The 57,146-nt window shown below is 65.7% G+C and carries 52 protein-coding genes (1 of these 52 running past the window's edge); 28 read left to right on the top strand and 24 right to left on the bottom strand.

The window, feature by feature from the left end; genetic code table 11:
* From TV39_RS10115 to TV39_RS10105, 3 genes are all read left to right on the top strand, one after another.
* Positions 1–755, top strand: the 3' portion of a protein-coding gene (locus TV39_RS10115; protein ID WP_043481215.1) for an alcohol dehydrogenase. Its footprint begins 322 nt before the window's first position; 755 of the gene's 1,077 nt are visible here — the last part of the coding sequence; the start codon falls outside the window, past its left edge; it ends in the stop codon at positions 753–755.
* A gap of 7 nt (positions 756–762) precedes the next feature.
* Positions 763–2,607: a sigma-54-dependent Fis family transcriptional regulator gene (locus TV39_RS10110; protein WP_043481213.1), complete on the top strand. Its 1,845-nt coding sequence runs from the start codon at positions 763–765 to the stop codon at positions 2,605–2,607.
* Between the two features lie 80 nt (positions 2,608–2,687).
* Positions 2,688–3,521 (top strand): hypothetical protein, encoded by an 834-nt coding sequence (locus tag TV39_RS10105; RefSeq protein WP_043481210.1) that lies wholly within the window; start codon positions 2,688–2,690, stop codon positions 3,519–3,521.
* Positions 3,522–3,545: 24 nt separating this feature from the next.
* On the opposite strand, the gene TV39_RS10100 is transcribed toward TV39_RS10105, so the two are convergent.
* A complete protein-coding gene (locus tag TV39_RS10100) occupies positions 3,546–4,439 on the bottom strand; it encodes a LysR family transcriptional regulator (protein ID WP_043481208.1) in 894 nt (297 codons plus the stop codon).
* Positions 4,440–4,550: 111 nt separating this feature from the next.
* Here TV39_RS10100 and TV39_RS10095 point away from each other — a divergent pair, with 111 nt between their 5' ends.
* The 3 genes from TV39_RS10095 to TV39_RS10085 all read left to right on the top strand — a co-directional run bounded on the left by TV39_RS10095 (position 4,551) and on the right by TV39_RS10085 (position 8,539).
* A complete protein-coding gene (locus TV39_RS10095) occupies positions 4,551–5,798 on the top strand; it encodes a CaiB/BaiF CoA transferase family protein (RefSeq protein ID WP_043481201.1) in 1,248 nt (415 codons plus the stop codon).
* Positions 5,798–7,000, top strand: a complete 1,203-nt coding sequence (locus TV39_RS10090; RefSeq protein WP_043481198.1) for an acyl-CoA dehydrogenase family protein — start codon at positions 5,798–5,800, stop codon at positions 6,998–7,000. Before TV39_RS10095 ends, TV39_RS10090 begins: the two co-directional genes overlap by 1 nt.
* Positions 7,001–7,177: 177 nt before the next feature.
* A complete protein-coding gene (locus tag TV39_RS10085; RefSeq protein WP_052500557.1) occupies positions 7,178–8,539 on the top strand; it encodes an MFS transporter in 1,362 nt (453 codons plus the stop codon).
* A 79-nt stretch (positions 8,540–8,618) separates the two neighbouring features.
* On the opposite strand, the gene TV39_RS10080 is transcribed toward TV39_RS10085, so the two are convergent.
* Positions 8,619–9,251 (bottom strand): TetR/AcrR family transcriptional regulator, encoded by a 633-nt coding sequence (locus TV39_RS10080; protein WP_043481196.1) that lies wholly within the window; start codon positions 9,249–9,251, stop codon positions 8,619–8,621.
* Positions 9,252–9,360: 109 nt separating this feature from the next.
* On the opposite strand from TV39_RS10080, the gene TV39_RS10075 reads away from it, so the two are divergent.
* From TV39_RS10075 to TV39_RS10065, 3 genes are read left to right on the top strand one after another with little or no spacing between them, the layout of a single operon-like run.
* Positions 9,361–9,771 carry a carboxymuconolactone decarboxylase family protein gene (locus TV39_RS10075; RefSeq protein WP_043481194.1) on the top strand — a complete coding sequence of 137 codons (411 nt, stop codon included), beginning with the start codon at positions 9,361–9,363 and terminating at the stop codon, positions 9,769–9,771.
* A gap of 33 nt (positions 9,772–9,804) precedes the next feature.
* Positions 9,805–10,596 carry an NAD(P)-dependent oxidoreductase gene (locus TV39_RS10070; RefSeq protein ID WP_043481192.1) on the top strand — a complete coding sequence of 264 codons (792 nt, stop codon included), beginning with the start codon at positions 9,805–9,807 and terminating at the stop codon, positions 10,594–10,596.
* A gap of 42 nt (positions 10,597–10,638) precedes the next feature.
* Positions 10,639–10,917: a YciI family protein gene (locus TV39_RS10065; RefSeq protein WP_043481190.1), complete on the top strand. Its 279-nt coding sequence runs from the start codon at positions 10,639–10,641 to the stop codon at positions 10,915–10,917.
* 47 nt (positions 10,918–10,964) lie between these two features.
* On the opposite strand, the gene TV39_RS10060 is transcribed toward TV39_RS10065, so the two are convergent.
* The gene (locus tag TV39_RS10060) at positions 10,965–12,965 is read right to left on the bottom strand and encodes a vWA domain-containing protein (protein ID WP_043481188.1); all 2,001 of its coding nucleotides are present in this window, start codon (positions 12,963–12,965) and stop codon (positions 10,965–10,967) included.
* A gap of 27 nt (positions 12,966–12,992) precedes the next feature.
* Entirely contained in the window at positions 12,993–14,381 is a 1,389-nt protein-coding gene (locus TV39_RS10055) for a sigma 54-interacting transcriptional regulator (protein WP_043481187.1), read from the bottom strand.
* Between the two features lie 141 nt (positions 14,382–14,522).
* On the opposite strand from TV39_RS10055, the gene TV39_RS10050 reads away from it, so the two are divergent.
* The 4 genes from TV39_RS10050 to arfB all read left to right on the top strand — a co-directional run bounded on the left by TV39_RS10050 (position 14,523) and on the right by arfB (position 17,774).
* Entirely contained in the window at positions 14,523–15,188 is a 666-nt protein-coding gene (locus tag TV39_RS10050; protein ID WP_043481185.1) for an MSMEG_4193 family putative phosphomutase, read from the top strand.
* Between the two features lie 13 nt (positions 15,189–15,201).
* On the top strand, positions 15,202–15,903 hold the full coding sequence (locus TV39_RS10045; protein WP_043481446.1) for an SCO1664 family protein: 702 nt from the start codon (positions 15,202–15,204) through the stop codon (positions 15,901–15,903).
* 237 nt (positions 15,904–16,140) lie between these two features.
* Complete coding sequence (locus TV39_RS10040; protein ID WP_235347339.1) at positions 16,141–17,250, top strand: cytochrome P450; 1,110 nt, start codon at positions 16,141–16,143, stop codon at positions 17,248–17,250.
* 101 nt (positions 17,251–17,351) lie between these two features.
* Entirely contained in the window at positions 17,352–17,774 is a 423-nt protein-coding gene (arfB, locus tag TV39_RS10035) for an alternative ribosome rescue aminoacyl-tRNA hydrolase ArfB (RefSeq protein WP_043481180.1), read from the top strand.
* A gap of 5 nt (positions 17,775–17,779) precedes the next feature.
* On the opposite strand, the gene TV39_RS10030 is transcribed toward arfB, so the two are convergent.
* Together TV39_RS10030 and TV39_RS21410 are read right to left on the bottom strand one after the other, a co-directional pair.
* Positions 17,780–18,298, bottom strand: a complete 519-nt coding sequence (locus TV39_RS10030) for a TspO/MBR family protein (RefSeq protein WP_043481178.1) — start codon at positions 18,296–18,298, stop codon at positions 17,780–17,782.
* Entirely contained in the window at positions 18,295–18,711 is a 417-nt protein-coding gene (locus tag TV39_RS21410) for a hypothetical protein (protein WP_144406384.1), read from the bottom strand. The genes TV39_RS10030 and TV39_RS21410 overlap by 4 nt, the downstream gene beginning before the upstream one ends.
* A gap of 431 nt (positions 18,712–19,142) precedes the next feature.
* Between TV39_RS21410 and TV39_RS10020 the strand changes: the two genes are divergently transcribed.
* Positions 19,143–19,994, top strand: a complete 852-nt coding sequence (locus TV39_RS10020; protein WP_235347360.1) for an alpha/beta fold hydrolase — start codon at positions 19,143–19,145, stop codon at positions 19,992–19,994.
* A 66-nt stretch (positions 19,995–20,060) separates the two neighbouring features.
* Here the strand turns inward: TV39_RS10020 and ppsA are convergent, their stop codons facing one another.
* From ppsA to TV39_RS09975, 10 genes are all read right to left on the bottom strand, one after another.
* Entirely contained in the window at positions 20,061–22,478 is a 2,418-nt protein-coding gene (gene ppsA / locus TV39_RS10015; RefSeq protein WP_043481176.1) for a phosphoenolpyruvate synthase, read from the bottom strand.
* Positions 22,479–22,629: 151 nt separating this feature from the next.
* On the bottom strand, positions 22,630–23,448 hold the full coding sequence (locus tag TV39_RS10010; RefSeq protein ID WP_043481438.1) for a pyruvate, water dikinase regulatory protein: 819 nt from the start codon (positions 23,446–23,448) through the stop codon (positions 22,630–22,632).
* Between the two features lie 120 nt (positions 23,449–23,568).
* Positions 23,569–24,243, bottom strand: a complete 675-nt coding sequence (locus tag TV39_RS10005) for a response regulator (protein ID WP_043481173.1) — start codon at positions 24,241–24,243, stop codon at positions 23,569–23,571.
* Positions 24,240–26,912: an ATP-binding protein gene (locus TV39_RS10000; RefSeq protein WP_043481171.1), complete on the bottom strand. Its 2,673-nt coding sequence runs from the start codon at positions 26,910–26,912 to the stop codon at positions 24,240–24,242. Before TV39_RS10000 ends, TV39_RS10005 begins: the two co-directional genes overlap by 4 nt.
* Before the next feature lie 31 nt (positions 26,913–26,943).
* Entirely contained in the window at positions 26,944–27,555 is a 612-nt protein-coding gene (gene kdpC / locus TV39_RS09995) for a K(+)-transporting ATPase subunit C (RefSeq protein WP_043481169.1), read from the bottom strand.
* A 10-nt stretch (positions 27,556–27,565) separates the two neighbouring features.
* Positions 27,566–29,704: a potassium-transporting ATPase subunit KdpB gene (gene kdpB, locus TV39_RS09990; protein ID WP_043481167.1), complete on the bottom strand. Its 2,139-nt coding sequence runs from the start codon at positions 29,702–29,704 to the stop codon at positions 27,566–27,568.
* Positions 29,701–31,368, bottom strand: a complete 1,668-nt coding sequence (gene kdpA, locus TV39_RS09985) for a potassium-transporting ATPase subunit KdpA (protein ID WP_043481165.1) — start codon at positions 31,366–31,368, stop codon at positions 29,701–29,703. Before kdpA ends, kdpB begins: the two co-directional genes overlap by 4 nt.
* A 7-nt stretch (positions 31,369–31,375) precedes the next feature.
* Positions 31,376–31,474 carry a potassium-transporting ATPase subunit F gene (locus tag TV39_RS21710; RefSeq protein ID WP_082049660.1) on the bottom strand — a complete coding sequence of 33 codons (99 nt, stop codon included), beginning with the start codon at positions 31,472–31,474 and terminating at the stop codon, positions 31,376–31,378.
* A 269-nt stretch (positions 31,475–31,743) separates the two neighbouring features.
* Positions 31,744–33,027, bottom strand: coding sequence for an alpha/beta fold hydrolase (locus TV39_RS21405; protein WP_082049668.1), 1,284 nt, complete (start codon positions 33,025–33,027; stop codon positions 31,744–31,746).
* Positions 33,028–33,174: 147 nt separating this feature from the next.
* The gene (locus TV39_RS09975; RefSeq protein ID WP_043481163.1) at positions 33,175–34,188 is read right to left on the bottom strand and encodes an isopenicillin N synthase family dioxygenase; all 1,014 of its coding nucleotides are present in this window, start codon (positions 34,186–34,188) and stop codon (positions 33,175–33,177) included.
* A 209-nt stretch (positions 34,189–34,397) separates the two neighbouring features.
* Between TV39_RS09975 and TV39_RS09970 the strand changes: the two genes are divergently transcribed.
* The 9 genes from TV39_RS09970 (at position 34,398) to TV39_RS09930 (ending at position 43,785) form a co-directional block, all read left to right on the top strand.
* Positions 34,398–35,492, top strand: coding sequence for an SDR family oxidoreductase (locus tag TV39_RS09970; protein WP_043481162.1), 1,095 nt, complete (start codon positions 34,398–34,400; stop codon positions 35,490–35,492).
* Positions 35,493–35,750: 258 nt separating this feature from the next.
* Positions 35,751–36,563: an MBL fold metallo-hydrolase gene (locus TV39_RS09965; protein ID WP_043481159.1), complete on the top strand. Its 813-nt coding sequence runs from the start codon at positions 35,751–35,753 to the stop codon at positions 36,561–36,563.
* 150 nt (positions 36,564–36,713) lie between these two features.
* Positions 36,714–37,733 (top strand): VOC family protein, encoded by a 1,020-nt coding sequence (locus TV39_RS09960; RefSeq protein ID WP_043481157.1) that lies wholly within the window; start codon positions 36,714–36,716, stop codon positions 37,731–37,733.
* Positions 37,734–37,739: 6 nt separating this feature from the next.
* The gene (locus TV39_RS09955; RefSeq protein WP_043481154.1) at positions 37,740–38,684 is read left to right on the top strand and encodes a fumarylacetoacetate hydrolase family protein; all 945 of its coding nucleotides are present in this window, start codon (positions 37,740–37,742) and stop codon (positions 38,682–38,684) included.
* A complete protein-coding gene (locus tag TV39_RS09950; RefSeq protein WP_043481153.1) occupies positions 38,681–39,724 on the top strand; it encodes a cyclase family protein in 1,044 nt (347 codons plus the stop codon). The genes TV39_RS09955 and TV39_RS09950 overlap by 4 nt, the downstream gene beginning before the upstream one ends.
* A 68-nt stretch (positions 39,725–39,792) precedes the next feature.
* Positions 39,793–40,917 (top strand): FAD-dependent monooxygenase, encoded by a 1,125-nt coding sequence (locus tag TV39_RS09945; protein ID WP_043481151.1) that lies wholly within the window; start codon positions 39,793–39,795, stop codon positions 40,915–40,917.
* A complete protein-coding gene (locus TV39_RS09940) occupies positions 40,914–41,996 on the top strand; it encodes an amidohydrolase family protein (RefSeq protein WP_043481148.1) in 1,083 nt (360 codons plus the stop codon). The genes TV39_RS09945 and TV39_RS09940 overlap by 4 nt, the downstream gene beginning before the upstream one ends.
* Positions 41,997–42,007: 11 nt before the next feature.
* Entirely contained in the window at positions 42,008–43,006 is a 999-nt protein-coding gene (locus tag TV39_RS09935) for a fumarylacetoacetate hydrolase family protein (RefSeq protein WP_043481146.1), read from the top strand.
* 2 nt (positions 43,007–43,008) lie between these two features.
* Positions 43,009–43,785 carry an SDR family NAD(P)-dependent oxidoreductase gene (locus tag TV39_RS09930; RefSeq protein WP_043481143.1) on the top strand — a complete coding sequence of 259 codons (777 nt, stop codon included), beginning with the start codon at positions 43,009–43,011 and terminating at the stop codon, positions 43,783–43,785.
* A gap of 99 nt (positions 43,786–43,884) precedes the next feature.
* On the opposite strand, the gene TV39_RS09925 is transcribed toward TV39_RS09930, so the two are convergent.
* The gene (locus TV39_RS09925; RefSeq protein ID WP_082049658.1) at positions 43,885–44,847 is read right to left on the bottom strand and encodes a LysR family transcriptional regulator; all 963 of its coding nucleotides are present in this window, start codon (positions 44,845–44,847) and stop codon (positions 43,885–43,887) included.
* Positions 44,848–45,003: 156 nt separating this feature from the next.
* Here TV39_RS09925 and TV39_RS09920 point away from each other — a divergent pair, with 156 nt between their 5' ends.
* The 4 genes from TV39_RS09920 to TV39_RS09905 all read left to right on the top strand — a co-directional run bounded on the left by TV39_RS09920 (position 45,004) and on the right by TV39_RS09905 (position 48,858).
* Positions 45,004–45,789: an isocitrate lyase/PEP mutase family protein gene (locus tag TV39_RS09920; RefSeq protein ID WP_043481137.1), complete on the top strand. Its 786-nt coding sequence runs from the start codon at positions 45,004–45,006 to the stop codon at positions 45,787–45,789.
* Positions 45,790–45,888: 99 nt separating this feature from the next.
* A complete protein-coding gene (locus TV39_RS09915) occupies positions 45,889–46,431 on the top strand; it encodes a PadR family transcriptional regulator (RefSeq protein WP_043481134.1) in 543 nt (180 codons plus the stop codon).
* 5 nt (positions 46,432–46,436) lie between these two features.
* Positions 46,437–48,149 (top strand): ABC1 kinase family protein, encoded by a 1,713-nt coding sequence (locus TV39_RS09910; protein WP_043481132.1) that lies wholly within the window; start codon positions 46,437–46,439, stop codon positions 48,147–48,149.
* A gap of 451 nt (positions 48,150–48,600) precedes the next feature.
* On the top strand, positions 48,601–48,858 hold the full coding sequence (locus tag TV39_RS09905; RefSeq protein WP_043481130.1) for a hypothetical protein: 258 nt from the start codon (positions 48,601–48,603) through the stop codon (positions 48,856–48,858).
* 13 nt (positions 48,859–48,871) lie between these two features.
* Here TV39_RS09905 and TV39_RS09900 read toward each other — a convergent pair whose 3' ends face one another.
* Both TV39_RS09900 and TV39_RS09895 read right to left on the bottom strand, forming a co-directional pair.
* A complete protein-coding gene (locus TV39_RS09900; RefSeq protein WP_043481127.1) occupies positions 48,872–50,068 on the bottom strand; it encodes an NAD(P)/FAD-dependent oxidoreductase in 1,197 nt (398 codons plus the stop codon).
* Between the two features lie 361 nt (positions 50,069–50,429).
* A complete protein-coding gene (locus tag TV39_RS09895; protein WP_043481436.1) occupies positions 50,430–50,669 on the bottom strand; it encodes a metal-sensitive transcriptional regulator in 240 nt (79 codons plus the stop codon).
* A gap of 85 nt (positions 50,670–50,754) precedes the next feature.
* On the opposite strand from TV39_RS09895, the gene TV39_RS09890 reads away from it, so the two are divergent.
* A complete protein-coding gene (locus TV39_RS09890; protein WP_043481125.1) occupies positions 50,755–52,164 on the top strand; it encodes an MBL fold metallo-hydrolase in 1,410 nt (469 codons plus the stop codon).
* A 177-nt stretch (positions 52,165–52,341) separates the two neighbouring features.
* Here TV39_RS09890 and TV39_RS21400 read toward each other — a convergent pair whose 3' ends face one another.
* The 5 genes from TV39_RS21400 to TV39_RS09865 form a co-directional block, all read right to left on the bottom strand.
* Positions 52,342–52,527 (bottom strand): hypothetical protein, encoded by a 186-nt coding sequence (locus tag TV39_RS21400; RefSeq protein WP_144406383.1) that lies wholly within the window; start codon positions 52,525–52,527, stop codon positions 52,342–52,344.
* The gene (locus TV39_RS09885) at positions 52,502–54,649 is read right to left on the bottom strand and encodes an HAD-IC family P-type ATPase (protein WP_052500554.1); all 2,148 of its coding nucleotides are present in this window, start codon (positions 54,647–54,649) and stop codon (positions 52,502–52,504) included. The genes TV39_RS21400 and TV39_RS09885 overlap by 26 nt, the downstream gene beginning before the upstream one ends.
* Before the next feature lie 6 nt (positions 54,650–54,655).
* On the bottom strand, positions 54,656–55,090 hold the full coding sequence (locus tag TV39_RS09880) for a universal stress protein (protein ID WP_235347338.1): 435 nt from the start codon (positions 55,088–55,090) through the stop codon (positions 54,656–54,658).
* Between the two features lie 644 nt (positions 55,091–55,734).
* Positions 55,735–56,499, bottom strand: coding sequence for a sulfite exporter TauE/SafE family protein (locus tag TV39_RS09870; protein ID WP_043481119.1), 765 nt, complete (start codon positions 56,497–56,499; stop codon positions 55,735–55,737).
* Positions 56,496–57,104, bottom strand: coding sequence for a rhodanese-like domain-containing protein (locus tag TV39_RS09865; protein WP_043481118.1), 609 nt, complete (start codon positions 57,102–57,104; stop codon positions 56,496–56,498). Before TV39_RS09865 ends, TV39_RS09870 begins: the two co-directional genes overlap by 4 nt.
* Positions 57,105–57,146 lie beyond the last annotated feature (42 nt).

Here is a 57,146-nt window from a genome sequence, read left to right as displayed (position 1 = left end):
GCCTGGCCGGCCGCGACAATGTCTGCGCGAACGGACGCAACCTCGGCGTCACAGAGCATGGAGGTTACGCCGAGCAGATCCTGGTCCGCGACGAGAAGTACCTGGTGGACATCGAGGGCCTGGACCTGAGCTGGGCTGCCACCCTGGCCTGCTCGGGGCTGACGGCCTTCAGCGCCGTCAACAAGGTCCTTCCGCTGGGACCTGACGACCCTGTTGTAGTGATCGGCGCCGGCGGAGTGGGACTCACTGCCATCGCTACCCTGAGCGCGCTGGGGCACCAGGCCATCTGTGCCGTCGACATCTCCGAGCGGAACCTGGAGCTGGCACGGGAGGTCGGGGCAACCACCACCGTGCAGTCCGCGGACCAGGGCCTCAGCGCAAAGATCGTGGCGGCCATCGGCGGCCCGGTAGCGGCCGTCATCGATTTCGTGAACAACAGCCAGACGGCACCCGTGGCCTTTGACTCCCTGCGCAAGGGCGGACGCCTGATCCAGGTGGGGCTCTTCGGCGGAGAACTGACGGTACCCACCGCGCTGATGGCCCTCAAGATGCTCACCATCCAGGGCAGCTTCGTGGGGACTCCGGACGAGCTGAACCAGCTCGTCACCCTGGCCAAGCAGAACGCCATCCCCCACATCCCGATCATCGACGCAGGCCTCTCCGCCGAATCCGTCGGAGAGAGCCTGGACAAGCTGACGCATGGCGGCGTGCCCGGACGCGTCGTCCTCCGCGCGGCAGTCGGAGCCGAGGGCTAACCCTGCCATGCAAACTCCCCGGAACGTTCCCGACGACGCCCTTCGCGCTGCCCGGGAGCACCTGATCCGCCGCGGGCTCCGGGACGGGACACAGCTGTCGGAAATCGTCTCCCAGGACATCGAGCATAGTTGGCGCCGCTCCATCGGCGTGGAGGCTTCGGCACGGCCCGAGGCGTTCCTGTTCGTCAATGATTTCGACCCTGACGGAATCCTTATCCGGGCAGCCAAGAGCGTGATGGACCATTGGCTGGAAAGCCTCAACGGCATGGGCATCTCCCTCTTCCTGAGTGACCAGTCCGGGCAGATCATCGCCCGCAGGCTTGGGGACAGGACGCACGGCAACCGGTTCGACGAGTCCAACGCAGCGGAAGGGTTTAGTTTCTCGGAGCGCGCTGTCGGGACAAACGGTCTCGGCACCCCCATCGAAGGGCGTCAAGCCGTATTTGTCCGCGGAGCCGAGCACTTCAACGATGCACTGGCATCCCTGACGTGCGCCGGGGCGCCGATTTTGCACCCCGTCACCCGACGGGTGATCGGGTCCATTTCGTTCGCCTGCGACAACGGACTGGACAACCCGCTCATGCTGGCCATGGCCCGGGAAGCGAGCCGGCAGATTGAACGGCGCCTGCTCGATCTCGGCAGCGCAACGGGACTCGCCCTGGGGATGTCGCAACTGCGTTTGAGCTCCTCGAAGGCTCCCGTCATCATGCTCGACGCCCAGGCTGTGATGACCAACGTCTCCGGCCTGGCTGTCATGAGCAGCGAGCTGCACACCACTTTGTGGGAACAACTGCGGGGGCTTGAGTGGACCGAAGCCAAACAAACCATTGAAATTCCGTCGCTGAACGTGGATGCCACAGTTCAGCGCCTTGACGATTCCGGCGGGAGTTCGGCTTTCGCCCTGGAACTTTCCCGGGTTCCGGATGCCCCCACTACTCAGCGGAAGGCCGACGCCGATGCGCCCGGCGCCGACTCGTCGGGTGTTGGGGCAGCGTTTCCGCACGTCATGCGCAACGCCTTCGACAAGGCCGGCCGGGGCCCCGGGGCGATCGTTGTGTGCGGTCAGGGCGGCTCGGGCAAGCTCCACCACACACTTGCCTGGCTCAACGGCCAGGACTCAGGTCCGAATCCGTTGATCCTCGATGCCTGCCTTCTTCCCGAAGAGAAGGATGCCACGTGGTTTTCCGCCTCCCGCAAGGCCATCACGGAAGGTCGAAGCGTTGTCCTGCGCCATGTTGAGGATCTCCCCCGAAGTGAGCTGAACAGGCTCAAGGCGCTGCATGCGGCAGTCCGCCAGCAGCCCGCGGCCCGGAGCACTGGTACGCCGGTGGAGCGCGACACTGTGGCCCCCTCCCAGGCCCGGCTGGTTCTGACCATGAACCCGGACGCGTGCCCGGACTTTGTCTCCGAAGTGGTGTCCCAGATCGCTGCGCGCGTGAATGTCCCGACGTTGTCCGAGACGAAGGAGCGCATCCCCGTACTGGCGGCGCATTTCCTGGACGCGGCGGCACCTGCGGAGAGATCCACGCTCTCGGCAGTGGCCCTGCAGGGGCTGATGCGCTGGCGCTGGCCGGGCAACGTCGCTGAACTGCGGGCCACCCTTGAAGCGCTGGGTCGGGCACATCCCGGCCGCGTTTTGCAGGGCAATGACCTTCCGGAACATCTCCGGAACACCGGCCGGCGGCAACTGTCCAAACTAGAATCACTGGAGCGGGACGCCATCGTGGCCGCGCTCGAGCAGAGCGGCGGGAACCGTTCCGTGGCCGCCGATTCCCTGGGCATGGGCCGAACCACCCTTTACCGGAAGCTACGTGCGCTGGGGATCGAAACACCCGAGTCCATGGCACCCTGACCCGGTTCCGCTTCGGGCCCGCCGCTGCTGAAGGAAATAGGCAGCCGTCCCGGTCAAGGTCGCGCTAAACTGGATCGATCATGACAGGCGCCCAGCCCCGTCTTGTGGCCTGGATCGTAGTCCTTGCCACCCTCCTCACGGCCTGCGCGCCCGCGACACGCCTCGACGGGACCGCCACGGATCGAGCGATCACGACCTCCCCGGCCCTTCCCGCCGCGGGCGATACGGCCTTCGACCCCCGCCGGAGCCCAACGCCGGCGCCGACTCTGATTCCCACCCCGACGCTGGTTCCCACGCCGCCCCCGGTGCCCCAGCCATTCGCCCTCAACCTCTACCAGGAGGGGGACTTCGTGCCGCAGTACACCTTTGACTGGTGTGTTGCGGCGAGCATCCAGATCATGCACAACCTCATCGACGACACGGGGGCCGGCACGTGGGCCGATCGCGTACAGCAGGGCGAGCTGTGGGAGATGGCCCGGGCACGGTCGTCCAACTCGTTCAACGGTGCCAACCCCCTGGGTTGGGCGACAGTGCTGACCGAGGTCGGGATGGGGCCGTACGCCGTCGTCAGCATCGCCGACTACGAGGACGCGCTGCAGACCGCTGCGCGCGCCATCGCCGATACGGACCGGCCGGTCGGGCTGGTCCTGTGGCGCGGTCGCCACGTATCGGTGATGAGCGGCTTTGAGTCACTCGGCGATCCCCACCAGTTCCCGGAGTTCTCGGTCACCGGCATCCGCGTCCAGGATCCGCTCTACCCGTACGGGGGCGAGCAGTGGGGTCCGTCACCCGCGCCCAACAGCCTGCTCACCCCCGAGCAGCTGGCGACGCAGTTCGTGGTCCGCGAGCCGCGACGCTGGAGCAGCGATCTGCCGACCGGCTACCTGCTGGTGCTGCCGGTCGCCCAGGCATGACGGGGCCGTGGCCGGGCCCCGCGATCAGGCTTGCGGCAGGATCCGCTCAGCCAGCTCCAGGACGGCCCGCAACGCCGGGCTGGAGTGATCCCGGCGCCAGGCCATGCGCAGCTCCACCGGAATGGTCTTGTCCACCAGTTTCACGAAACGCACATGGGGGTCCGTGACGGCATCGGCCACGGAGGACAGCGTCAGGGTGCAGCCCACCTCCGCCCCGACCAGCGAGAGGGCGGTCCAGGAATCCGGAACGATCTGCACGATGTCCAGCTCGAACCCGGCGGCGTGCGTCAGGCGGCGGAGCCGGTCATTCAAGACCGCACCCGCGTGCGCGGGCAGCGACACGAAGGAGTCACCCCGGAAATCGGCCATCCGGGCCTCGCCGGCATCGGCCAGGCGATGGCTGGCCGGCACGGCCACCACGAGCTCCTCCGCCGCAAGCAGCCGCGTATCGATCCCGGCAGCAATGTAGTCCCAGCGCCCGAGGGCGATATCCATGTCGCCGCTGACCACCCGGTCCATGGCAGGCTGCGCAAAATTCTGGCTGAAGAGCTCGATCTGGATGCCCGGGTGGTCGCGCCGGACCTCCCGGGCGAGCCTGCCGACCAAGGTATGGGTCGAGGCACCGGCGTAGGCCACCCGGACCCGGCCCACCTCGCCCTTGTCCGCGGCACGGACTGCGATGCTCGCCCGGCGGGTGGCATCGATGATTTCCGTCGCCGGTCCGATGAATGCCTCACCGGCCCCGGTCAGCTTGACGCTGCGGGTACTCCGGTCGAAGAGGCGCGTTCCCAGCTCACGTTCCAGCTGCTGGATGCTGCGGCTGACCGGGGGCTGCGCCATGTGCAGCTTCTCTGCGGCCCGGCCGAAGTGCAGCTCTTCCGCCACGGCCAGGAAGGCGCGGATCTGTTGGATCTCCATTCAACCGATTATTGCACCTGATGCAACAAAAGGCCCATCAATAAGTATTGGACGGATAGCAATGCCGTCCGTCATGGTTGACGAAGAGAACACTATGCGAGGAGCCCTTCAATGGACAGCCAACACTCCCCCGCCCCTGAGACGTCGCTATTCGGCCGCAGTTCAGGCGGCCCGCTAAGCGGCATCCTGATCGCAGATTTCGGCCGGGTGCTGGCCGGCCCGTACTGCACCATGCTGCTGGCCGACCTTGGCGCAACCGTGATCAAGATCGAGAGCCCGGCAGGAGACGAGACGCGGGCATGGCGCCCGCCAGTCCGCGGAAACGACTCGACGTATTTCCTCTCGATCAACCGCAACAAGACTTCGATCAAGCTCGATCTTCGCGACCCGGACGATCGCAGGACGGCACAGCGCATCGCGGAACGGGCCGACGTCGTGGTTGAAAACTTCAAACCGGGTGACCTGGTGCGCTACGGGCTGGACTACGACACCGTCGCGGCCACCAACAAAGACGTTGTGTACGCCTCGATCACGGGCTTCGGCACCGCCGGCGGCGCCCAGCTCCCCGGCTACGACCTGCTGATCCAGGCCCTCTCCGGAATGATGGACCTCACCGGAGGGCCGGACACCGAGCCCTTCCGCGCCGGCGTCGCGGTGTTCGATGTGATTACCGGCCTTCATGCCTGCATCGGCATCCTCGCCGCCCTGCGGCACCGGGACCGCATCGGCGAAGGCCAGCTGGTGGAAATGAACCTCATGTCCTCCGCCCTCTCCGGCATGGTGAACCAGACGGCGGCCGTTGTATTGGGCGGCGTGGTTCCGAAGAGGATGGGCAACGAACACCCCAGCATCTACCCCTACGAGCCTCTCGACACCGGCGACGGGAAGCTTGTCATCGCGATCGGCAACGACGCCCAGTACCGCACGTTCTGCGACGCAATCGGCCGGCCCGAGCTGGCCACGGACCCTCGCTTCGAGAAGGCGCCGCTCCGCAGCGCCAACCGCACCGAACTGCGTCCACTGCTGGTGGAGTCCCTCTCAACGCGGACCGCCTCCGAGTGGTTCAACATCCTCACCGAAGCCAAACTCCCGTGCGCACCGATCCAGGATCTGCGGGCCGGAATCGAATTCGCCGAGCGGATCGGCCTGGAGCCCGTGGTGACAGTGGGGCACGGCGAGAGCGCACAGCCCGGGGTGCGCAACCCCATCCGGCTGTCGAAGACCCCGGTGACCTACGACCTCACCCCGCCCGACCTGGACAGCGGAGCCGGGCTGGTGCGCGCCTGGCTCGGCGACGACGAACACCTTCTGGCCGGTGCCCTTGCCGGCACCTCCACACAATCCCCCGAGGAGCACTGATGACCACCACCGCAACGGACCTGTCCGTCAATTCCGACTTCTATGTCCTGGATGACTACCTCAACGACACGGACCGTGCGCTGATCGCCCGGGTTCGTTCCTTCGTTGAACAGGACGTCACTCCCATCATCAACGAATACTGGGAGAAGGCGGACTTCCCGTACCAGCTGGTCCCGAAATTCGCCGACCTGGGAATCATCGGCACAGCAATCCAGGGCTACGGCTGCCCGGGCCTGACCCGCCTGCAGACCGGTCTTGTCGCCATGGAACTCTCCCGCGGCGACGGCAGCATCAACACCTTCAACGCAGTCCATTCCGGCCTGGCGATGGGGAGCATCAACCTGCTGGGCAGCGACGAGCAGAAGCAGCGCTGGCTGCCGGCGATGGCCAGACTGGAAAAGCTGGGCGCGTTCGCGCTGACGGAACCGGAGCACGGCTCCGACTCGGTTGCCCTGGAAACCTCCGCGCGGCTGGACGGCGACCACTACGTCATCAACGGTTCCAAGCGCTGGATCGGGCTGGGCCACGTCGCGGACCTCGTCATCATCTGGGCCCGTGACACCGCGGACCAGAAGGTCAAGGCATTCGTCCTGGAAAAGAACGACGACGGCACGTACCCGGCCGGCTACCACGCCGAGGCGATCACGGGAAAGATGGCCAAGCGTGCCATCCAGCAGGCGCAGATCGAGATCGACGGCCTGCGGATCCCGGCGGGGAACCTGCTGGCCAAGTCGACGTCCTTCCGCGACGTGGGAACGGTGCTCAACACCACCCGCAGCACCGTGGCCTGGGAATCGCTGGGCCATGCCACCGCCGCCTACGAGATGGCGGTCAAATACGCCCGGGAACGCGTCCAGTTCGGCAAGCCGATTGCCAGCTACCAGCTGGTGCAGAACAAACTGGCCAACATGCTCGCGGACCTGACAGCCATGCAGCTGATCTGCTTCCGCACTGCTGCGCTGCAGGACAAGGGCCAGCTCAGCAACGAGCAGGCCTCCCTGGCCAAGATGTTCACCGGGGAAAAGGCGCGGACGCTATGCCGCGACGCCCGGGATATGTTCGGCGGGAACGGCATCCTGCTCGAAAACCACGTGGCGCGACACCTGACGGACATGGAAGTGGTCCACACCTATGAAGGCACCGACTCCATCCAGTCGCTGATCCTCGGACGGGAAATCACGGGCCTTTCCGCCTTCGCCTAGCCTCTTCCGGGTCCACAAAAAGCACGGCCATCCAGCGGGAAGGCCGTGCTTTTCTGGTTCCAACTTGCCTCAGCCTTCGGTGTTTCATATCGGAACACTTGTGGCCTGCATCACTCTCCTAGTGTGGAAGTCAACAGGAAAGAACTACCTCCCCTGCATGTTTCGAAGGAGAAACACATGGCAAGCACCACCTCATCGCGGCCGGCAATGACGCCCCGCCGGGCAGCGATCGCCGCACTACTGGGCAGCGCACTCGAGTACTACGACTTCTTCGTCTACGGCGCCGCGGCCGCCCTCGTCTTCAACGTCCTCTTCTTCCCGTCCGGCGACCCCACCGTTGCCCTGATCGCATCATTCGCCACCTTCGCAGTGGGTTACGTCGCCCGTCCTGTCGGCGCCGTGGTGATGGGACACTTCGGCGACCGGCTCGGCCGCAAGCGCGTCATGCTTGCCACGGTCATCTTGATGGGCATCGCGTCGTTCGCCATCGGCTGCCTGCCCACGTTCGACCAGGTGGGCCTGCTGGCCCCGGCACTGCTCGTGGTCCTGCGCGTTGTCCAGGGCTTCTCCGCAGGTGCCGAATCGGCCGGAGCCTCAACACTGACCGTTGAACATTCCCCGGTGGGGCGCCGCGGATTTTTCACCAGCTTCGTGATGGTGGGCTACGCGGTCGGCTGCTCGCTGGCGACAATTGTCTTCCTGCCGGTGGCACTTCTGCCTGCCGAGATGCTGTACAGCTGGGGCTGGAGGATTCCCTTCTGGCTGAGTGCCGTCGTCGTCGTCATTACCTACTACGTGCGCAGCCACCTGGAGGAAACCCCGGTGTTCGCAGAGGCGAAGGAAGTAAGCGCAGTCCGCAAGCTGCCGCTGGGCGACGTGTTCAAGTACCACTGGCGCGATGTGATCCGCGTGGCCGGATCATCACTGCTGGCAGCGATGCAGACTCTGTTCGCCGTGTTCAGCCTTTCCTATGCAACCTCGGTCGGGGTTGACCGGAGCGTCATGCTCGCGATCATCTCCGGAGCAATTGCATTGTCGATTGTGACCATTCCCGCCGCCGGCTACCTCTCCGATATCATCGGCCGGAAGCGGACCATGCTGATCTCAGCAGTGGGGTGTTCGCTCACGCTCTTCGGGTATCTCTGGGCGATCTCGACGACGGACGTCCTGATGATCGCGGCCTTCGCCTTCGTCAATATGAGCCTGTTCTTCAGCTGCTACAACGGCGTGTGGACCTCGTTCTTCGCCGAACAGTTCCCGGCACCGGTCCGGTTCACGGGCATGGCCGTCAGCAACCAGCTCGGCAACCTGCTCGCCGGCTTCGCTCCGATGGTCGCAGCGATGCTCCTCGTCCCCGGCCCGTCGGGCTGGCTCCCGGTAGCTATCTTCGGCGCCATCGCCGCAGGAATTGCGGCAATCGCGGTGATCGCCATGCCCGAAACGTCGAAGACTCCCACCGAATTGCTGGGTGGTCCGAGGGTTGCCGTCATGAAGGCTGAGATGGAGTCTGAGAGACTCGCTGCCGCGAACGCGGGGTAATCCCTTCCCCGCACCAAGCCGGAGACCTGATGCAACCGCCCGCATTCCTCGCGAGAGGGGTGCGGGCGGTTGCACACGGTCAGGCCGTGAACGCAGGAAGCAGGGTGGTGACGAGGCGTTTGCCGAAACCTTTATCCATGGGGGCGCCGCTCAGGAAGAAGCGGTAGTAAATGGGGCCGAGGAGTAGGTCGGTGACTACTTCCGCGTCCAGGCCGGCCCTCAGTTCCCCCTTGGCGATTCCGTACTCCACCAGGGCGCTCACATCGGCCAGCCGGTGGCTGACCACCCGCTCACGGTACACCTGGGCAAGCTCCGGATCGGCGGCGACCTCCGAGACCAGGCCTTTCATGATCCGGCCCATCACTGAAGTGCACATGAGCTCTACGGTCCGGTCCACCAGCTTTGCCAGTTCGCCGGCCGTGTCACCAACGTACGGCCGGGTGCTCACGTCACCCACCATGTCCAGCAGGACCGCCAGGGCAAGGTCGTTCCTGGACCGGTAACGGCGGTAGATCGTTGTCTTCGCCACTCCCGCCCGTGCCGCGACACCTTCCACCGTCAGGCTGCCGAAACCCTCCTCGCCCAGCAGTTGCCGCGTGGCATGAAGGATCTTCTGTTCGGACCGGGCGCGCCGTCCCGAATGTCCGGAGGCCGCCTGTTGCCCCGCGTCGGCGCCAGCCGGAGAACCGCCGGACTGCTTCGGAGAATTCATTCCTCAACCACCTTTCCGCAGCTCATCTTACGGTGCTACTATTGTAACGCTACGTAGCGTTTCGCAACTAATTCCGCGAGGCTACCTTCACAGATCAAGGAATCCCGATATGAGCACCGATCGTTACCAGCGCGGCCTCGACCGCATGATGGAACTCGTCTCCACCGAGCACTCCAACACTTTCGACCACGCCAAGCTCGTGGAGTCCTACAAAAGCCTTGACGCTGAACTCTCCGACTACATCGTTTCCTTCGCCTTCGGAGACATCTATTCCCGAACCAGCCTGACCCAGCAGGAACAGACGATGGTAACCATCTCCACGCTGGTGGCTTTGGGCACGGAACCCCAGTTAAAGCTGCACATGAATGTCGGGTTCAACGTGGGCCTGACCAAGGAAAAGATCGTCGGCACGCTGATCCAATGCATCCCCTACATTGGCTTCCCGCGCGTGCTCAATGCCCTGACCCTGCTCAAAGAGGTCATGGCGGAGCGGGGCCTCAGCCCGGAATCCGCCGACTAACCCCTCACCCCTCATCACAACTAAGGAGCACCCATGCATTTGGTCATTGGACTCGGGCCCATCGGCGGAAACATCGGCGCGCATCTCGCCGAACTGGGACAAGAGGTTTACGGCTACGACTTCAACACCGACCGCATCCGCGAGTGGTCAGCGGAAACCAACTCACCGGCCGGCAACGAGATGAACGCCGTTGACTGGTCCTCCGTGGACAGCGTCCATATCGCCGTGCGGCTCGCGGACCAGGTCTCCTCCGTGTTCGAGGCGCTCAAGGACCACACATCGCAGCCGCTGACGGTCTTCGTCCACACCACGCTTGCGCCCGCAGACGCCCGCAGAATCTTCTCCTCTGCACCGGAAAACTGGCGTACGTTCGAGGCCCCCGTCTCCGGCGGCCCCCAGGGCGCCCGCCAGGGCACGATGACTATATTCTTTGCCGGGCCCGTCCCCACCGCGGGAGAGGACAGGCTGCTGGCCGACATCTCCGGCCGCGTCTTCCGGATGGAGAGCTACGGCCAGCCGGCCCTGGTGAAACTCCTCAACAACACCCTGGCCACCTACAACCTGGCCGCGACCGCACGGGTGCTCAACCTTGCTGCCGAACACGGAGTACCGGCAAAGGACCTTTTCGAAGTCATCGGCGTCTCCACCGGACAGAGCTGGATGAGCGACAACCTCATCGACGTCCAATATGACCTGCTGCTCAAAGACGTGGGCCTGCTCCGCGGCGAACTCGGGTCCCTGCCCACAGGCGACCTCAACGACGATGTGGAACAGGCCATCCTCCAGGCACGCACCCTCCTGGACTCCGACGCCCCGATCCGGTAGGGCCGGAAGCCCGGCCAGGGGCCCCGGAGTAGGATCGCTCACATGGAATTCGTCGTCATGTACAGCCTGCGCGCAGGTACCGACCGCCCGCGTCTGATGGAGACCTACCCCCGCCATAAGGCCTACTACGAAGCCTTCCGCGCCGCCGGCGGTGGACTCATCGCGCTGGGCCCGTTCCAAACGACGGATCCGGCCGCCGGGTCAATGGGCATCTTCCGCTCACGCGAGGATGCCGAGCGGTTCATCGCCCAAGATCCGTTCGTCACCGAGGGCCTCGCGGAGCCACGCATCCTCGAATGGAACGCCGTGCGCTTCGAATAATGGTCATGCGACGCTTCCCAGCCACTCCGGCAGGCGGGGAATCTGTCCTAAGAGGCCCAGTCGGCGTCGTCGTAGGGGCGGCCGCGGAAGTGGGCACGGAGGTACTCTCCCACGACGGCCGCCCCCAGGTCCCCGGTCCCGGGCGCAACCACCCGGCCGTCGATGCGGCGGACCATGCGCTGGACGAACCGCTCGAGCCCCGGGTCATCACCCAGCCGGAAAAACGTGGCCTGCGTGCCTGCACGGCCGAGACGGTCGAGCTCTGCGATCGTGACACGGATGGTCTCCGGGTCCGGCGGGTAGTCGAACCATGAGTCTCCCCCCGGCAGCAGGTGCGCGGTGGGTTCACCGTCGGTGACCACCAGGAGGACGGGCTGCATCGACGGATGCTGGCGGAAGAACCGGCCGGCCAGCAGCAAACCGTGATGCAGATTGGTGCCCTGCTCCCGCAGGGCCGGAAGGGCCGTCAGCTCGCCGATGTCCATGGACCGGGCGTACCGGCCGAACGCGATCAGCTGCAGCCGGTCCCCGCGGAACCGCGTTGAGACGAGATGGTGCAAGGCGAGTGCGGTGCGTTTCATCGGCACCCACCGCCCCTCCGCGGCCATCGAAAACGATACGTCGACAAGCAGCGCGACGGCGGCCTGGGTGCGCGCCTCCGTCTCCGTCACCTCGATGTCGCCCACCCCGAGGCGCACTCCACGGCTCGGGTCACCGCCGTCGGCCATCGTACGGCGGATCGCGTTCGTCATGGTTCGCGTGACGTCCCAGGCACCGGCATCCCCGAACTCCCATTCCCGGCTGGAGCCGGTCTGCTCACCGGCTGCCCCGGCGACGCGCGTATCCCGGCGCCCCTGCCGGCCCGACAGCTGCCTGGCGGTGTCCCGCAACAGTGACTTGCCGAGCCGTCGCATGGCCTGCGGTGACAACCGGAGGTCGCCGTCGGCGCCGCGTCGCAGGTAGCCGCCGTCCTGCATCGCCCGCTCGATTTCCGCGAGGGTGCGGGCCGTCACGGCGGCATTCTGCCCGAGTTGGCGGGCGAGGGCATCCAGGTCCAGGTCGTCGAGTCGTGACCCGTTATAGGACTGCGAGAGCTGTTCGGCGAGGTCGTCGAGTTCAGCGATGTCCTGGAGCACGCCGGTGCCGTCGCCCAGCCCGAGTCCTTCCTCCCCCTCGAAGCGTTCGGAGCCTGTCCAGTCCTCCCCCGGGCGCAGCGCCCGCAGGCTGGCATCGAGCTGATCGAGCTGCGCCATGAGTTCGGGTGACCCGAACGCCTGCGCCGACAGCCGCATCAGCTCATCACGCTGCTCCGGCGACATGGATTGCAGGAGCCGCTGGGCCGCGGCCGCGCGCCGGGCGAGAGCGTCCACCAGCTCCTCGACCGACTGAGGATTCTCCGGAAAGTGGTGGCCGTGACGTGACATGAACTCCTGAAAATCAGCGTCGGTGTCTTCGCCGCGGCGGTGCTTGCCGAGCAGCTCGTTGAGGTCGCGCAGCATCCCGCTCACGGCAGCGCGGTCCTCATCAGTAGCGTTCTCGAGTGCTTGCTTCATTCCTGCGAACCGCTGCTCCAGCACCTCCCGGCCCAGAAGATCCTTGATCCGGTCGTAGGCCTCGCGGGCGGTACTCGACTGCCAGTCATAGGAGGCGAGTTCGTTGACCGCTGCCGCCGTTGAACGGGGCAGGTTCTGCAGCTGCATCTCCCTGAAGGCGCGGTCGGTGTTGTCCATCATGGCATCGCGGGCGAGCTGTTTGCGTTCCTCCAGCACCGCAGTATCCAGCAGTTTTTGGACCTCGCTGAGGGTGCCGTCCAACCGGTGGCGGCTCAAGAGCTCATTCCGGCGCTGTTGAACGCGGCCGGCGAGGTCGTCAAGACCTTCACGGTTGCGGCCGCCGCGCCGCAGGTATTCCTGCAGCGCCCGCCGGGGTGAGTAGCCCGCCATGACGTCCTCGGCGATCGCGTCGAGCGCCTCCGCCAGGTCCACCGGCGGGGCGAGCGGATCAGGTCCTCCCCTGTACCGGCCGTACCTGGAGTTGTGCACACCCATGATGCCGCCTATCCCTAGCCCTGGTTCCTAGCCGTAGATCGTCTCTTCGTCGTCGGACTCCTTCGAGATCCGCCGCGCGAGGAAAAGGCCCTCCAGTGCGAGTTCGATTGCGGCGGCGCGCTGGCCGTCGTTTTTGGCGTTCAGGCGCCCGCTGATCTCGTCGTAGAGGGGTGCCCCGTCCAGTGGAGGGAGGTTCTCGAGGAACTCCCGCGCCGTGACATGATCTCCGGTGGTTACGGTCCGGTGGCCGTCCAGCGCCGCAACGAGCGGGCCCAGGTCGATACCTTGGTAATGCGCCCGAACGGCTTCGGCAGTGGCCGTGCGGAGGAGGTGGTCGAGCACGGCTTGTTCACGCCCTTCCTCCCCTGATTCGAACTCAATTTTTCCCGTCAGGACCTCCACTGCAGTCTCCAAATCGATGATCCGGGCAACTGCCTCGTCCTCCCCGCGGACGCTGGCCCGCCGCAGCGCCGCGGCGGCGACGGTTTCTGCGCCCGCAATGGCGAAACGCGCCGAAACGCCGGACGTCTGGTTGATGGCCGGAGACTGGCGCAGCGCGCGGGTATAGCGTGCCAGGATCTCAAGGATCACGGGCGGGACGTCTGCCACCAGCCGCCCCTCCTGCCGGATGACGGACACCTCGTCCTCCAGCTCTATCGGGTAGTGGGTCCGGATCTCGGCACCGAAGCGGTCCTTCAGGGGCGTGATGATCCGGCCGCGGTTGGTGTAGTCCTCCGGATTGGCGGACGCGACGACGAGCACGTCGAGCGGCAGCCGAAGCACGTAGCCGCGGATCTGGATGTCGCGCTCTTCCATCACGTTGAGCATCGCAACCTGGATCCGCTCGGCGAGGTCGGGCAGTTCGTTAATCGCGATGATCCCGCGGTTGGAACGCGGGACCAGGCCGTAGTGGATGGTTTCCGGGTCGCCCAGCCGGCGGCCTTCAGCCACCCGCATCGGGTCGACGTCGCCGATGAGGTCTGCGACGGACGTGTCCGGGGTGGCGAGCTTCTCGACGTAGCGTTCCGAGCGGTGCCGCCATGACACGCGCAGCCGGTCCCCTTCGGTGAGGACACGGGCGCGGGAGTGTTCCGTGATCGGTTCGAAAGGGTGTTCGTTCAGTTCCGATCCCTCGATCACCGGGGACCACTCGTCGAGCAGTCCCACCAGGGTGCGGAGGAGCCGTGTCTTTCCCTGGCCCCGTTCGCCCAGCAGGACCACATCGTGGCCGGCGATCAGGGCACGCTCGAGCTGGGGCAGAACGGTTCGGCTGAAACCGTACAGCCCGGGCCAAGGATCACGGCCGGCGGCGAGCGCGGCGAGCAGGTTGCCGCGGATCTCGTGGCGCAGATCCTTCAGGACATGGCCTGCTGCACGCAATTCACCAACGGTGAAAATATCGGGACGATCACTCACTCCTCTACCGTAGTCCTCGAACGTGCGGCGAATCGAGGGAATTGCCCAAAGATTCCCGCGCACGTGCCCCCGGTAAGAGAACCGTCCGTCTGCCCCCGGCCGGGCTTGCGAAGCACGTGGGAGCGGCGAACGTTAAGCTGGATGGTGATGACTGCAGCAACGCCGTCGGCACCAGCGACACCGCAGAACACCCTCCTCCTTCTGGTGCGCCACGGGGAGACGCCCACCACGGGCATGGTGCTGCCCGGCCGCACCCCGGGACTGCACCTGTCCGAACGCGGGCAGGCCCAGGCAGAACGGGTCGCGGACCGGCTCGCGGGCCTTGCCGTGGACGTCATCTACTCCTCGCCGCTGGAGCGCGCCCGCGAGACTGCAGAGCCCACGGCGGCCCGCACCGGACTCGCAGTGAACCAGGACGCCGGCCTGCTCGAGTGCGACTTCGGCGACTGGACCGGTGCCGCGCTCGCCGAGCTGGCGGGCCTGCCGGAGTGGCAAACCGTGCAGCGGACTCCGTCGGCCTTCCGCTTCCCGAACGGCGAAAGCTTCGCGGAGATGCAGGCCCGGATCGTGGGGGCGCTGGAGGTGCTGTGCGCCGCTCACGCCGGGGGCGTCGTCGTCTGCTTCTCCCACGCCGACCCCATCAAAGCCGCCGTCGCCCACGCCCTGGGCACGCAGTTGGACCACTTCCAGCGGATCGTCATCAACCCGGGGTCCGTTTCGGCCATCTCCTATGCGGAGGGCCTGTCCCCCGCAGTGCTGACGGTGAACTCGACCCTGGAGCCCTTGAGCGGACTGAGGGCATCGTGACGTGGGACTGCCGGTGTCCGGGCGGGAGCTGACTCTGCTCACGGAGGGTGCCGTCGAGTTGCTGGGACGGATCCCGCGCGGCAGCAACGCGACCTTCCTGGCCCAGGTCTCGTGCGGGCACGACTCCGCCTGGGCGGTCTACAAGCCGGAGGCCGGGGAACGGCCGCTTGTCGATTTCGAGCCCGGACTCTACCGCCGCGAACGCGCGGCGTACCTGCTCAGTGAGCACCTGCAGTGGGGAATCGTGCCGCCCACCGTGATCCGCGAAGACTCTCCCCTGGGGATCGGGTCGCTCCAGTGGTTCGTCGAGGGTGACTTCCGGGAGCACTATTTCACCCTCTACGCGGACTCGCCCCAGATCCATCACATCCTGCTGCAGATCGCCTTGTTCGATTGCGTCGCCAACAACACCGACCGCAAGAGCGGTCATGTCCTGCGCGGCCACGACGGACGGTTGTGGGGCATCGACCACGGGCTGTGCTTCTCGGCCGACTTCAAACTCCGCACCGTGATCTGGGACTTCGCAGGTGCCCCCATCCCCGCTGCACTGCTTAAGGACATCGCACCACTCGCGGAGGACGTGCCGCCAGAGGTTGCCGAGCTCCTCGACCACGCGGAGGCCACTGCTCTGCGGCGCCGGGTCCAACGGTTGCTCCGCGAAGGCGTGCTTCCGGTTGACCCCACCGGCATGCGTTACCCGTGGCCGCTCGTGTAAGTGACGTCGCCTTCGAGCCACCGACCGACCCCGCCCGATAGCCGGCGGGCATGGAAGGGCCTGATGACCACTGTTGTGCGGGGCCGACGTCGGATAAACTCGGGTCCCCGGTCCATCAACCCGACGTCCCGACGGTTCGTCCATTCCGCTAGACCGCCGGGCTGAGCAGAGAGGCCAGCCATGGACTTCGCCGCGGCCAACGATCACCCGCTGGATCCTTTTCCCCATTACGCGAGAATGAGGGAAGCCGCCCCCGTCTTTCACGATGAGCAATCGGGCAGCTGGCATGTGTTCCGGTACGACGACGTGCAACGGGTGCTGTCAGAACATGCCAGTTTTTCTTCACGGATGGGCGGCGACGATCCCTCCGAGACAGGCCAGCTGTTCGCCTCGAGCCTGATCACCACTGACCCGCCGCGGCACCGGCAATTGCGCTCCCTGGTGACCCAGGCGTTCACGCCGAAAGCCGTGGACGCACTTGCTCCCCGCATCTCCGAGCTGACGCAAGAACTGCTGGACGGGTTCGCTTCCCGCGGCGGGGCCGACCTGATCGAGGAGCTGGCGTACCCGTTGCCTGTCATCGTGATCTCGGAACTCATGGGTATACCCTCGGGTGACCGGGACCGCTTTAAACAGTGGTCCGATGTGATCGTCAGCCAAACGCGCACCAGTGCGACGACGGAAGACCACCAGGCCACTAACCGGGAAATGACCGGATACTTCCTGGACCTCATCGAACAGCGACGGAGTCGGCCCGGCGATGATCTGATCAGCAACCTGCTCGCCGCCGAGATCGACGGGCAGAAACTAAACGTGGCCGAGCTGCTTGGCTTCTGCGCCCTGCTGCTGGTCGCCGGCAACGAAACAACCACGAACCTGATAGGCAACGCGGTACTTTGCTTTACCGAGGTGCCCGGCAGCATGGAGCGGTTAGTGACGGAACCATCACTGCTCCCCCAGGCCGTCGAAGAAGTGCTCCGCTTTCGGTCCCCCGTCCAGTCCATGTACCGGGTGGCAGTCGCCGAGACCACTTTGGGCGACGTTCAGATTCCGGCCGGCGCCCCCGTAGTAGCGTGGATCGGCTCCGCAAACCGCGACGAGCTGCAGTTCCAGCGCGCTGCCGAGTTCGACATCGACCGGGGCCAGTCCCGGCATCTGGCTTTCGGCCACGGCATTCACTTCTGCCTCGGGGCACCGCTTGCAAGACTCGAAGCCAAGATTGCGCTGGAAGCCCTCCTGTCCCGGCTGCCGGGACTGACCCTCGCTCCGGGAGCGCACCTTGAACGGATGGACAGCACCATCGTCTACGGGTTGAAGACGCTCCCGACCGGCTGGCAGGCAACCTGACTGCGGGCCGGCATGCCCCCCTCACCCACTAGGACGCCCCTACTTTAGCGTGCGAGGGGCCGGGCTCTTCGATTGCGCCCATGTTGTGCAACGCTGGTTGCATGGATCTGGAGGTGTCGCCCGCGCTCACGATTCCCGCCTCCGAGCTCGGCTGGCGGTTCTCGCGTTCGTCCGGGCCCGGCGGTCAGCACGTCAACACCTCGGACAGCCGCGTCGAACTCTTCTGGAACATCGGCGGGTCCGCGGCGCTTTCGGACAACCAACGGCGGATGCTGCTCACGCGCCTCGAAAGACGCCTGATCTCCGGGGTCATCACCGTGACCGCCTCCGAGCAGCGCTCACAGCTGCGCAATCGCGAGATCGCCCTGGCGAAGCTCTCCGGCCTGGTGGCAGAGACCCTTGCTCCCGAAGCTGCCCCCCGGCGCCCAACAAAACCCACCCGGGGCTCAAACCGCCGGCGCCTCGCAGCCAAGCAACAGCGGGCGGCCACAAAACAGCAGCGAAAGCGGCCGTACGCCGATTAGGCCGGCTACGGCTGCCGGCCGTCCATTCCGGGGTTGAGCCTCGCGACTGCCGCCGACAAAGCGGTGGCGAAGCCGCACCAGAGCGCATAAGGGGCCAGCGCCACGCCGGCGCTGCGGTTCAGGCGGTACGTACGCCGCACGAGGTCTGCGCTGCTCGCAGCCAGCACTGCGGCCTCCAGCGCGGCCAGCCACGGCCGGCGGGCACGCCAGAAGAGCCAGCTCCACGTCGCGTTGAGAACCAGGTTCGCGGCCAGGGCGCCGCGGTAGGCGCGTGCCTCCCGCCGCTGCCTGCCCGGTCGGCCGGCACTCTCGGGCACCCTTTGACTGTCGAGGGCGACGGCGGAACTCACGGCAAGGTCCGCGTAAAGGGCCGTCCACACGACGGGAAAGGCAAGGGCGGGCGGCTGCCAGTCCGGCTTCCGCAGCCGCTGATACCAGCGGCTATCAGGATCTGTCGCCACCGCCCCGGCCGCTGCGGTGGCTGCGGTCGCGGCTGCCGTCCACGCTACTGTCAAGAGTTTCATGCTTGGCCCTCCTGGACGTGGGCCCGGATGGCGCCGATCACCGGCGCCGACCCCTGCATGCGGTACACATCTATGGGTCTGGAGCCGAGCTGCACATTGGGGCTGCACATCCAGAGCATGGCCTGGGCCGGCGTGAAGGCACCATGGAGGTGCCCGACGAGGGCGTCCAGGTCCGCAAGCTGGAGCCGGCCGGCCGCGTCCGGCGCGTCCTGGCCCGATGCCCAACGATCCAAGAGTCCGATACTGACGCCCAGCAGGGGTGCCGCGGCTTCAGAACCCAGCGAATTTATGAGCCTTTCGGCTATTGCCCTCGGGCTATAGCCGGGGGCGTCCCTCAACTCTGAGAGGCTGGCGAAAACCGTGGTGGCAGACAATGCCGGTTCTTCGGCGCTGGTTTCCTGCATCTGTTCCATGACGCAATGCTATGGATTGACGGCCCCCCGGAGTAGGGCCACAGGGCCTCCTGGGCACTGGTCACCAGGCGGTCCGGGTCACGTGCGCACCGCTACAGCGGCGGCCACAATTCGCGATCATACCCACGCAGGCCGCCATTGCCTGCGGCTGTCCCGGCAACGCCCGGATCCGTGGACGGAAGGTCGCTGTCCTTCGCCTCCGGTGCTGCCGCAGCTGGCTTTCCGGTGCCAAGTCCCGGCCCTCCTGCCGCCTCTGAATCCCTGGCCATAGTCATCCCCTAAATCATTCGGCTGACGACAGACCGGCTCGAATATGTGCCGCCATCTGCCTCAGCTGACACTAGCCGCAGGGAAATCAACCCGGACAGGGTATTTGGACCCTGCGTTGCCCGCGATGCGTCGCTCTCAACGCGAGCACTCGCCCAGTGACGATGTACGAGAGCCACGACCCGCTCTACACTGTCCGGATGGAATGCACGGTGAGTGGAGTGCCTGTGCACTTCGCCGAGAACGGCAGCGGCACTCCGGTTTTCGCTCTCCACGGGGCTGGTGTCGACCATCGCGAGATCGCTGGCGCCCTTGAACCGATATTCTGCAACGTTTCCGGCTTTCGGCGACTCTATCCGGACCTGCCGGGAATGGGCCGCACCCCCGCGCCCGAGGCGGTTGCCAGCAACGATGACGTGCTGGACACTCTGCACGGCCTCATCGACAGCGTTATTGGCGATGAACCGTTTCTTGTCATTGGTCATTCGTACGGCGGGTACTTAGCCCGTGCCATTGCCGATGAGAGATCCGATCAGGCCATCGGGCTGGGGCTCATCTGCCCGGTTGGCGCGAAGACGCGTGACGTGCCCACGCACGAGGTCCTTGCTTCGGAGGTCGATATGCCGGGCGATGTGGGACCGGATCTTGAGGCCAGTTACCGTAGCTACTTCGTTGTGCAGACGGCGGAAACCCTGCGTCGGTTCCGGGAGTACACGGCTCCCGCGATGTCACTTGTTGACGAGCCGGGCCTCGGGCGAATCTTTTCGCACTGGGAGCTACGGGATCCGCCGGAAAGCGCGAAAGCTTATCCCCATCCAGTGTTGATCCTTGCCGGACGCCAGGATGCCACCGCCGGGCACGCGGGCCCGTGGGACCTGGTCCGGCACTACCCTCGCGCCACCTTTGCGGTGGTCGACCGTGCCGGCCACGCTTTGATGCACGAGCAGCCCGGCATCCTGCAAGCCCTCGTTGCCGAATGGCTGATGCGCGTGCGTGAGCACTCCGCCCGCCAGTAAGACGACTGTTAAGGAAATGCCCGCCCGGGGGTTTCCCCGGGCGGGCATTTCCTTCGTTGGTAAGAGTCAGATCGCCTCTGCGCCGACTGCGGCACCGACGTCCAGGCCGTCTGCCGCACCCGCCAACCGGAGCCAGGTATCCACCACGGTGTCGGGGTTCAAGGAGACGGAATCGATGCCTTCTTCGACCAGCCACTGGGCGAAGTCCGCGTGGTCGCTGGGCCCCTGGCCGCAGATGCCGACATACTTGCCGCGCGCCCTGCAGGCCTTGATGGCCATGCTCAGGAGCTTCTTGACGGCGGGGTCGCGTTCGTCGAAGCCGCCCGAGACAATCGCGGAATCCCGGTCCAGGCCCAGGGCCAGCTGGGTCATGTCATTGGAGCCGATGGAGAATCCGTCGAAGTAGTCCAGGAATTCGTCAGCGAGCAGCGCGTTGGACGGAATCTCACACATCATGATGACCTCGAGTCCGTTTTCGCCGCGGCGCAGGCCGTTCTCCGCCAGCAGCTCGATGACGCCGCGGGCCTCGTCCAGGGTCCGCACAAACGGGATCATGAGCTTGACGTTGGTCAGCCCCATCTCGTTGCGGACGAAGGACAGGGCCTCGCACTCGAGGTCGAAGCAGTCCCGGAAGGATGGCTCCAGGTAGCGTGAGGCGCCGCGGAAGCCGAGCATGGGGTTTTCTTCGTGGGGCTCGTAGGCGGGCCCGCCAATGAGGTTGGCGTACTCGTTGGACTTGAAGTCGGACATACGCACAATCACCGGTTGCGGAGCGAACGCCGCGGCAATGGTGGCCACCCCTTCGGCCAGGCGCTTGATGTAGTAATCGCGCGGGCTGTCGTACGCGGCAATCCGTTCCCGGATGACCGCGGCCACGTCCGCCGGCTGGCTGTCCAGGTTCAAGAGAGCCTTGGGGTGGATGCCGATCTGGCGGTTGATAATGAATTCCAGCCGGGCCAGGCCAACGCCGTGGTTGGGCAGCTGGGCGAAGGTGAAGGCCTGCTCGGGGGTGCCGACGTTCATCATGACCTTGACCGGGGCCTCGGGCAGCTGGGTGATCTCGGTGTCCTCGACGCTGAAGTCCAGGAGGCCTTCGTAGATAACGCCGGTTTCACCGTCGGCGCAGGAGACGGTCACCTCGAGTCCGTCGGAGAGCACGTCGGTGGCGGCACCGGTGCCGACGACGGCGGGGATCCCCAGTTCGCGGGCGATGATGGCCGCGTGGCAGGTGCGTCCGCCGCGGTTGGTGACGATCGCGGAGGCACGCTTCATGATCGGTTCCCAGTCCGGGTCGGTCATGTCGGCGACGAGGACGTCGCCGGTCTTGAAGGCCGCCATCTGGTCGATTGCGGTGAGGATGCGGACGGTGCCGGCGCCGATACGCTGGCCGATGGCGCGGCCTTCGACCAGAACCCTGCCGGTCCCGTTGAGCCGGAAACGGCTCAGGCTGCCGGAGGCGCGGCGGGACTGCACGGTCTCGGGGCGTGCCTGGAGGATGTACAGGCCGCCGTCGATCCCGTCCTTGCCCCATTCGATGTCCATCGGGCGGCCGTAGTGCTTCTCGATGGCGACCGCATGGCGGGCGAGCTGCTCGACGTCGTCGTCCGTAAGGCTGAAGCGGTTCCGCAACGAAGCCTCAACCGGAACGAAGTCAATGGTGTGGCCCACTTCGCGGTTGCTCGTGTAGGTCATCTGGAGCGCTTTCTCGCCCAGTCCGCGCTTGAGGATCGCGGGGCGGCCGGCCTGCAGGGCGGGCTTGTAGACGTAGAACTCGTCGGGGTTAACCGCGCCCTGGACGACGGCCTCTCCGAGGCCGTAGGAGGACGTGACGAACACGGCGTCCTGGAACCCGGACTCCGTGTCCATCGTGAACATGACCCCGGAGGCGCCGACGTCGGAGCGCACCATCCGCTGGATGCCCGCTGAGAGGGCCACTTCGGCGTGTTCGAACTTGTGGTGCACGCGGTAGGCGATGGCGCGGTCGTTGTAGAGGGACGCGAACACGTCCTTGATGGCAAGCAGGATGTTGTCGATGCCGCGCACGTTGAGGAAGGTTTCCTGCTGACCGGCGAAAGAGGCGTCGGGGAGGTCTTCGGCCGTTGCGCTGGAACGGACGGCCCAGGAGAGGTCCTCGGATCCCCCGTGCTTGTCCACCAGCTGCTGGTAGGAGCTCCGGATCTGCGCTTCGAAGTCCGGCAGGAACGGCGTCTCACGCATGAGGGTCCGGATTTCCTGGCCGGCTGAGGCGAGGGCCGTCACGTCGTCGGTGTCCAGGCCCACCAGCCGGTCCGCGATCTTCTGGTCCAGGCCGGAGTCGGCGAGGAACGTGCGGTAAGCGTCGGCCGTGGTGGCAAAGCCGTCCGGGACCTGGACGCCGGCAGAGGTCAGGTTCTGCACCATCTCACCGAGGGAGGCGTTTTTTCCACCCACCCGGTCCAGGTCCTTGAGTCCGAGTTCTGAGAACCACAGGATGTCTGTCGTCATAGTTGCTGCTCCTTTGCAGATGATGGCATGCAGATGTGCCGCCCCGCTCCCGGCGATAGCCGGTTGGTGGGCGCGAATCCTGTCAACAGTGACAGGTCTCGGGCGCTCTTTCCACATGATGTGCGCCACACCGGGCTTGTGAAATTTTTCCCTAATGCTTGAGGTTCATGCGCTGCAGGATGGTTGCAGCCATCTCCTCCACTGACACCGTGGCTGAATTCAGGTACGGAATCCGGTGCGAGACGTACAGCTGCTCGGCGCTGCGCAGCTCGAAGCCGCACTGCCGCAGGGACGCGTACGGTGAGCCGCGGCGCCGTTCGGTACGGATCTGGCTCAGGCGCAGCGGGTTGGACGAGAGTCCGAAACATTTCTCAACGAAAGGCCTCAAGGGCTTCGGAAGCCCTTCCCGTTCGAAGTCCTCGTCCACCAGCGGGAAGTTGGCAGCGAAGATTCCGTGTTGCAGCGCCAGATACATTGTGGTGGGTGTTTTTCCGCAGCGGGACGGCGCCACGAGGATGACCTGCGCCTTTTCCAGAGCGCGCAGGCTCTGCCCGTCGTCGTGTTCCATGGCGTACTCGACGGCGGCCATCCGGGATTGATACCGCTCCGCATTGCCCAGGCCATGGGCCCGGCCAGGTTCGCCACTGGCCCGTGAGCCGAGGGCCTGCTCCAGCTGTCCGACATGCGTCCCGATAAGGTCCACCACAATCCCCTGGCACTTGGCCAAGGCCTGACGGACGTCGCTACTGACAGCGGTGGAAAAGACGATCGGCCGCGGACCGGTGGCGACCAGCTGGTCGATGGTGGCGACCACGGTCCTGGCCTGTTCGACGGTGGTGATGAAGGGAACCGTGATGCGGTCAAAGTTATTGGCGGGGAACTGCGTCAACAAGGTGTTGCCGAGCGTTTCGGCCGTGATGCCGGTGCTGTCCGAAAGGAAGTAGACAGGCCGAAGAACGTCATTGGTCATGAACGCATTCTGCACCAGGAGCGGTCCGGTATCCCAATGCGGGACACGGACGAGTCATCACCACGCGTCCGGGAAATAGAATCCCGAGGCCTCTCGACCACGACCGCCGGCACACCCGGGTTAGGGCTGGAATCTGTAGCCGATGCCGGCCTCAGTCAGGAGGTGCTTGGGGTTGGCGGTGTCGGGCTCGAGTTTGCGGCGGAGCTGGGCCATGTAGACGCGCAGGTAGTTGGCCTCCTTGGCGTACGCGGGTCCCCAGACTTCGGTGAGCATTTGCTGTTGGGTGATGAGTTTTTCCGGGTTCCTGACCAGCAGTTCGAGGATGTTCCATTCGATGGGGGTCAGGCGGACGTCGTTTCCGTCCCGGGTGACGCGTTGTTTGGCCAGGTCCACGGTGAAGGTGTCAGTGATGACGACGGGTTCGGCTCTGTGCTCGGTGGTCCTCCGCAGCAACGCACGGATGCGGGCGAGGAGTTCGTCCGGGCCGAAGGGTTTGGTGATGTAGTCGTCGGCGCCGGCGTCGAGTGCCTCAACCTTGTCATCGGATGTGTGGCGGGCCGAGAGCACGAGGATGGGGACAGGGTTCCAGCTCCTCAACCGTTTGATGACCGTTGTGCCGTCGATGTCGGGCAGGCCGAGGTCCAGGATGATCAAGGCCAGCGGGTGCCGGGTCGCTGCCAGGAGCGCTGATTCTCCGTCAGCGGCGGCGGTCACGGTGTAGCCGTTTGCTTCCAGGGAGATCTTCAAGACTTTGAGCAGGTGCGGGTCATCGTCCACGACGAGGACAGCGGTCATGGCGTCTCTGTCCTGGAAGGGTGCACGGGCAGGGCGTGTGTCCGGCTGGTGAGGAACGATTGGGGCACCACCGGCGCCTGCCCGTGGCTGTCGTTCGACGTTACACCGGTGGAGAGTCTCAGCCGGATGACCATGGTGAGCCCTCCTCCAGGTGTTGGTTCGGCCGTGAGGGTGCCGCCCATCGCTTCGGTGAATCCTTTGGCCACGGCCAGGCCGAGGCCGACTCCGGTCGTTTGGGGGATGTCGTCGAGTCGTTGGAAGGGGCGGAACATTTCCAGGATGCTTTCTGCCGGCACTCCCCGGCCGTGATCAATGATGCGGAGTTCACCGGCGGGGTGCCCGGTCAGGGTTTCGTTGCTGAGTCCGCCGGCGGTGCCGACAATGACTATATCGGAGCCGGGTGCGTACTTGATGGCGTTTTCGACGATGTTGGCAATGACTCGTTCGAGCATGCCGGGGTCAGCATCGATTTCGGGCATGTTGGGGGGCAGCTCGACGCGGACGCTGCCTGCAGGGGTGCCGTGCAGGGCCGCGGGGATGATGTCGTACCAGCGCACTGGTCGCAGAAGGGGTTTGGCTGCGTCTGAGGTGATTCTGGACATATCGAGCAAGTTTCCCACGAGCAGGTCCAGGCGGTCGGAACATTCATCGATGGTCTCCAGCAGCTCCTGCTCCTGTTCGGGGGTGTAGTGCACGTTTTTTTGCAAGAGGCTGCCTACTGCGAGTTTTATTCCAGCCAGGGGGGTGCGCAGGTCGTGGGAAACGGCGCGCAGGATCGAGGTGCGCATGGTGTTGCTCTCGGCGAGGCGGAGGACTTCTCTCCGGCTGGAGGCCAGTTGCCGGAGTTCGAGCTGGGCAGCGAGATGCACGCCGAACACGGCGAGTAGCCGTCGTTCGCTGGCCGGCAGGGGGCGACCGTAAAGAACCAGCTTTGTGGCCGTGTCGATTTGTTGGGAATTTTCGGTCCGGAGGTCCTGGCCGCCCAACGCGGGATCACCCGTCGCGGGCGGAGGTAGCTCGCCGGCGTGCGCGATGACCTTCCAATCTTTTTCGGTGTTCCGGGGCGTGGCGTCGGCCGTGTCGTAGAGGGCTGCTCCGCGCATGCTGAAGACGTCCAGCGCCTGTTGCAACAGATCTGTGACGGTGTCCTCGGAGGTCGCCGTGCTGCGGGTGAGGTCTGAGAGGGTTGTGGCTTCGGCACGGGCCCGGGCGGCTTCTTTGGAGCGGCGGGCGGAGAGGTCCACGACGACGGCAACGGCCGCGGAGACGCCGACGAAGACCAGAAGGGCGAGGACGTTCTGGGGGTCCTGGATGGTCAGGGTTCGGAACGGAGCGGTGGAGAAGTAGTTGACTAGCAAGCTGCTCCAGAGGGCCGCGAGGATGGCGGGCCAGAAACCACCGATGAGGGCCACGGTGATCGATCCGGTGAGCTGGACGAGTACGGCGGTGGCGACGTTCGGGTCCGGGTTCAGGCCAAGCAACCACTGGAGAACTGGAGGTAACACGATCGCCAGGATGAAGCCGGCGATAACCCGCGTGCGGCCGAGGTCGCGTTGGCGTTGCGGGCCGGCGCCGATCCCGCTTAGCGGGTGGGAGACCATGTGGACGTCGATGTCTCCGGAATCGCGGACCACCCGGGTGCCGATGCCGCCGCCGAGCAAGCCGCCGAGGACGGATTCGAGTTTTCCGTGTCGGGAGGTGCCGACGACGATCTGGGTGGCGTTGACGCTGCGGGCGAAGTCGAGCAGCGCGTTGGCGGGGTCTTCTCCGGCGACGATGTGGTAGCTGCCGCCCAGGTCCTGAATGAGGCGGCGTTGGGCCTCGAGTGCCTGCGGTGATTCGCTGGCGACGCCGTCGGCGGCGCGGACGTGGACAGCGAGCAGGTCCCCGCCGTTCACGCGCTTCAGGATCCGGGCGCCGCGGCGAATCAGGATCTCACCCTCGGGGCCGCCGGTGAGCCCGATCACTATGCGTTCGCGGGCTGGCCAGGTCGCGTTGATGTCGTTTTCGGCCCGGTACCTGGCCAGGCCTTCGTCCACCCGGTCTGCGAGCCAGAGCAGCGCCAGTTCACGGAGCGCGGTCAGGTTTCCCAGCCGGAAGTAGTTGGAGAGCGCTGCATCGATCTTGTCCGGGGCGTAGATCTTGCCATCGCCCAGGCGCTGGCGCAGCAGTTCCGGAGAGATGTCGACCAGGTGGATCTGGTCGGCTCTTCGGACCACGTCGTCCGGAACGGTTTCGGCCTGGCGCACGTCCGTGATGGAGGCCACGACGTCGCCGAGGGATGCCAGGTGTTGAATGTTCACTGTGGACAGGACGTTGATGCCGGCGTCGAGAAGTTCGTCGATGTCTTCCCAACGTTTGGCGTGCCTGCTGCCGGGAACGTTCGAGTGCGCGTATTCGTCGACGACGGCGGTGACCGGTGCCCGCCGGATGACGGCGTCCAGGTCCATTTCGTCGAACTCGGTGCCCCGGTATGGAAGGCGCCGGGGCGGGATGATTTCGAGCCCATCCATCAGCGCACGCGTCTCCGCACGCCCGTGGTCCAAGGCGAAGGCGACGACGACGTCTTCGCCGCGCTTGAGTAGGCGGTGGGCTTCCTCGAGCATTTCGTAGGTCTTGCCTACTCCGGGTGCGGCCCCAAGGAAAATCCGCAGCGTTCCACGTGCCATGCCGTCATTCTTCCACTTCGGACAGGCCGGTCTATCTCTGTCCGGAGGATGCGGCCACATCCAGATTAACGAGGGTCACGTTAACGGAGGGCTGGCCCAGGAGAGCCTCGAGGCCGCTGCTGGTGTGCCTCAAGACAAGGGCCCTGACTTCCTCCGGGCTCATCCCGTGGGCCGCGGCGACGCGGGAAACCTGGAGCAAGGCGTACTCCGGGGAGATGTGAGGGTCCAGCCCGGACCCGCTGGCTGTCACGGCGTCGGCCGGGACCTCGGACTCGCTGATGCCTTCCTCGGCAGCGACGGCGGCCCGGTTGGCCTCAACTGCCTGCAGGAGTTTGGGATCGTTGGGGCCAAGATTGCTGGCTGACGACGTCGCCGGATCCCAGTTCACGGCCGACGGCCGGGCATGGAACCAGCGCGGGTCCTGGACGCCGTTTTCGTCGGCGGAGGCCTGGGCGATCAGGGCGGACGCGGCCGGAGCGCCGCCGTCGTCCCTGATGATCGAACCATTGGCCTGGTAAGGGGCGATCAGCTGCCCGGCACCGAAGACGGCCAGGGGGTAGGCCACGCCCAGGACCAGCGTGGCAGCGAGCAGGAAGCGCAGCGCGGTTAGCGCCTGGCGGAGGTAGCCGGTGAGGGTGTTCATGGGGGCGCTCCTAGCCGATTCCGGGGATCAGGGAGATGATCAGGTCGATCATCTTGATGCCGATGAAGGGTGCGATGAGCCCTCCGAGCCCGTAGACCAGGAGGTTCCGGCTAAGGGCCTGGTTCGCCGAAACGGCGCGGTATTTGACCCCGCGGAGTGCCAGCGGGACCAGGGCGACGATGATCAGGGCGTTGAAGATCACAGCGGACAGGATGGCCGAGGACGGGGTTGAGAGTCCCATGATGTTTAGCAGCCCGAGCCCGGGGAACGCCGCGGTGAACAGGGCCGGGACGATCGCGAAGTACTTGGCGACGTCGTTGGCTACCGAGAAGGTGGTGAGGGCACCGCGGGTGATGAGCAGTTGCTTGCCGATGCCGACGATGTTGATGAGTTTGGTGGGGTCGGAGTCTAGGTCCACCATGTTGGCCGCATCTTTGGCTGCGGGAGTGCCGGAGTTCATGGCGACGCCGACGTCCGCGGCGGCAAGGGCGGGGGCGTCGTTGGTGCCGTCCCCGGTCATGGCCACGAGCCGGCCTTGGGCCTGCTCTTCTTTGATGACGGCGAGTTTGTCCTCCGGGGTTGCTTCGGCGAGGAAATCATCGACGCCTGCCTCCGCGGCAATCGCCCTGGCGGTAATCGGGTTGTCGCCGGTGATCATCACGGTCCGGATGCCCATCTTCCGCAGTTCGGCGAAGCGGGCGTGCATGCCGGGTTTGACGACGTCGGCCAGATGGATGGTTCCCAGTACGTCTGCCCGGCCGTTCCTGTCAATCTTCGCTACAAGCAGGGGTGTGCCGCCCTGGGCTGAGATTTCCTTGACCCGGTGGTCGACTTCCGCCGGTGTGTGGCCGCCGTATTCGGCGACGAAGGCGGCCACCGTGGAGGCGGCGCCTTTGCGGATCTGCTGCCCGTCAAGATCCAGCCCGCTCATGCGGGTGCTGGCGCTGAAGGGGACCACCGCAAAGTCACCGGAGCGGCGCTCGAGTGTGGCCAGATCTGATCCGGTCATGCCTTTGTCCTCGGCAAGATCCACGATGGACCGCCCCTCGGGGGTTTCGTCGGCCAGGCTGCAGACCCGGGCGGCCTCGATCAGGTCGGTGCGCTCCACATGGTTGGCGGGGTAGAAATTGACGGCACGGCGGTTGCCGTAGGTGATGGTTCCGGTCTTATCCAGCAGCAGGGTGGTGATATCCCCGGCGGTTTCCACGGCACGTCCCGAGGTGGCCAGCACGTTGTGCTGGACAAGGCGGTCCATGCCGGCGATGCCGATAGCCGGCACCAGTGCCCCGATGGTGGTGGGGATCAGGCAGACCAGCAAAGCCACCAGCACGATCGGCGAGGGCGCGGCTCCGGCGAGGGACGCGAACGGGGCCAGGGACATGGTCACGGCGAGGAACACGATGGTGAGGGACACCAGCAGCACGTGCAGTGCGATCTCGTTGGGGGTCTTCTGCCGCACGGCCCCCTCAACCAGCATGATCATCCGGTCGATGAACGTCTGGCCCGGCTCGGCGGTGATGCGGATGACAATCCTGTCCGAGAGGACCCTCGTGCCGCCGGTGACGGAGGAGCGGTCGCCGCCGGATTCACGGATGACAGGGGCTGATTCACCGGTGATGGTGGACTCGTCGACGCTGGCCAGGCCTTCGATGATTTCACCGTCCGAGGGTATGACGTCCCCGGCTTCGCAGATGACGATGTCGTTGAGCCGCAACCCGGTTCCGGGGACGACCTTGGTGGTGCCGTCGGGCTGGCGGAGCCGGGCCTGGACACCTTGGCGGCTTGCCCGGAGGCTGTCGGCCTGGGCTTTGCCGCGTCCTTCGGCGATGGCTTCGGAGAGCGTACCGAACAGGACGGTGAGCCACAGCCAGGCGGTGACGGCGATGCTGAACCCCGAGGGCCGATAGAGGGTAATCGCAGTGCACAGGGCGGCCCCGACCAGCACGGTGAACATGACCGGGGAGTGGATCATTTGCCGTGGGGCGAGTTTGCGGACGGCGAGGGGCAGTGCGGCGATGACGGACGCGAGCGTGAGTTTTGCCGGGGCTTTGGTGTGGTGTTTGTGTTCGCCGGGGGTGCCGAGGGGGTTGCCGTCGGCGTAGGTTTGGGCGGCGGTGTCCGTTGCTGATGCGGCGCTGGACCGGGTCATTTGAGGAGTCCTTCTGCGAGGGGGCCCAGGGCGAGGGCCGGGAAGTAGCTCAGGGCGGTCAGGATGACCGTCACGCCGACCAGCAGGCCGCCGAAGAGCGGGCCGTGGGTGGGGACGGTGCCGGCGGAGGCGGGAATCTTGCCCTGCCGGGCCAGGGAGCCGGCGAGGGCGAGGACCAGGGCGACGGGGAGGAAGCGGCCCAGCAGCATGGCCAGGCTCATCATGACCGAGAGGTAGGGTGACGAGGTGGTGATGCCGCCGAACGCGGAGCCGTTGTTGTTTGCCCCGGAGGTGAAGGCGTACAGCACTTCGCTGAACTGGTGGGGGCCGGTTGCCGGGGCGTTGGTTATGATGTCCGGCAGCATAACGGTGATGCCGGCCAGGGCAAGGACCAGGACGGGGGTGACGAGAATGTACATGGCGGCGAGCTTCATTTCCGTGGGACCGATTTTCTTGCCCAGGTACTCCGGTGTGCGCCCGACCATGAGACCGGCGATGAAGACGGAGATGATGGACAGGATCAACATGCCGTAGAGTCCGGACCCGGTTCCGCCGGGGGCGACCTCGCCAAGCATCATGTTCACCATGGCCACCCCGCCTGCCAGCGGCGGCAGGGAATCATGGGCGGTGTTCACGGCGCCGGTGGAGGTCAGCGTGGTGGACGCGGCAAAGATCGCGCCCTGCACGGGCCCGAAGCGCTGTTCAAAACCCTCGCCCAGTCCGCCGGCCGCCGCCGTCGCGGTTCCCTGGCCGGAAGCCACGGCCCAGCCCATCAGCGAAACGGAGGCCAGCCACAGGGTGCCCATCACCGCGGCCACTGTGTAGCCCTGCTTCTGGTCGCCGACGATCCGGCCGAAGGCGTAGGGAAGGGCGGAGGGGATGAGCAGTAGCAGGAACACCTCGAAGAGGCTGATGAAAGGATTGGGGTTCTCGAACGGGTGGGCCGAGTTGGCATTAAAGTAACCGCCGCCGTTGGTCCCGAGCTCCTTGATGGCCTCCTGGGACGCGACCGGCCCGCCGGGAATCGTCTGGCTGATCCCGGCCGCGTGGTTGACGACGTCGGCGGGCCAGAAGTTCTGCACCACCCCGCCAAGGACCATCAGCAGGGACGCGACGAACGCGATCGGCAACAGGATCCGAAACGACGTCCGGGCCAGGTCCACCCAGAAGTTGCCCAGCCGCTGTGTCCTGGTGCGGGCGATGCCGCGAATGAGGGTGACGACGACGACGATGCCGACGGCGGCGGAGAGGAAGTTCTGCACCGCCAGCAGGGTCATCTGCACGAAAATGCCGATCGTAGTCTCGGGAGCGTAGGTCTGCCAGTTCGTGTTGGTCACAAAGGAAATCGCGGTGTTCATCGCAATCCACGGATCAACCCCGGGCAGGGAACCGCTGCCGGGCAGAATGCCCTGCAGCCGCTGGAGGACGAACACCAGCAGAATGGAGACAACCGAGAATGCCAGGACACTGCGAAGGTAAACCGACCAGGTCTGCTCAGTCCCGGCGTCGATCCCGGCGAGACGGTAAAACAGCCGCTCGGGCCGGCTCGACATTTTGCCCTCGAAAACCCGGACGAGGTAGACCCCCAGCGGCTTATGCAGGGCGGCGAGAACCACAGCCAGCGCGGCGACCTGGACGAGGAACGATGCAATATTGAAGGTCATGTCCTGCTCACCACTTTTCCGGGTGGATCAGGACGACGAGCAGGTAGCCGAAGAGACTCAGTCCCGCAACGAGCAAGACCACCCACATGATCGCATCGGCGCTCATTGTTCTTGCTCCGGCCGGTCATCGGCGCCGCCAACCATCCCGGCCAGGAGGTGACCGGTCCACATCACAAACCCCATGGAAACCATGAGGATTCCGATTACCGCCAAGTCAGCCATTGCAGGTTCCTTTCAGATGCGCCCCGTTTGCGGGGCTGATCCCAGTCAAACCCCTCCACGGCGGCTCAAACGCGTTCCTGATATTTCCCTAATGCCCGGAGGCCGAATCTTGACGCGGTCTTAACGGGCGTGAGACGGCGGCGGCGTTCGGGGTCATTTGACCAGCGGCCCTCCGCGTCGGACGGAAGAAACGACGTCGAGGATCGCTTGGGTCGTGGTTGCGGCGCCATCTTCCTCTGCAATGAGCGATTCGTGGGAGGCCCCCTCGATGGTGCGGTGCGCAGCGTTCGTCGACAACCCGGCCAGTTCGTTTTGTGATGCCAGGTGCTTGCTGTCACTGCCGATGCCGGCTGTCAGGACGATCAGGGGCTTGTCGGCGAAGTCGCGCAGTGACGCAGCTTCCTCCATCGAGGTGTTCGCCTGGACGTATTCGTCGATAGTGCTGCGCAGGTTGCCCGGGGTCGCGATGTTGGCGCGGACCTCGTCCCGGAATCGCGGCGGCAGGCTGCCGGCCTCGAACGGAGCGTACAGTCGGCCCAGACCGAGCCTAGCCGAGGTAGAGATCAGCGCCGAGACCCGGTCAAGGATGTCGTAGCCGCCCCTAACGGCGGCCGATGGCGCCCCCGGATTCGCTGACGGTGCCGGTGCGGTGGAGTCCACCAACACCATGCCCGCTACCTCGTCGGGGTAGAGTGCGGCGAAGGTCAGTACATAGAGGCCACCGAAGGAATGACCCGCCAGCACATAAGGTCCCGGGACGTTCCCGCGGTGCAGCAAGGTATGGAGGTCAGTCGCTATCTGAGTGGCGTCCTGGGCGGTGTCAGCGGGTTCGCTCCAGCCTCGGCCGGCGCGGTCGTAGATGCAGACCCGGGTGTCACGGGCGATGGCCGGCGTAATCCACCCGTGGTTCGAGGACATTTCGCCTCCGCCCGGTTGGAGCACAACTGTGGGGCTGCCTGAGCCGGTGCAGTTAAGGTGCAGGCTGTGTCCGCCGACGTCGATCAGCTGCCCGGGCATCGGGTACGCCTTGGCATCCGCCGCTGTACTCACGGCCTGGTAGCCGCCGCCGATCGAGGTAAGAGCCAGCATCGCCATGACCGGGTAGAGCAGCCAGCCTTTGCTCCGGCTATCAAGCTGCCGACGGGCCCGGACGACCATCCAGATCACCAATGCAAGGAGGGCGGGAGGCCACACCCAGCTGAGCACCTGGACCACCGCGGAGCCGAACCACACCAGGAGAAGCCCGCCCGCGCCCATGAACAGTGCCGGAGCCGCGGCCCATCGCTGGGGCTGGTTAGTGAACCGCACCGAGAGGAGGGCCAACATCGCCCAGCCCAGCGTGAATCCGCACAGCACTGCACCAGTAACCTCGCTCTCCTGTGCCCGGATAAAGGGGGCGGCGACAAGGAGCAGAGCAGCGAGGAGCCCTGCGGCCATGGAGCCCGCCACCACCCGGCCGATGCGCCACCTCGCCCTCGGGTCTTGGCGGGACAGACGTCCCGGGCCGTTGTCCTGAGGGGCGGGGCCGGGAAGAGACGTATTGGGGGTACCGGCCACTGTGGGCTCGATTCATGTGGGTGGCGGTCAGCCTGCCATCAGGTCCGCGTGGTGCACCGCGGCGACGTTCGGGTGGGCCCGAAGCCGGTAGCGGAGGGCGTTATCGCCGTAGGTTTCCAGAATAGGGCTGTTCGTCGGGTCAACCGACAGGCCGCGCGCCTTGCTTCTAAACTCAGGGCTCAGCGCAAGCTGCGGCATCGTCGCATCCAGGGCCGGATTGTAGAAGAACGGAAGGGAGACCCTGTCGGTGCCGCGAGGCGGCGAGGCCACGCGGTGCAGGGTTGCCTTCAGGTAGCCGTTCGTGGCCAGCTCAAGCATCTCGCCGATATTGACCACAAAAGTTCCCGGCACCTGGGGTGCGTCAATCCACGTCCCCTGGTACTCGACCTGGAGGCCGCCCTTCCCGGGCTCCACCAGGAGGAGCGTCAGCACGCCGCCGTCGCGGTGGGAGCCCACACCCTGCTTCGGTTCCTCGTGGGATGACCCCGGATACCGCACAACTTTGAGCACGGGGAAGGCCCGTGCAGCGAAGGCCTCATCAAAGGTGTCTTCGGGTGCCCCGAGAGAGACCGCCAGGGCCCTCAGGAGACTCAATGAGATAGTGCTCAGCCGCTCCATCCACTCGGCGACAATCCCCCGCATTTCGGGCAGCGCATCCGGCCACAGGTTGGGCCCCTCGAGGCGCCAGTACTCCGGGACGCCCGGGCCTGGCGCCACCGCTGGCCGCTCTGCGCCGATGTCGACCTGCTCGCGCCAGTCGACTGCACCGTCCGTGATTTCCCCGCCGATACGGGTGTAGCCGCGGAACTGGGGGCTGTGGACATTCTCGATTGCGAGCTTCTGTTCTTCGGTAAGCTCGAAAAAGCGGCGGGACACGCCCAGCATTGCGTCCATGAGCTCCTGCGGGATGCCATGGCCGGCCAGGTACAGGAAACCGACCTCGTGCATGGCGTTGCGCAGTTCGTCACGAAACCGGGACGCCTCCTCCGCACCCGCGTTCAATCGGGAGAAGTCGAGAACGGGCAGTGTTTCGAGTGGCAACGTCTCCAGTCCTTTTCAGTGAACTTGGCAAGCCGGCGCATGTATCTGTTTCCATGGTACGGCCGGGCAACTACGTTGGGCATGAACGCGCGTCGGAATTCCCGTTGCGGACCGACGCTCGAACCGGTGCATAGTCCCTTCCCGCATCCTCCCGGACTAGGCGCTGCCGTGTAAGGTGCGCTGATGACCTCCAAGAAAGTCAGGTACTCATGACCTCCCCCACCGTCGATACAGGCAGCGTTCACAACAAAGTTGCCCTTATAGTTGGCGCCAGCGGCATCGCCGGCTCGGCCATAGTCGAACAACTGAATCAAAACGGTGGCTGGACAGTTCTCGCGTTGTCCAGGAACCCGATCCCCGGTTCCTCTACCAGGCACATCTCCGCGGATCTGCTCTCGGCCGAAAGTCTCGCCGTAGCACTCGGCACCGAGAAACCCACACACGTTTTCTTCACGGCGTGGGCAAAGCAGGACACCGAACAAAAGAACATCAGCGTCAACGCAGCAATGCTACGCAACCTGCTCGAAGCCCTCGACCATGCCCCCGTCGAACACGTGGCCCTGATGACCGGACTGAAGCACTACCTGGGCCCGTTCGAGTCCTACGGCGCCGGCCCAATTCCTGACACCCCCTTCCGCGAGGAAGAGCCCCGGCTGCCGGCGCCGAACTTCTACTACGCGCAGGAAGACGAGCTATGGGCGGCTGCAGAACGGCAGGGGTTCCGCTGGTCCGTGCACCGTTCCCACACCGTCATCGGCCATGCCGTGGGCAATGCGATGAACATGGGCCTGACGTTGGCCGCACAGGCAACCTTGTGCAAAGAGTTGGGTAAGCCCTTCGTCTTTCCCGGCTCCGAGACCCAATGGAACAGCCTCACCGACATGACTGACGGGGATCTCCTTGCGGAGCACATGATCTGGGCCGCCACTACCGAAAAAGCGGGCAACCAGGCCTATAACGTGGTCAACGGTGACGTCTTCAGATGGCGCTGGATGTGGCCAAAGTTGGCCGCCTACTTTGGCGTGAAAGCCGAAGGCTTCCAGGGCTCGCCGCGGCCGCTCGAGGCACAGATGCAGGGCATGGATGACGTATGGTCGAAAATTGCCGCCACTCACGGTCTCGTCGAGGCCGACTTGGCCCGGGTTGCGTCGTGGTGGCACACGGACGCCGACCTGGGACGCAACATTGAGGTTCTCGCGGACATGAGCAAGAGCCGGCTGGCCGGCTTTACCGGCTACCGGCGCACGGAAGACTCCTTCCGGCGGCTGTTCGACCGGTACCGCGCCGAGAAGATCATCCCCTGATCAGCTTCGTCGTGCGCGCGACACAGTCATCTTTGGCTGCGCGGACTCCCGTCCCGCTGCGGAGATCATCTTCGACGTCGGCCTCGGCGTCCTCTGGAGGTGGTGCGGCTAGAGGTGGTGAGGCCTAAGCCGGGGCGGCCTGCATAAGGATCTCTCTTCCTTGGAGACTTTCGCGTGCAATAGTCTGGGCACGCCAGCCTGCGGCCGAAGGTGAAGAAGCCGGGAAAGCAGGAGACAAATGCTTGGAAGGGACCAGCCATGCTGATCTGCGCAACCTGCGCCGTCGAACGCGATGAACCTGCCCCGGGGCTCTGCCCTATCTGCACAGATGAGCGGCAGTATGTGCCCGAGGACGGACAAAAATGGCTCACACTGGACGGGCTGGCGCAGGAGGGCCAGCAGACCGTGGTGAAGGAGAACGAGCCGGGACTCATCGGGATCAGGACGGAGCCAAAAGTCGGGATCGGCCAGACGGCTCAGCTTGTGGTGACACACGAGGGTTCGCTGCTGTGGGATCCGGTGGGATATGTCGACGACAGAGCAGTGAACGCAGCGCTCGAGCGAGGACCGGTCCTGGCGATCGCGGCTAGCCATCCACACATGTTTGGTGTGCAGGTCGAATGGTCGCGTCGGCTCGGTGGCGTCCCCGTACTTGTGGCGGACTCAGACCGGCGATGGCTGGGGCGCGATGATCCGATCATCGAATACTGGTCCGGCAGTGAAACAATCGCCGAAGGGTTGACGCTGCACCAGACCGGGGGGCACTTCCCGGGCAGCGCGGTGGTGCACTGGGCTGCAGGAGCGGGCGGCAGAGGAGTTCTGCTGACCGGTGACAGCGTGTACCCGAATCCAGACCGTCGCTCCGTCTCCTTCATGCGCAGCTACCCGAATCATTTGCCGCTGTCCGGCGCGGTAGCGCTGCGAATCGCCGTGCAGCTCGGCGAGCTCACGTTCGACCGGATCTACGGCAACTTCAACAACGTCATCGCGTCCGGAGCCAAGGCCATCCTGCACGATTCCGCCCAAAGGCACGCTGCTTGGGCGCGAGGAGATTTCGACCATTTAACCTGAACAGCGCGTATGGCACCTGCCCGATGGACTATCTGCCGGACAGATACTTAGTATCAAGAACTGCCTCTTCCCCGAATATATGAAGTGCCCCACAGTAGTTACAGGACCTGCACCAAACCGACCGCAGCCAGTAACCAGAAGGACTTCAACGTGGAAACTCCGCTCTCCCATCTTGCCCACCTCGAGATCACCTCCCCGGACGTCGAAGCCTCGGCACGGTTCTACGAGGAAAAGTTCGGCATGCGCATCATCGACCGGGTGGACGGCAAGGTATACCTGCGCTGCTGGGGCGACTACTACCGCTACAGCCTGGTCATCACCGAAGGACCGGAAGCCTCGCTGGGCCGGATGGCGTGGCGCACCAATTCCCAGGCCGCACTGGAAGCCGCGGCCCAGCGCGTGGAAGCAACCGGCGTCCAGGGCACCTGGACCGCAGGCGGCCACGGCTACGGCAAGGCCTACGAGTTCACCGGCCCTTACGGCCACCACATGCGCCTTTTCTTCGACGTCGAGAAGTTCGTCGCCGAAGCCGGTTTCGAGTCCACCTACCCGGACCGCCCGGAACGCCGCAGCAGCCACGCCGCCGCGCCCCGCTTCCTTGACCACGTCACCGTAGCCACGTCCGATGTCCGCGGCTTCGCCAAGTGGTACAACGAAGCCCTGGGCTTCCGCGTGATGGCGTTCGTTGACCTGGACGAGGCGCCCATCACCGTGTTCTCCGTGCTGACAACCAATGAAAAGTCCCACGACCTCGGCGTTGTCCTGGACACCTCCAGCCGCGCCGGCCGCGTCAACCACATCGCCTTCTGGGTGGACACCACCGAGGACCTGCTCCGCACCGCTGACGTCATGATGGAAAACGGCACCCCCATGGAATACGGCCCCTCCATCCACGGCGTGGGCGAGCAGAACTTCCTCTACTTCCGCGAACCGTCCGGCCTTCGCGTGGAGCTGAACTCCGGCGGCTACCGCAACTATGTTCCGGACTGGGAGGCCAACACCTGGAAGCCCTCGGAAGGTTCCAACAACTTCTACAAGAACGGTGCCATGCCGCACTCCATGACGGAATCGTTTCCGCCGGCCGAGGGCTTCACCGCCACGGAAGAAGGCGCTTCCCCGGAGATGAAGGAAGCCCTCCTGAACCCGTACGCCAAGCAGGGACGGGGCTAACGGACAATGACCGAAGCACAGTACGCCCTCATCCGGTTCCAGGAATCCGGCGACAGCAAGGCCCGCGTGGGCCTGCTGGTGGAAAGCCGGGTCCTGCCGCTGGACGGCGACATTAACTCCCTGATCGAGCACTGGGACACCACCGAGAGCCAGCTTGACATCCTGGCCGCGTCAGCGGGCGAGGACACCGGGTTGGCACTGGCCGACGTCGAAATCCTTGCTCCGGTGGAGCCGGCACAGGTCCTGCAGACCGGTGCGAACTATCGCAAGCATGTGATCGACCTCGCCGCAGCGCACCGCGAACCGGGCGAGGACGAGGAGGAAGTACGCGCCAAGACCGCGGCCATGATGGACAAGCGCGCGGGCCAGGGCACGCCGTACTTCTTCATCGGGCTCCCGACGGCGATCGCCTCCGCTACGGACGACCTCACCCTGCCCTCCTACAGCAAGTCCCACGACTGGGAGCTGGAACTTGCCGCGGTGATTGGCAAGACGGCGTTCCGGGTCACCCCGGAGGAGGCACTCGAGTACGTGTTCGGCTACACCATGGTCAATGACATCACTACCCGCGAGTACGTTTTCCGCAAGGACATGCCGGCGATCGGCTCGGACTGGTACCGCGCCAAGAACGCCCCGGGCTTCCTGCCCGCCGGCCCGTTGCTGGTTCCGGCCAAGTTCTTCGGTGACCCGCAGAACGTGCAGGTGACGCTGAAACTTAACGGCAAGGCCATGCAGGACGAATCAACCCAGGACATGATCTTCGGCGTGGCCAAACTGGTCAGCGAAGCCTGCCAGATCATGCCCTTGCGACCGGGCGACCTGGTTCTCACCGGAAGCCCGGCCGGCAACGGCCAGCACTGGGGCCGCCTGCTGCAGGACGGCGACGTGATGGAAGGAACCATCACCGGCCTGGGCACGCAACTGATCCGTTGCAGGGACGAAGTCCAGTGACCGCCCAGGACACCGCTCTTGTGAGCAACGCCGACACCGGGGAATCAAACGATTCCCCGGTGATCCGGCGCGACGACCCGCTCGGCAGCATCCGCGCCATGGCCGCAGCCCACAACAACTGGGGCCGCTGGGGTGTCGATGACGTCCTCGGGACCCTGAACTTCATTGACGCGGCCAAGCGCATCGAAGCCGCCTCCCTGGTACGCACGGGTGAGGCGTTCTCGCTGTCCCAGCCGTTCGACACCAACGGGCCGCAGAAGGGCTGGCGCCGCCGCACCAACCCCGTCCACACCATGACCGACACAGGCGTGGACGCCGAACGCGGCAACCAGGGCTTCCCGCACGGCTTCGGCGGCGCCGATGACGTCATCGCCATGCCGCTGCAGTGCTCCACGCAGTGGGACGGCCTGGGCCACATCTTCGACCAGGGCAAGGCCTGGAACGGCAGGGCAGCCGGAGACGTGGTCACCTCCGAAGGCGACCTGATCACAGGCATCGAAACCGCCGCGGCCAAGATTGTCACCCGCGGCGTCCTGCTGGACGTCGGCCGCGCGCTCGGACCGGAACTGGGAAGGAGCGACGGCGAGCTGCCGGACGGCTTTGCCATCACCCCGGAACACCTTGAGCGGACCATCGACGTGCAGGGCCCCAGCTCAAAGGTGGGCCGGGGCGACATCGTGGTGATCCGCACCGGACAGCACACCCGGGTCCGCCGGGACGGCTGGGGTGACTACGCCGGCGGCTCCGCCCCGGGACTGTCCTTCAGCACAGCACCCTGGCTGCACGGCAGCGAGATCGCCGGGATCGCCACCGACACCTGGGGTTTCGAGGTCCGTCCCAACGAGTTCGACGGCGCCTTCCAGCCCCTCCACCAAATAGCCATCCCCAACCTCGGACTGTTCCTGGGCGAAATGTGGGACCCGGACGGCCTCGCGGAAGCGTGCGCGGCCGACGGCAGGTACGACTTCCTGCTCACCGCCGCCCCGCTCCCGATCACCGGGGCGGTCGGATCACCGGTCAACCCGATCGCCGTCCGGTAATAACAGTCCGGTAGCTTTCATTACAACAATCCACCAGCAGTAACGCCGTCAATACAAAGGAGTCAGCGATGGCAGCAGTACAGAACGTCGGAATCGTGGGGGCGGGAGCCGCGGGACTGACCGCAGCCGTCCTCCTGGCCGACGCCGGAATCGACGTCGAAGTCCTGGAAAAGGAGGAATCCCCGCAGACCCTAGGATCAGGAATCACCCTGCAGGGGAACGCCCTGCGGATCCTGCGCCAGCTCGGGGTATGGGAGCAGGTTGAGTCAAAGGGCTACGCATTCGGCACGCTCGGCCTGCGCGCACCGGACCCCGCCGGCACCGTGATCGCGGTCCTGGAGGACATGCGGACCGGCGGCGACGACCTCCCCGCCACCCTGGGCATGTACCGCCCCGACCTCACCGCCATCCTCCGTGAACGCGCCGGGCAGGCAGGCGCCCGCATCAGCTATGGCAGGACGGTCACCGGTATAACGGACGACGGCGGGTCCGTCACCGTCAGCACCGCCGACGGCGCCACCGCGAATTATGACCTCCTGATCGGCGCCGACGGCCTGCACTCATCGGTCCGCAAGGCCATCGGCATCGACGTCGAACCCCAGTCCACCGGGATGGGCATCTGGCGTGCCTTTGTGGAGCGTCCCGCCGATGTGGTCCGCACCGACCTCACCTACGGCGGGCCCTGCTTCATCGCCGGCTACTGCCCCACCGGTCCGGACACCATCTACGCCTACCTGGTGGAGAACGCCCAGGAGCGCAGGCACGAGGACGGACCGCGCATCATGGCCGAACTCGCCGCTGCCTATGGCGGGCCCTGGAACGAGATCCGCGCCAACCTGGACCACAGTGCCCGTATCAACTACACGTGGTTCACCACGCACCTGGTGGACGGGCCCTGGAACCGCGGCAACACCGTGATCATCGGGGACGCCGCGCACAGCTGCCCGCCGACCATCGCGCAGGGCGCTGCCATGGCACTCGAGGACGCGGCGGTGCTCGCCGAACTGCTGATCAGGGCCGATGACGTCACCGAGACGCTCTGGAAGGAGTTCACCGACCGCCGGCTGGACCGCGCCAAGGCAGTGGTTAACGCCTCCGTCCAGCTGGGCCAGTGGATGCTCGACGGCGTCCGCGACGCCGACGTGCCGGGCCTCATGCACTCGATCTCCAGCATGGTTAAGGAACCCGCATGAGCACGCTCCCTTTTGAAGGAGGGGCCAGCCCCGCTGTTGACGTCCACGCCCACATCCTGCTTCCGGCCCTGCAGCAACTGGTTTCCGACGCCGACCCCGAAGGTTTTGGTGCCCAGCAGGCCTTGGAGGTGCGCCGCAACGGCCCGGAGTCGATGGCCGCTTCAGGCCGGATGATCAAGGAGCGCTGGCCTCAGCTGACGGATCTGGACCGCCGGCTGGCGGACATGGACGCCCAGGGTGTGGATGTGCAGCTGGTCTCGCCGTCGCCGTCGCACTTCTACTACTTCGCCGGCGAGGAACTGTCGCTGCAGCTGGCCATGGCCGCCAACCAGGCTGTGCGGGAGTTCGTTGACCGCGCCCCGGAACGGCTCAACGGCCTGGGCCTGGTGCCCCTGCAGCACCCCGCGCTGATGGTGGAAGCGCTGGAGCACGCGGTGCTGGAGTGCGGCCTGCTCGGCGTGGAAATCGGCTCGTTCGCCGCCACTCCGGGCGACCCGGAACGCAGCACCGTTGAACTCTCCGATCCGAGGCTTGAGCCGTTATGGACCCGGGCTGAAGAGCTGGGCGCGCTGGTGTTCCTGCACCCGTTCGGCTGCTCCCTGGATGAACGGCTGGACCGCTTTTACCTGGCCAACACCGTGTCGCAGCCGGCCGAAAACGCGGTGGCCCTGTCGCACCTGATCTTCAGCGGGGTCCTGGACCGGCACCCGGGCCTGAAAGTGCTGGCTGCCCACGGCGGCGGATACCTTCCCACCAGCCTGGGCCGCTCCGACCACGCCTGGAAAGTCCGGCCGGAAGCACATGGCTGCGCACAGCCGCCGTCGTCATACCTGAAGAAGCTCTACTTCGATTCGCTGGTCCATGACCCGGCGCAACTACGGGCGCTGGTGGCTGCCGCCGGCCCGGAGCAGGTACTGCTCGGTTCCGATTACCCCTTCGACATGGGCTCCGACAGCCCCGCGGACGAAGTGCGCGCGGCCAGCCTGCCCGCGGACGACGCAGCCAAAGTGCTGGCCGGTAACGCCGCAGCCCTCGGCATCACGCCCGCTTCAATCCTCACCGCCCGACCGACAGCTTAAGGGACAACGTCATGGTCAAGATTGCACGCTGGAATGACGACGGCGGGACGCAGTCCGGCTTCGTGGACGGCCACAACTGCTATGCCCTGCCCGCAGGCAGGACCGTCAATAGCCTGCTGGAAGCCGGACTGGCCGAAGCCCTGGCCCTCGCCGGCAAAACCATCGGTTCGGCGGCGCCCGTGCCCCTGGCGGACGTGCAGCTGATTGCCCCGCTGGCGCCTGCCACCATCCGTGATTTTGTGGCCTTCGAGGAGCACGTCGAGGGGGTGCGGAAAAGCATCGACGGGGTGGCCGGCGTTGTGCCCGAGTGGTACGAGGCCCCCACGTTTTACTTCACCAATCCGCACACCGTGACGGGCACCGGGGAGGTGGTCGGAATTCCGGCGGGCTGCGACGACCTGGACTTCGAGACCGAAGTAGCCGCCGTCGTCGGACGCGTTCCCGGAAGCGACGGCGGGAACCTGACAGCGGAGAAGGCGCACCAGCACATCTTCGGCTACACGGTGCTCAACGACTGGTCCGCGCGGGACCTGCAGCGCCGCGAGATGAAAGTCAGCCTTGGCCCGTGCAAAGGCAAGGACTTCGCCAACACGCTGGGACCGTGGATTGTCACGGCGGACGAGTTCGAGGACCTGCACGACGCCGAGGGGTTCCTGCCGATCTCCATGGCCGTGGAAGTCAACGGGGAAGCCATCGGGCAGGACCTGCTGTCCAACATGGGCTGGCCGTTCGCCGAGCTTGTTGCTTACGCGTCGCAGGACTCCCTGGTGAAGCCCGGCGACGTCCTGGGCTCCGGCACCTGCGGCCGTGGCTGCCTCGCGGAACTCCGGGGACGGAACGGCTCGAAGACTCCCCCGCCGCTGAAGACCGGAGACGTGGTCCGGATGACGGTGGAAGGCATCGGCACCATCGAGAACACTGTTGGCCCCCGGCGCGAGGCTGCGACCCGGGTGCCGGCCCGGACCCGCCCGCGAAACCGGGTTGCCTCTGCGGCTGCTTCAGGGGCCTGAGAGTGGTTTCCTTCCAGCTCGCGGGCAGGACGGTGGTGGTGACGGGGGCCGGCCAGGGTCAGGGGACCGCGGAGGCGCGGCTCCTGGTTGAGGCCGGCGCACGCGTCATCGCGACGGACCTCGCGGCGGACGTGCCGGCTGAGTTGGCCGCCTTGTCGTCGTCTTCCGGTGGTGCGTTGGTGTACCGGCAGCTTGACGTTGCCGATGCCGCCGGCTGGTCCGGCCTCGCTCAATGGATACAGTCCCGGGGATGGCGGGTGGACGGCCTGGTGAACAACGCGGGAATCACCCAGCGGAGCCGGCTTCTGGATGCCTCGGTGGACGACCTGCAACGGGTGTACGAAGTGAACGTTGCCGGCGCTTTGCTGGGAATCCAGGCCCTCACACCCTTGATGGCGTCCGGCTCCGCGATCGTCAACGTTGGATCCGTAGCCGGACTGACGGCGCACTATCCGGTCGCCTACACCGCCAGCAAATGGGCCCTGCGCGGGCTCTCCCAGGTGGCGGCCATGGAACTTGGCCCGCAGGGTATACGGGTGAACACCGTCCACCCGGGCTTCATTGATACGCCCATGACGGCGAGCGCCAAGCCGGTGTTCAGGCGGGCCACCCTGGCCGAAATCCCGCTGGGCCGCACCGGAGGCGTGGAAGAGGTGGCCGGCGTCGTGCTGTTCCTGCTCAGTCCGTTGTCCTCCTTCGTGACCGGCGCGGAAATTCCGGTGGATGGCGGCCAGTCAGGCCACGGCGGTGCCAAGTCCGTCTCCGACGCCCTGCGCTGAGACCTGCTGGCCGCCTGAGGCTCAGCCCGTCCCCACTTTCAGCCCGGCAGCACCGCCGACGTCGACCATGAGGTTGGCGCCCGTGGCGGCGGGTTGGACCTACCTGGTATCCGTCACAGTGATAGTCACCGGATGGGCCGTGACGGGAAACAGTTCATGCAGCCGCGAACAGGCCCGCTGCACCACGGAGCGCAGCCAGACGCTGGCGGGGTCCTCCGTCTGGGAGGGGTGCCAGTACATGGCCTCCACAAGGGACGCCTCGGTGCCTTCGGAGAACTCCAGCACCACAATGTCCCCGCCGCGCTGGGCCCGTGCCGCCAACATCCGCGGGACCAGAGCCACCAGATCCGTTCCTTCGACCAGCAGCGGCAACGACAGGAACCCGGCCACCACGGCTGCCACGCGGCGCTGAACACCGCGGGATTCAAACAGCTTGTCCGCCGGGGTACTGATTCCCTCACCGAAATAGCCGACGGCGTGAGGCACCGTGGCCAGGTCGTCCAGCGTGAGGCGGGGCTGCTGGAGCAGGGAATTTCCGGAATCAGCCACTGCCACGAAACTGTCCCGGAACACCTGCTTGCTTGTACCCTGCATGTGGTAACCGGTTGGCCCCACCAGGAGGTCAATCTTCGAATAGTCGGCCATTTGGCCCTGGATGCCGGACTTGGCCGTCGGGACGAAGTCCACGGACACGCCTGGGGCTTCCTCCCGAAGAATCCCACGCAACGGACCAACAATCAGCGCCGCCGCGTAGTCCGATGCCGCAATAACAAATTCCCGCTCGCTCGTGGCGGCATCGAAGCCGGACCTCACGCGCGTGGCCCGCTGGATGTGAAGCATGGCTTCATCAACCAGCGGGACCAGGGACTGCGCAAAGGGCGTGAGGTCATAGGTACGGCCGTTCCGGACCAGGAGTTCGTCGTCGAAGTGCCGCCGGAGTCTGGCCATCGCCGCGCTGGTGGCTGGCTGGCTGAGCTGCAGCCTCTCGGCCGCACGGGATACGTTGCGTAGCTCCAACAGGACCTGAAGTTGGGGCAGCAGGTTCAGGTCCAGGTTCTTCATACCCACAGGTTATCCGGACAGTCCATCCACAGCGCTAATGGTCGCCGGTACCGACCAGGCGGCCAAGGGTGTTCGCGCTACCCCCCTTGCGGCGCCCGGCCGCGTTTGTAGACTGAACGGGATTCACCTATTCGGTTAGCAGGGGATGGGAATGAAATGGCCACTTTTCGGGAACTCCATCACACTGCGGCGCCACTCCTGCTGCCCAACGCGTGGGATGTCGGATCCGCCTTGGCTTTCGCGGCAGCGGGGTTCCCGGCCGTCGGCACCACCAGCTTTGGCATTGCGGCAAGTGCCGGCCTGCCGGACGGAGGTCGGTCCAGCAAGACAGTCACCACGGCACTCATGGAGCAGCTGTGCCGCCTGCCTGTCCACGTCACGGCGGACATCGAGGACGGCTACTCCGATGACCCTGCCGAGGTTGCGGAACTTGTGGCCCAACTCGCTGCCCTTGGCGTGGCCGGGGTCAACCTGGAGGACAGCACGGCCGGGCACCTGGTCGATCCAGCAGCCTTTGCCGACAAAGTTGCCGCCGTCAAGGGGCGCACCCCGGCCATGTTCATCAACGCACGGGTGGACAACATATGGTTCGGCGAACAGGCCACAGTGGATGCCGTCCTGCTCCGTGCCTCTGCCTACGCCGACGCCGGGGCGGACGGAATCTTTGTCCCCGGACTTGTGGTTCCGGAGGACATCCGGACTATTACCGCCGGCATCGGGGTGCCGGTCAACGTGCTGGCACATCCCTCGCTGACTGTTGCCGAGCTGGGTGAGCTGGGCGTCCGGCGGGTGAGTTCCGGTTCCCTGCCGTACCGCGCAGCAGTTGACGCGGCCGTGAACGTCGTCGGCGCCCTGCGTGACGGCAAGCAGGCGCCGGCCGCCACTCCGTACTGGGAGATGCAATCGCGTCTTGTGTCATTTAGCCAGCGCCTCGGGGGTTGACCGGCTGCGGCCCTTGAGATCACGCGTCCTGCACCCCTTCTTTTCGCGTGTATCGGGATGTATCGTTGAGTATCGTTCGCGTCCCATTAGGAGAGCAGCATGCGTAATTCATACCCTGCGGGCGGATTTGGCGGCCCCAACATCGACGGCATGTGGCAGGCCGTTGAAGAGCTGCGTTCAAGGTTTGAGAAGCGCTCCGGCACCCGCGCGGGGCGGGGCGAGGTGCGCTCGGCGGTGCTGGCCCTGCTCGCGGAGCGGCCGATGCACGGCTACCAGATCATCCGTGAAATCGAGGAGCGCAGCAGTGGCAGCTGGAAGCCCAGTGCGGGCTCCGTATACCCCACGCTGCAGTTGCTGGCCGATGAGGGGTTGATCCGTGCCGAGGAGTCCAACGGCCGCAAGATCTACTCGCTCACCGAGGCAGGCCGGGAGGAAGTGGCGGGTGCGCATGCGTCAGCACCGTGGGAGTCAGGGGGCCAGGCTACCGGCACCGGATTCGCGGCACTGCCCAAGGCTGGCCTCGAGCTGGCGCAGGCCGCGTCCCAGGTGGGTCGCACCGGCTCGCCGGAGCAGGTGCAACAGGCCGTGGCGGTGCTCGACGAGGCCCGCCGCCGGCTGTATTCGATCCTCGCCCAGGACTGACGGGGGTGGCATCGGTTCGTCGGGACCGGGCAGATCCGGTACCCGGCGCCGGGAACACCCGAGCCCGTTACCGTCGCATCCTGCGCTTCGCCGCGTGGCATCTGGCGGTGACCTGGTGGTTTGAGCTGTTCCTCCCCCGCGTCGGGCTAGGCAAATTTGCCGAGCGCACCCGGACGAGGAGGATGCGGCGCTTCGCGCAGCGCTTCCGCGTGCTGGCCGTCGATTTGGGCGGCCTGATGATCAAGGTGGGTCAGTTCCTGTCGTCCAGACTCGACGTACTTCCGCCCGAGATCACCAAGGAACTTGAGGGACTCCAGGACGAGGTGCCCCCCGTCCCGTTTCCCGCAATCCGCGCACTTGCCGAGGCGGAGCTGGGCGCGCCGCTGGAGAAGGTTTTCGCCTCAGTAGAAGAGATGCCAATCGCCGCTGCATCCCTAGGGCAGGCGCACCGTGCGCACCTCCTTCCTGCCAATGCCGCCGACGCAGGGCTCCACAGCGTGGTCTTGAAGGTGCAGCGCCCCGGCATCGACGCGATTGTCGACGTCGACCTGGCGGCGCTGCGCAGAGTGGGCGGCTGGCTGAGCCATGTGCGCCTGGTGTCCGATCGTGCGGACATGCCCGCCCTGGTGGAGGAGTTTGCGGAAATTAGTCTTGAGGAGATCGACTACCTGCATGAAGCAGCCAATGCAGAACGCTTCGCGACTGATTTCGCCGACGACGACCGGGTTGGTGTGCCCGATGTCGCATGGGAGTGGAGCACCCGACGCGTGCTTGTCCTCGAAAATGTCGCGGCGATCAAGATCACGGACTCGGAGGAACTTCTTGCGGCGGGTATCGATCCGGCGCAGGTTGCCCCGGTTTTCGCCTCGGTCATGTTCGACCAGTTGTTCAGCAGCGGCTTTTTCCATGCCGATCCGCACCCCGGTAACATCTTCGTCACGCCGGCTTCCAATGCATCCGCAGGACGCCCCTGGAAGCTGACGTTCATCGACTTCGGCATGATGGGCGAGGTTCCTCCCAGTACCCGCAGCGGCCTGCGGAAGCTTCTGATCGCGGCCGCCTCGCGTGACGGTAAGGGCTTGGTGGCCGCGATCCGCGATGTGGGTGTGCTGGTGCCGTCGGCGGACACGGCCGAGCTTGAGCGGGCGATGACGCATCTCTTCGCCCGGTTCGGCGGGATGGGCTTCGCCGAACTTCGCGAAGTGGACCCGCGGGAGTTCCTCGATTTTGCGGTGGAGTTCGGCGACCTGGTCCGCTCGCTGCCGTTCCAGTTGCCGGAGAACTTCCTGCTCATCATTCGGGCGATGTCACTCACCTCGGGGGTGTGCAGCTCGCTGGATGCCAGGTTCAATCTGTGGGACGCGGTGGAACCCTACGCGGCGCAATTGCTGCGCGACGAGCGTGGAAACTTCGTGCAGGACGTGGCCAAGCAGGCTCTCGACGCCGCCGGCGTCGCACTGGGGCTGCCGAAACGCCTGGACGGGCTTCTCACCCGAATCGAGGACGGCTCACTATCCGTGGCCAATCCGCGTCTCGAACGGCGGATGGCACGGCTGGACCGGGCGGCACAGCGAACGGCATCGGCGCTGGTTTTCGGCGCCCTGCTCATCGCGGGTTCTGTGGTCAGGGCGGACGACACGCTGCTCGGCAACCTGCTGATGATCGTGTCGCTGGTGCCGCTGCTGCACGGGCTGTGGGCGGGACGCCGCGGCCTCTAAGTGAAGCGGTGAGACATATCGGCTGGAATGGTCCGGCTGCATCGCTGCGACAGTAGGTCCCGCACAGCTGCATCTATTGCCGCCAGCGAGAGTACACGCTCCGCGACCACCTGAGTGGCTCCGGCAACTGTGGCTTTGTGATGCAGAAGCGGGTGGTTGATTTGCAGTTGGGACGTCACCGGCGGCAGGGCCCGCTGGTACACAACTTCTCGGATCCCGGCAAGGACATCCGCCGACTCCCCCCAAGCTACCGCCGACAACGATGACTGAGGGGTTCAGCAAAAGATCTTCACCCGTTCTGGCATCCACGCCGTGCTGGCGGACTTTCCGGACCAGTGCCGGCACTGAAGAAATCATGTCCAAGCAGCCATAGTTCCCGCAGGGGCACGCAAGGTCGCCACCGTTGGACGTGCGAACGTGCCCGGGTCACTGCTCCCGGAATTCTTAGACAATGAAGTCAGAAAGGCTGGACATGACACAGCACCGCAACTATTCGGCTCTGAAGGTCGGCGCCCTCGCCGTCCCAACGATCGCAGCCCTCGCCCTCACCGGCTGTTCGGCCCCCGCCAGCGGCAGCTCCCCCACAGGAGGGGCTCAGGAATTTTCCCTGTCGTTTGCCACCTCCAACACCATTGAGAGCCGCTTCCAGGTACGGCGAGGCCCGGGAGGGCGAACTGTCCCGGGCCACGCGCACGGTCTTCAGATCTGATGCTTCAGGAGTCTCAGGCGCGGCCCTTGAGGATCAGGTTCCAGTACATAAACGGCAGGCCGTACCGCTTGAGGAGCCACATGTCGGTGCGCTCCTTGGTGGTGTCGATGAACGGGATGCTGGGGGCGGGCTGGAGGCTATAGTCAAACTCAGCCAGCAGCATTTTTCCTCGCGCCGTGGTCAGCGGACATGAAGCGTATCCGCTGTACTGTGCCGATGGCGGTGATCCGTTCATGGCGGCCAGCAGGTTCTTCACCAGGACCGGAGCCTGCTTGCGGATCGCCGCGCCGGTCTTCGAATTCGGTGTCGATCCGGCGTCGCCCAGGGCAAAGATTTCCGGATAGCGCTTGTGCTGCATGGTGTGCTTGTCAACGTCCACGTAGCCTGCAGGGTTGGCCGGATCTGCCAGCGGGGTGCGCTTGAGCCAGTCCGGGGCCGACTGCGGCGGCACGACGTGGAGCAGATCGTAGTGCAGTGATTCCTGGGTACCTGCAGCATTGTCGGTAATCACTGCGGTGCCGGCGGCTGAGTCCACCGAGGTCATCTCGCTGTTGAAGCGGACTTCGATGCCGTATTTCTCCACCACCCGCTCAAGCTCATCGGCGAACACCTTGACCCCGAACATGCCCGGCGTCGGCAGAACCATGACCACCCGGATGTCGTCCAATACCCCCTGCTTGCGCCAGTAGTCGGCTGCCAGGTAGGCGATTTTCTGAGGGGCGCCGGCACACTTGATTGGCCCCGAGGGCTGGGTGAACACAGCCGTCCCGGACTTCAGGGTGCGGATCATGTCCCAGGTCTTGGGCGCCAGGTCGTATCGGTAATTGCTGGATGCCGTTGGTGAGTCCATGGCTTGGGCCATGCCGGGGATCTTGTCCCAGTCCAGCTGGATGCCGGGGCTGACCACCAGATGGTCGTACGTGACGGACCCGCCGGAAGAGAGTGCGACACTGCGGCGCTCAGGGTCAATGTCCGTCGCGGCGTCCTTGATCCAGGCAACACCCTGGGGCATGACGGATGCCTGCGGACGGACCGTTTCCTCCTGGCTGGCGGCGCCTCCGCCAACCAGGGTCCACAGCGGCTGGTAATAATGCTGCTCGCTCGGCTCGATCAGACCGATATCGTTCCGCCCTGCATTACGGAGCCGGGCGGCAACGCTCAGCCCCGCGTTGCCGCCGCCGACGATCAGGATCTCGTGGTGCATAGTCATTGGTAATGCGCCTCTCTGGAAATCGAGCGTCGCTTCAGCACCGACGCCCGACATATCGGGTTGTGACCGGGCCGCGAAACCTGCGTAGCCGGTAGTGGGCGCGTCTTCGCCTCCACTACATTGCCCACGCCGCTTCCGCGTGGTCCGGACCTGTGGTACCCACCATGGTATACCCCGGGGGGTATCTTGGCGAGCCCGCCGCCACTTCCTTCACCACATCGGATGCCACGAGCCCCGCGGGTCCGGATGCCCCGCCAGGCCCAACGGCCGACGCGTTCGCCCGGGAGCGCAAAAGGGTCCGCCCCCCGTGCGCCGACGCCCGGGAACATGCAGTCACCGGGGTCCCGCGCGGGCCGGGGGCTCAGGCGAGGGAGAGGAAGTCTTTTTCCAGATCCCCGGTGTCCATACTCGAGTCACCGCGGACAAGGCACTGCTCGAGGCCGCTCCCGATAATGGCGAATCCCGCCCGGTCCAATGCCTTCGAGACAGCTGCGAGCCGGGTGACGATATCTTTGCAGTCCTTCCCCTCCTCCAGCATGCGCGTAACGCCGGCCAGCTGTCCCCGGGGCGCCCTTGAGTCGCCGCAGGCCGCTTGCAAGATACCCCCGGGGGTATTATTGTTCTGGTTAGAGGAACGGAGGATCCGCTCCCGGAAACTCCCCCACCGCCCAACGAAAGAGAGCCCCATGCTTATCGAGCGTATTTACGACGAAGACCTCGCCCAGGCCAGCTACTTCATCGGCTGCCAGGCCAAGGGTGAGGCCGTCGTCGTTGACCCCCGCCGCGATATCGACGTCTACCGCAACCTCGCAGCGGCCAACGGGATGAAAATCGTGGCCGTCACCGAAACCCACATTCACGCAGACTTCCTCTCCGGCACCCGTGAACTGGCCGCCGCAACCGGCGCCACCGCGTACGTTTCCGGCGAAGGCGGCGCCGACTGGCAGTACGCGTTCGAGGCCGAACGGCTCAACGACAACGACTCCATCACCCTTGGCAACATCACCGTCAAGGCTCTGCACACCCCCGGGCACACCCCGGAGCACCTGTCCTTCCTGATCACGGACGGCGCGTTCGCCGACGCCCCCGGCTACCTGCTCTCCGGTGACTTCGTGTTCTCCGGGGACCTGGGCCGCCCCGACCTCCTGGACGAAGCCGCCGGTGGTGTGGACACCCGCTTCCTGGGCGCCAAGCAGCTCTTCGCGAGCCTGCGCGACAAGTTCCTGACTCTGCCGGACCACGTCCAGGTCCACCCCGGCCACGGCGCCGGCAGCGCCTGCGGCAAGGCCCTCGGCGCCATCCCCTCCAGCACGGTCGGCTACGAGCGGCTCTACTCGTGGTGGGGACCCTACCTGGCCGCCAACGACGAGGAAGGCTTCGTCGCCGAGCTCCTCGACGGCCAGCCCGACGCGCACGCCTACTTCGGCCGGATGAAACGCGAAAACCGCGAAGGCCCGGCCGTCATGGGAGAACGCGCACCCCTGCCGGAACTCAACCTCGCCTCGGTCGCAAATGATCTCGCGGCGGACAAGGTCACGTTCGTCGATACCCGGCCCAACGACCAGGTCCACCAAGGCACCGTCACCGGTTCCCTCAACGTTCCGGCCGGCAAATCCGTGGCCAGCTTCGGCGCCTGGGTTGTGAACCCGGAGACCGACGAGAATCCGCTCGTACTGCTGGCTCCGGACCAGGCATCGGCACAGGACATGTGGGACCACCTGGTCCGCGTCGGCATCGACAAGGTTGCCGGCTACGTCACGGGCTTCGGGGGCCTGCCTGTCAGCACTCCGAAGCTGATCCAGCCGGAAGAGCTCGAAAGTTTCGAAGCCGCCATGGTCCTGGACGTCCGGAACCGGACCGAACACGCGGCCGGCCACATTCCCGGCTCCCACCAGCTCAGCGGCGGCCGCGTGATGTGGAACCTCGACCAGCTTCCCACCGAGGGCACCATCGTCAGCTACTGCCAGAGCGGCGTGCGGAACTCCGTCGCGGCCAGCGCGCTGCGCCGCGCCGGCTACGACGTCGTCGAGCTCGACGGCAGCTACGCCGCCTGGGCAGCCTGGCAGCAGGCACGGGAGTCCGTTGCCAGCAATTAACAACGGGCAGCACCTGAGGTGATTGATTGACAGCTTTGGCGGCGGTCCGGGACACCCGGACTGCCGCCAATGCTTTGTGCCCGCCACATGGAGCCCGGGCGGTCAGCCAACACCTTCCCATCGCAGCACCCTCCGGACCCACGGTGCAGCCCGGGCCGGCGTCGTTGCCTCCGTTGCTCACCCGGTGTGGAGCTTTAGCTTCCGGAAGGCCGGCACCTTCAGGAGGTCCGCGATAAGGCCACCCGCGAGGGTCGCGGCGAGGATCAGGAGTAGGAGTGAAGCGGGGACCGGCGCCATCAGCACCCCCCACAGTGCCAGCGCCGACGCGGCCGCGGCATCAAGGACGGAGGCAGCTACCAACAACCGGGACGGCCCGTCCTTCCATGCCGGCCGCGCCGTGCGGACAACGTAGGTGGTGATCTGGCTGCTGAAGACCAGCGTCAGGAAGATAACCGTACGCAGCTGGTCGATGCCCCCCTCCGGGCCACATCTGCACAGAAGCCCAGAGTAAGGCCAGGGAAGCACCGAGCATCGGTGTGGCAACCACGAGGGCCCCCGCAATGGTCCTGCCCACATTCCATGTGTTCGGCTTCTGCGAATAGGCGGCTTTGTCCGTGGTGATCATCATGCTCACCACGTCATTTGCCAGGAGAAGCAACGCCATGAGGAGAGGTGTAAAGACGAGCTGTCCGAACGAAAGCACCCCGACGGTGAGCAACAGCGGCACTTCAAGTTTCTTCACGCTGACGTTGAGGGCATAGGTCAGGGAACGCTGGTGGATTCTTCTGCTTTCCTCGATGAGGCCGACGATGTCGGCCAGGCCGCCGCGGACGAGGACGACGCCGGCCGCGGACTTGGCAACATCGGTGGCCCCTTCCATGGCGATCCCGGCTTCGGCCTGACGCAGCGCCGGGGCATCGTTGACGCCGTCGCCTGTCATGCCCACCACGTGGCCCGAGCCCTGGAGGATCTGCACGATCCGGTGTTTGTCCTGGGGAAGGACCTCCGCGACAACGGCGGGTGGCCCGTCGTCGCCGGCCAGGGTCGCGAGCCCGTCGGCCCTGATCACGCTTCCCTCCAGACCTACTTGGGCAGCTACTGCCGCGGCGGTCGCGGCGCTGTCGCCGGTGACCATGATGACCCGGATTCCGAGTTCCGCCAGTCGCGTCAGCAGTCCCGCAGCTTCGGGCCGGACCCGGTCAGCGAGGGCAACGAGTCCGAGCTGGCGCCAAATGCCCTCCCCGTCGTCGACGGCGACGGCGAGCACCCGCGCGCCGCCGGAGGCGAGTGAACTCAGCTCCGGCGGAGGCTGTTCGCCGGCCATGGCCGCGATGACGTGCGGGGCGCCCTTGGCCACACCAATGGTCCTGCCGTCCCTGACTACGGTGGCTTGGGAGCGCTTAGTCGAGGGGTCGAAGGGCGTAAAACTCAACCGGTCCCCTGCTGCCGTACCGTCCGCGGCGAGGATGGCCAGGTCGATAGGATCCTGGGTGGAGGCGTCGGAGGCCAGGGAAGCCCATCGCAGAAGCTCTTCCCGGCCGGTTGCCCCGATCGTGGCAACGGCATTCACCGCGAGCCGGTTCTCGGTCAGGGTTCCCGTCTTGTCGATACAGAGCACGCTCATGGACGCAGCGTCCTGAAGGGCTGTCAACCGGGTGGTCAGGATCCCCATCGTGGCGAGGTGTTTCGCGCCCAGGGCGCCGGCCAAGGCGAAGGCGGCCGGCATAGCCACCGGCACCGAGGCCAGAAGCAGTATCACCGCATAGGAGATGACGTCCGTAATGGGTGCACCGGCTGCGGCCAGATGAGTGGTCCCCACCACCGCGAGCACCACATCCACACCAATGAACACCCTCACGATGCGCAGCACAATGTGTTCGAGATGCGCTGTCGGCGCTGAGCTGCCCACTAGTTCTGCCGTTTTGCCGAAGTAGGTGGCGGCACCGGTTGCGGTCACGGTGCCGCTGGCTTCGCCCCGGCTAACGGTGGCGCCGGAGTAAACAGGCGACGCCGGCCCCCGGGATACGGGCATCGACTCTCCGGTGAGGGCGGACTGATCCACCATGACCGTGCCGGCGTGCAGGGCGACGTCGGCGGGGACGAAGTCGCCGACCCGGATGTGGATGACGTCGCCGGGAACCACCCGGGAGGCCGGCAACAGCGTCCACGTCCCGTCGCGCAGCACCCTGGCGTTGATTTCCAACCGGGTGCGCAACAGATCGACGGCGGCTTCGGCCCGCCGTTCCTGGATAATGCCCAGTGCCGTATTCAGGCTCAGTACGGCCAAAATGATGAGCGCGTCGAGCCATTTGGCGAGGGCGAACTCAAGGATGATTGTTGCTTCCAGCATCCACGGCACGGGCGCCCAGAGTTTCCGCAGGAGACGCACCGGGAGCCGGGTCCGCTTCAGGGGAACCGAATTGGGGCCGATAGTCTCCAGCAGCCGGGTTGCCTGCGCGGAGGAGAGCCCTCGAGGCTCCTGCACGTGGCCTCAGCCTTGGACTGATTCCGCGCCGCTGCGGACAACCACCACCGGGCACTGGGCATGGTGCACCGCGTGGCTGGACACCGAGCCCAGGAGCATTCCGACGAAGCCGCCGTGACCCCGCGATCCGACAACCAGAAGATCGGCCCCGGCCGCAGCCTTCAGCAGCGCTTCCGCGGGATGCCCCTCCGTCACCTCGCCGGTGACCGTGACCCCGGCTTCGGATGCCCGCCGTAGCGCTTCAGCGTGCACATTCCGGGCGTTGTCTCCAAACGCTTCATGGTCCTCAGCCCTCCCGGCGGCGTCGCCAATGACGGGGTAGTGCCAAGCTGTAACAATGTGAACCTGCCCTGACCGGAGCCGCGCCTCGTCAAGGGCCCACTCAAGAGCCGCCAGCGAAGAGTCCGACCCGTCGACCCCGACAACAATCCGAAATACCATGCCTGCCGCCATCGTGCCTCCCGCTATGGAAACCGCGCCTTCGCGGCACTACGTCGTCCCGCAGGGCCAACAATCCTCCCGATGAGCAGGGGAATCAAGAGAATTTTCCTGCAGCCCGCGGCCCTGCGGCGAGGCGAGACCATCCTGCCATTCAATTGCCTCCGGGCGCGAGGTGGAGTAGAGGTGCGGACAGAAGCCGTGCCGCCCCATGGCGGCCGCTACACCCTTGTCGTCGGCGGTGGCTACTCTTTCGAAGGCTGCGGCCGCTCCGGCACGCCGGTCTGCCGCTCGGTCTTGAAGGGGAAGTATATTCTCATCAAAATACCCCATGGGGTATACTGATGTGATCATCCATTCATGCAAGGGAGCCACCAGATGTGCCGTGCAGTGACGTGCAAGAAGTGCCAGAAGACGACGTGGGCGGGCTGCGGCCAGCACGTTGACCAGGTGATGCGGGGGGTTCCGGCCTCCCGGCGTTGCCTCGGGCACGAGCAGGAGAAGTCGACGGGAAACGGCTTCTTCGCGAAGCTGTTCGGTCGGTAGGTCGACTCGCCCGGCACCCGGGCAGAGGCGTCGAGGAATAGGGAAGCGCCGGAGGCTGTATCCTCCGGCGCTTCCCTATTCCCTTTCCCTCACAGTCGCTCTCAGGGGAGGAGTGCCTGCACCGCCACGTAGGCTGCAATGATCAGGACCAGGATCCCAAAGCCGCGCTTCAGGAGCTTGTCCGGGATCCTGGTGCCGATCCGCCCCGCCACGAGCGAGGCGACCATTGCGGCCCCGGCGAAGGCTGCCGTGACGGCCCAGTCGATCTGCAGATCACCCAGGTGGGCGGCGAAGCCGGCGGCCGAGTTGATCACGATGATCACCAGCGAGGTCCCGACGGTCAACGCCATCGGAAGACCAAGAACCAGGGTGAGGGCCGGGACGATCAGGAAGCCGCCGCCCACGCCCAGCAGACCTGTCAGGAACCCGACAACGGCGCCGGTGACGATCGCCTTGGGCAGGCAGCTGCGCCAATTGACCCCGCCGCCGGGCAGCGCGCACGCGCCGCCGACGGACTTGGACGGCACCAGCATCCGGATGCCGGCGAAGACCATGATCGCGGCAAAAGCCAGCAACAGAATCTTCGGGTCCAGAAGCCGGTTGACCATCGCGCCAAGGTACGCCGTCACGGTTCCTGCCGCACCGATGATCAGCGCCAGGCGCCAGTTGACGCCGGCCCGCAGCCGGGGCAGCACCGCGACGGCGGAGGAAGCGCCGACGACGACCAGCGACGTCGGGATCGCCGCCGCAAGCGGCAGCCCCACGCCATAGACCAGGGCGGGCACGGCCAGGATGGATCCGCCGCCTCCGACCAGGCCCAGCAGGCCACCGACGATCAGCCCGAACGCCGCCGCGGAGATGATCATGCCCGGGCGTCCAGGTTCTTCAGGGCCTGGTGCGCGGTGGGCTCGTTCGAGGAGCGGTTCCACGGCATCTTGGAGAGCATCTGCCCCATGGCACAGCTGTTAGTGGCCGCGGAGAACGTCAAGCCAGCACCGATGCCGCCGGCAATCAGGCCGAGTTTGGGCGAGATGAACTTGCTGCCGAGCACGCCGGCAAGGACAAGGGAGCCGGCTGTCATCCGGACCTGGCGTTCCAGGGCCCACGCGCCACGGCTGCGGACAACGTTCCCGCCGGCCGCTGCGTAGGCGGGGACTCCCCCGGCCAAGACGCTGGCACTGGCCAGGCCGACGGAGTCCAGGTGTTTGCGGGCCTGCTCGGCCCGGTTGCCGGACTGGCAGACCAGGACCACGCGGGTGCCCATTTTCGCCGCGAACTCTTCAGTGTGTTCGCTGAGCATGGCCAGCGGCACATGGTACGAGCCATTGATGTGCATAGCATCGAACTCAGCGCCGCTGCGCACGTCGATGATCATCAGATCATCGTGGTTGTCTTCCCAGGCCTTCAGGGTCGAGGCATCGATGGATTTGGGAGTGGCTTCAAGGGCATTGGTCGTGTTCAAGGAAGTCATGATCTCTTTCGGTATATCTTGGAGCATTTCTTGTGGCGGCCC

It is taken from the genome of Arthrobacter sp. SPG23 (genome assembly GCF_000876655.1).
Lineage (GTDB): Bacteria > Actinomycetota > Actinomycetes > Actinomycetales > Micrococcaceae > Arthrobacter.
This window is presented reverse-complemented; position numbering and strand designations above follow the sequence as displayed.

Bases quoted from the DNA above. Each gene is read 5' to 3' on its own strand.
- TV39_RS10110 (WP_043481213.1), top strand. From the start codon at position 763: ATGCAAACTCCCCGGAACGTTCCCGACGACGCCCTTCGCGCTGCCCGG.
- TV39_RS10105 (WP_043481210.1), top strand. From the start codon at position 2,688: ATGACAGGCGCCCAGCCCCGTCTTGTGGCCTGGATCGTAGTCCTTGCC.
- TV39_RS10100 (WP_043481208.1), bottom strand. From the start codon at position 4,439: ATGGAGATCCAACAGATCCGCGCCTTCCTGGCCGTGGCGGAAGAGCTG.
- TV39_RS10095 (WP_043481201.1), top strand. From the start codon at position 4,551: ATGGACAGCCAACACTCCCCCGCCCCTGAGACGTCGCTATTCGGCCGC.
- TV39_RS10090 (WP_043481198.1), top strand. From the start codon at position 5,798: ATGACCACCACCGCAACGGACCTGTCCGTCAATTCCGACTTCTATGTC.
- TV39_RS10085 (WP_052500557.1), top strand. From the start codon at position 7,178: ATGGCAAGCACCACCTCATCGCGGCCGGCAATGACGCCCCGCCGGGCA.
- TV39_RS10080 (WP_043481196.1), bottom strand. From the start codon at position 9,251: ATGAATTCTCCGAAGCAGTCCGGCGGTTCTCCGGCTGGCGCCGACGCG.
- TV39_RS10075 (WP_043481194.1), top strand. From the start codon at position 9,361: ATGAGCACCGATCGTTACCAGCGCGGCCTCGACCGCATGATGGAACTC.
- TV39_RS10070 (WP_043481192.1), top strand. From the start codon at position 9,805: ATGCATTTGGTCATTGGACTCGGGCCCATCGGCGGAAACATCGGCGCG.
- TV39_RS10065 (WP_043481190.1), top strand. From the start codon at position 10,639: ATGGAATTCGTCGTCATGTACAGCCTGCGCGCAGGTACCGACCGCCCG.
- TV39_RS10060 (WP_043481188.1), bottom strand. From the start codon at position 12,965: ATGGGTGTGCACAACTCCAGGTACGGCCGGTACAGGGGAGGACCTGAT.
- TV39_RS10050 (WP_043481185.1), top strand. From the start codon at position 14,523: ATGGTGATGACTGCAGCAACGCCGTCGGCACCAGCGACACCGCAGAAC.
- TV39_RS10040 (WP_235347339.1), top strand. From the start codon at position 16,141: ATGAGGGAAGCCGCCCCCGTCTTTCACGATGAGCAATCGGGCAGCTGG.
- arfB (WP_043481180.1), top strand. From the start codon at position 17,352: ATGGATCTGGAGGTGTCGCCCGCGCTCACGATTCCCGCCTCCGAGCTC.
- TV39_RS10030 (WP_043481178.1), bottom strand. From the start codon at position 18,298: ATGAAACTCTTGACAGTAGCGTGGACGGCAGCCGCGACCGCAGCCACC.
- TV39_RS21410 (WP_144406384.1), bottom strand. From the start codon at position 18,711: ATGGAACAGATGCAGGAAACCAGCGCCGAAGAACCGGCATTGTCTGCC.
- TV39_RS10020 (WP_235347360.1), top strand. From the start codon at position 19,143: ATGTACGAGAGCCACGACCCGCTCTACACTGTCCGGATGGAATGCACG.
- ppsA (WP_043481176.1), bottom strand. From the start codon at position 22,478: ATGACGACAGACATCCTGTGGTTCTCAGAACTCGGACTCAAGGACCTG.
- TV39_RS10010 (WP_043481438.1), bottom strand. From the start codon at position 23,448: ATGACCAATGACGTTCTTCGGCCTGTCTACTTCCTTTCGGACAGCACC.
- TV39_RS10005 (WP_043481173.1), bottom strand. From the start codon at position 24,243: ATGACCGCTGTCCTCGTCGTGGACGATGACCCGCACCTGCTCAAAGTC.
- TV39_RS10000 (WP_043481171.1), bottom strand. From the start codon at position 26,912: ATGGCACGTGGAACGCTGCGGATTTTCCTTGGGGCCGCACCCGGAGTA.
- kdpC (WP_043481169.1), bottom strand. From the start codon at position 27,555: ATGAACACCCTCACCGGCTACCTCCGCCAGGCGCTAACCGCGCTGCGC.
- kdpB (WP_043481167.1), bottom strand. From the start codon at position 29,704: ATGACCCGGTCCAGCGCCGCATCAGCAACGGACACCGCCGCCCAAACC.
- kdpA (WP_043481165.1), bottom strand. From the start codon at position 31,368: ATGACCTTCAATATTGCATCGTTCCTCGTCCAGGTCGCCGCGCTGGCT.
- TV39_RS21710 (WP_082049660.1), bottom strand. From the start codon at position 31,474: ATGAGCGCCGATGCGATCATGTGGGTGGTCTTGCTCGTTGCGGGACTG.
- TV39_RS21405 (WP_082049668.1), bottom strand. From the start codon at position 33,027: ATGGCCGCAGGGCTCCTCGCTGCTCTGCTCCTTGTCGCCGCCCCCTTT.
- TV39_RS09970 (WP_043481162.1), top strand. From the start codon at position 34,398: ATGACCTCCCCCACCGTCGATACAGGCAGCGTTCACAACAAAGTTGCC.
- TV39_RS09965 (WP_043481159.1), top strand. From the start codon at position 35,751: ATGCTGATCTGCGCAACCTGCGCCGTCGAACGCGATGAACCTGCCCCG.
- TV39_RS09955 (WP_043481154.1), top strand. From the start codon at position 37,740: ATGACCGAAGCACAGTACGCCCTCATCCGGTTCCAGGAATCCGGCGAC.
- TV39_RS09945 (WP_043481151.1), top strand. From the start codon at position 39,793: ATGGCAGCAGTACAGAACGTCGGAATCGTGGGGGCGGGAGCCGCGGGA.
- TV39_RS09940 (WP_043481148.1), top strand. From the start codon at position 40,914: ATGAGCACGCTCCCTTTTGAAGGAGGGGCCAGCCCCGCTGTTGACGTC.
- TV39_RS09935 (WP_043481146.1), top strand. From the start codon at position 42,008: ATGGTCAAGATTGCACGCTGGAATGACGACGGCGGGACGCAGTCCGGC.
- TV39_RS09925 (WP_082049658.1), bottom strand. From the start codon at position 44,847: ATGAAGAACCTGGACCTGAACCTGCTGCCCCAACTTCAGGTCCTGTTG.
- TV39_RS09920 (WP_043481137.1), top strand. From the start codon at position 45,004: ATGGCCACTTTTCGGGAACTCCATCACACTGCGGCGCCACTCCTGCTG.
- TV39_RS09915 (WP_043481134.1), top strand. From the start codon at position 45,889: ATGCGTAATTCATACCCTGCGGGCGGATTTGGCGGCCCCAACATCGAC.
- TV39_RS09905 (WP_043481130.1), top strand. From the start codon at position 48,601: ATGAAGTCAGAAAGGCTGGACATGACACAGCACCGCAACTATTCGGCT.
- TV39_RS09900 (WP_043481127.1), bottom strand. From the start codon at position 50,068: ATGACTATGCACCACGAGATCCTGATCGTCGGCGGCGGCAACGCGGGG.
- TV39_RS09890 (WP_043481125.1), top strand. From the start codon at position 50,755: ATGCTTATCGAGCGTATTTACGACGAAGACCTCGCCCAGGCCAGCTAC.
- TV39_RS09880 (WP_235347338.1), bottom strand. From the start codon at position 55,090: ATGGTATTTCGGATTGTTGTCGGGGTCGACGGGTCGGACTCTTCGCTG.
- TV39_RS09870 (WP_043481119.1), bottom strand. From the start codon at position 56,499: ATGATCATCTCCGCGGCGGCGTTCGGGCTGATCGTCGGTGGCCTGCTG.
- TV39_RS09865 (WP_043481118.1), bottom strand. From the start codon at position 57,104: ATGACTTCCTTGAACACGACCAATGCCCTTGAAGCCACTCCCAAATCC.